Consider the following 54,608-nt stretch of genomic DNA (forward strand, 5'->3'; position numbering starts at 1 on the left):
CCTGGACCAAGACCGCCGACGAGATCCTCAAGTCCCTCGCCGACTACCTCGCCAAGATCAACCCAGTCGTCCAGGCATCACGGTAATTACTACCCCCATGATTTGTGGCGCATCACACTAGTGCTGCGACCGGGATGGTTCGCCGCGTTTGGGGCGTCCCTCCGTCTGCCCGCGGTAGGTCTGATCACTCGGCCACCGCCGCCTGCCATGTCCATGAGTTGCGGCGGGGATGGCCGTCCAGGTCGCCCCGGCCGGTGCACCAGAGGAGGACATGAGCCGGGTCACCGGGTGGGGCATCAGGGAAGAGCCGGTGGAGCACTGCCGCACAGAGCGGCGCCGGGGGCAGCCACGGCACGCCCAGCCCCTGCGTGATGTCGTGGGTGTGCAGGAGAACCTCGGCGACACCCATTGCCGCGAAACCTGACGGGTCGCAGGGACCCCAGTGCCAGGCCCGGACCTCCGGGCTGGCGGTGGCCAGTGCACTGCCGAGTAGCCCTGCGCAGGCGGTGACCACCTGGAGCACCTCGCGCGGGGAGCTGTCCGAGCGGACGGAGAGATCGAAGGGCAGGTAGGCGTCCGTAGGGCGTGCGGCGATCTGCCCGGCGTAGGCCAGCAGGTCATGGGCGATGTGGGCGGCCGTCGTCCAGCAGCTCCATTCCAGCGGACCTGCTGGTACCGACCAGTCCTCTGCGTCGTGCGGGCCGAGTACCCGCACCATCTCGGTCACGGCCTCGTTGACGTCTCGGTTGTCGATGTAGCGCATCAGGCGATGCTATGGCTGCGGTCAGGAGGGTTCATCCGTCCAGGGTCATGCTGCCGCGCTTGCGAGGGGGCGTCCGCCCCAGCGGAGTCCCTTCTCGCTGCGGATGCGGGCGCGTTCACGGCGTTGGGCGGCCAGGACGTCGGGGTGGCGGGCGTTGGCGTTGCGCCAACGGAGGTATCGGTGCAGTTCACGGGTCTGGGCGGTGTGGTTGGGGTGGTTGGAGTTGGCGAGGGTGAACTGCCCCAGCGGTCCGAAGTGCGCCTCGATGGGGTTGGCCCAGGAGGCGCTGGTCGGGGTGAAGTACAGCTCCACCTTGTTCTTCCGGGCCCATTGGCGGATCTTGGCGCCCTTGTGGGCGGAGAGGTTGTCCATGATCACGTAGATCGGGGCGCCGTCGGGGCGGGCGGCGCGGATCGACCTGAGCGCGGCCAGGCTGTTGGCGGTGCCCTTGCGGCGGCGGTTGACGCCTCAGAGGGTGTCGTCGCCGACGGAGTAGCAGCCGTGGAAGTAGGTCACGCCGTGGGTGCGGTGGTAGGTCGCCGGGACCCGGTCCGGTCGGCCCTGCTTGGCCCAGCAGGATCCGCCGGTGGGGCGGATGCCGAGCGGCCCGAACTCGTTGAACGCGAGAACGCGGTCGGGGAAGTGCTCCAGGACGTGCTCGATCCGATCGAGTTTGGCGTCGCGGTCGGGGTCGGTGGACTCCTTCCAGGTCTTGGTTCGTTGGAAGGTGACGCCGCGTCGGGCGAGCAGGCGGCGCAGGGCCTCGCGGCCGATGCGGATCACCCGGCCGTGAACCCTGCGGAGGTAGGCGGCGAGCTTGCGGATGGACCAGCGGGTGAAGGGCTGGGCGAGCTTGGTCGGGCGGGTGGTGGCCGTCTTGACGACGAAGTTCTCGTCGTCAAGACTGAGTTGGCGGGGACGGCCTCCCGCCCACTGAGGGTCCAGACAGGCCAAGCCGATCTCGTTGAAGCGGTGAACGACGTCACGCACCGTGTCCTCGTCAGCCGCCACGGCGAGGAGGCCGTGACCAACACTTCGCAGCAGACCCCGGCTCTCCCCCTCGTTCGCCGAACGCCGCGCACGACCTCCCCGGTCGGCGCGGCGTTCCGCTTCACGGATCCACTGTCGCAACAGGTCCCGACTCGGCGGGAGGTCGACCGTCGACCACGCGAGGTCTCCGGAGAGAGGCGGGGCCATTCCCGCTGCACGGGCTGCGCCAGGGCAACCATTCGGCCCCGGGGGCCGTCATTTCACGGATGTCGGGGTACGACCGCCTCGCCTCAAGGACACCGGGAGCTGGTCTCGTTGCAGCGGAAGAAGCCGTACTTGCAGCCGTACTGGTGGCGGCTGCTGTTCCGTGCGGACGGCACGGCGGCGTGGGAGGCGATGGGCCGGGGACCGCTCATCCCCGTCCCGAACGCCGCACTGACGAGGGCGCCCCTTGCGGTGTGGGCCGATGCCTTGCTGGAGGAGGCGCCGTACGAACTCGAAGACCTGCACGGCGATCTGCTCCTTGAGTGCTACGCGGAGCCCGCCGTCACGGACGGCACTCCGCCGGTGTACTCACGCCAGGTGCGGCTGCCCGGGAAGTGAGTCCGGGGTCGGTTCGGCGCGGGAAGTCGGTGGGGCCGACTTCCCATGCCGTATTCAGCGGACGGGGGCTGGGGTTGGGGTCGGAATCGGGTGGGGGTGGTGGACGGTCGGGTGACCGGCGGTGAGGGGGTAGATCCAGGCGAGGAGGGCGAGCAGGAGGGCGAACGGGAGGAGGGTGTAGGCGGTCGCGGCGCCCCAGGTCACGTCAGGACGCATCGAGGGCGACGGGGAGATCGAGTTCGGCCCAGACGGTCTTGGCGTTGGGGTGGCGGGGGATGGTGCCCCAGCGGTCGGCGAGGGCGTCGATGAGGGTGAGGCCGCGCCCTGACTGGGAGTTGGGGGCGAGGACGGCGGGCAGGGCGGGGAAACGGTCGCCCCGGCAGTCCGAGATCTCGATGCGCAGGGTGGTGCCCCGGCGCACGGTGGTGGTGAGGCAGAGGTGAAGCTCGAAGCCGCGCCCCGGAACGCGGCCATGGGTCGTCGCGTTGGCGGCGAGCTCCGCGACGATCAGGAGAGCCGAGTAGTACGGCTCTGTGTGGGACAAGTTCACCCCCCAGGTGGTCAGTTGACGCCTGGCGATGCGCCGGCAGATCGCGGCGCCCTTGGGGGTGGCGGCGAGGGTGATGGTGTGGCGGCGGGGACTGTCGAGGGGGATGTCGGTCGTCATGGAAAAAATCGTGACGGTGCGGACGTACGCTGACCATGCATCTGGGGGGTACGGAGAGTGCTTGTCCAGCTGCGGACAGCTTTTGTTCGTGTGACCGAATCACAAGCGGGGTGATCGCGGTGGGTGCAGCGCGGAACATCGAGTCAAGCGACGACGTTCGTACGGAACTGCCGGAGGACCTGGGAGAGGTGTCGGACTTCTTCCGCGCCATCGGGAAGCAGATCAAGCTGCTCCGGGAGCGGGCCGGGATGACGCAGAAGGAACTCGGCGAACGCGTCGGCTACGGGGAGCACCTGATCGGCGCGGTGGAGCGCGGAAAGCGCACCCCGCAGCCGGAGTTCCTGGTGGCGGCGGACAAAGTCCTCAACGCCGGCGGCCTGTTGGCCATCACGAAGGACGACGTGATGCGGGCGCGGGCCAAGGCGCGGCTGCGACACCCGGCCTGGTTCCGTGGGTACGCAACCCTGGAGGTCGACTCAATCGAGTCCCATGACTTCGCCACGCTCGACATCCCCGGGTTGCTCCAGACCGAGGAGCACGCCCGAGCTGTCTACGCAATGAGGCAGCCCCCCTTGTCAGAGGAGGTGATCGAGATGCGGGTCGCCGCGCGAATGGCGCGCCAGGAGGTACTGACCCGGTGGCCCCGGGGGATGTTCAGCTGGGTGATCGACGAGAGCGTACTACGCAGACCCCTGGGAGGGTGGGACGTGCATGCAGCCCAGCTCCGCCGGCTCCTGGAGGTCGGGCGGACCCGCGGCATGGTCATCCAGGTGCTGCCCCTGGACAGAGCTGAGCACGCCGGAATGGGCGGGCCGTTCATTCTGATCGCACCAAAGGGTCGGCCTCAGCACGCCTACATCGAGGTACAGACGAGCAGTAGGCTGATCGCCGACCCGGAGGAAGTCCGGATCATGAACGCGCGCTACAACATCCTCAGGGCGCAGGCCCTTGGTCCCGAGGAGTCCCTGGCCTTGATCGAGAAGATCCTGGGAGAACGATGAGCACCGAGCTGGCATGGTTCAAGAGCAGCTACAGCGGCAACGAGGGTGGCGCTTGCGTCGAGGTGGCAGAGACCCCCGGTGTCGTCCACGTGCGTGACTCGAAGGACAAGAGCGGCCCCCAGCTGGCGTTCGAGCCGGCTACGTGGCAGGCGTTCGTGGCGTTCGCCGCGACCGCCGAGGTCTGAGCACTGTCCCGACGGCCCACCGCTAGGCAGCGGTGGGCCGTCGGCGTACCGTCAGAAAGCATGGAACTCGCATGGTTCAAGAGCAGCCACAGCAGCAACGAAGACGCCGCCTGCGTCGAGATCGCCGAGACGACCGCCGCCGTCCACGTCCGTGACTCCAAGGACAAGGACGGCCCCCAGCTCACCTTCTCCCCCGCCGCCTGGCAAGCCTTCGTCGACTTCGCCCCGACCGCCGCCACCTGAAGGCCCGAGGCTGCCGTCTCCATCCGGGTCTGGAGGCCGAAGTCCTTCACGCAGCGGACGGTGACGAGCGGCGGGCATCCGGCATGACCGTCGCCTCGATGCGGGCGGGCCGCCTCCGTGGCGCCGGGGCCCTTTCTGCCGTCCGTGCCGGTCAGGGGCTGGTGAAGGTCACCTCGGGGAAATCCCGGCTGGGGCCGTTGAGCAACGGCTCGCAGGTTCCCCTGAGTTGGCGTTCGAAGAAGGCGCCGACATAGCTGGTGGTGATCGCGATCGACCGGGGGGCGTTCGGGATGGGCAGCACGCCGCTCTCGTTGACCAGGTAGTCCAGGTCGGTGAAGGTGTAGTGGTCGGCGCCGGCGACGGTGAGCCAGCGCTTCCATCCGTCCAGGTTCGGCCAACTGCTCTTCCAGGACGGCACGATGTCCGGGCCGCTCGGGTCCGCGGCCGCGATCAGCAGGACCGGGCGGCCGTCGATGCCGATCGCGGGAACCGGTGGGGTGATGGCGCCGTCGAGGTCGACACCGGCCAGCACGCGTCGGTCCGCGCCCATGGCGGCCAGGGTCGCATCGCCGCCGACGGAGTGTCCGGCCATGCCGATCCTCGCCGGATCGATGAGCGTGGAGTACCGCCACACCGGGCGCGGACCGGTGAGCTCGGTGAGCAGGAAGGACACGTCCCGGGCGCGGCCCGCGGCGATCTGTTCCTGGGTGGCGGCGCCGGAGTTGTACTCGTCGCACGCCGTACAGGGCAGGATGCCGTCCGGAAAGCGGGTGGCCGCCGATTCGTGGGCGTGGTCGACGGTCGCCACCACGAATCCCCGGCTGCTCAGTTCCTCGGCCAGCGCGGTGAGGGTGTAGCGGGGCACCGTGAAACCGGGGGACAGCACGACGAGCGGGTAGCGGCCCCGCGCCGGTGCCGCGTCGGCCCGGGCCCAGGTACGGGTGTCGGCGAGGCGAGCCGGTTCGAGGGCCCCCGACAGACCGGCATAGGTGATCAGCGCCGACGCTTCGGCGGTGCTCATGTACGCGGCAGGCGTGCCGCTGTTGGTGCGGGCAGGGTAGTAGAGGTCGACCATCAACTGTCGCGGTCCCGACTGCGGTGCCCACGGATCGGCGCGCCGATCGTCGACGAGGTGCAGGGTGTCACGACCGACCGCGTACGACCCGGTCGGCCTCGGCAACGACAACGCACTCGTCGTCCGGGCCGTCGGCGCACTGGACGCCGCCAGCGGTGTCGCGGCGGGTGCCGCGACAGCTGGGGCCGACACGCTCAGGGGGATGATCGCCATGGCGGTGGCACAGCTGACCGCGTATCTGGTTGCCCGCCGGATTGTCTTCATGGCGGCGATTCTTTCCACTGGCGCGGGGGTGCGGCATCCGGGTGGCCCCCCCGACAAGTCCCCGATTTCGGCGTCGACATTCCCTACGGGCCATCATGACGGCGTCGACGGGCTCGGATTGTCGACGTCGATCCGATCGCCGATGCGTGGGCGGTGGCAGCCCGGGGTGAAGGGGGTGGCCGGCCGGCAGCGGCGCGGCTAGCGTGACCGCATGGATCGAGATCAACGCTCACTCCACGCCTCGTCGTTCGGCGCGGCGGCGATCGCGTACGCCGAGCACCGCCCGGACTACGCGCAGGACGCGGCGCGTTGGGCGCTCGAACCCGCTCCCGGCCCGCGCGTGCTCGACCTCGGCGCCGGAACCGGCAAGCTGACCGGCGTGCTGGCCGCGCTGGGTGCCGAGGTCATCGCGGTCGAGCCCGACCCGGCGATGCTGGCCGAGTTGCGCCGTTCGCTGCCGGAGGTCCGTACCCTGTCGGGGAGCGCGGAGGCGATTCCGCTGCCGGACGCTTCCGTCGACGCCGTGGTCGCCGGCAACGCCATGCACTGGTTCGACATGGCCGCCGCAGGGCCCGAGATCGCCCGGGTCCTCGCCCCCGGTGGCGTCCTGGCCGGCCTGTGGAACGTGCTGGACGACCAGGTCGCCTGGGTCGACGGGCTCGCGCAGATCAGCGGGGGCGAGGCCATCGGCCCGCGTGACGCGCCCGCCGGCTGGCGCGCCGAGACGACCGGCATGCACCTTCCGAAGTCCGGCGCGGCCGCCCGGTTCGGCTCGCCGGAACAGGAGGAGTTCCCGCACGGGCAGCTCCGCACCGCCGACTCCCTCGTCGCGACCCTCGCGACCCGCGCGGGCATGCTCGTCATGCCCGAACAGGAGCGGGAGGCCAGGCTCGGCCGGATCCGCGCGTTCCTCGCGGACAGGCCGGAGACCGCCCACGGCGAGTTCGCCCTCCCGATGCTGACCGCCGTGCTGCGCGTCCGGCGGCTGACTCCCGCCCCGGATCCGCGAGCTTAGAGACCCGCCTCCCAGAGCGCGCGCCGCACCGTGTGCAGGGCGGTGGCGGACTGTTCCCAGCCGTGCCACCAGAACAGGCCGCCGCCGTGGCTCGCCTCGGCGGCCAGCGCCGTCAGGTGTGCCCACGGCCCGGCCGGGAGGCCGAACTGCGGTCGGGCGGCCAGGCGTTCGGCCTCCCCGGCGGCGACCGGCACCATGCCGACCACCGGCAGCGGCGGGCCGTCGAGCGCGCGGCCGGTGCCGGTGTCGGTGCCGGTGCCGGTGCCGGTGAGGATCGGGCCGCCAGGAGCGCGGCCGGTGCCGGTGAGCATCGGGTGCAGGGTGATCGGGTCGAGCAGCAGGGTCAGTTCGGCGGACGGCAGCGGTGCGGGGCCGTCGCGCCAGGTGAGGCGCTTGCCGGTGAACTCCGCGTGGCGGATCGGCTGTTCGTCGAGGGCGACGCCGTCCTCGGCCACCCGCAGCTGCGCGCCGCGGCCACCCGGCAGCCGCACCCGGTAGCAGCCGTACAGATACGGCGGCACGGCCGGTGCCGCCACGGCCCGGGCGTAGGGGACGGCGACGCCGTCCACCTCGAAGCCCGCCGGGCCGACCACGACGGCGACCGTCGTGGGCACGCCGTCGACCGTGACGCGGACCCGCAGCGCCGGGCCGTTCCCGCCCGGACCGACGGAGACGACCAGTTCGCGCCCGGCCTCGTCCGCCGCCCGATAGTCGCCGACCAGGTCGGCGAGCGGAGGCACGTCCGGCAGGACGTACTCGGCGAGCTGCACCGAGAACTCCGCCGACGCCACCCGCCCGGCGGGCCACACCGCGCCGACCAGCCGGCGCCGCCCGTCCCGGCCGACCTCGGTGCGCAGTTCGCCGCCGCAGTCGTTGCCGTCCTCGACCCGTCAGCGCAGCACGCCGTGGTCGTGACGCGGGGCGGTGATCCGCTGGCCGTTGACGTGGATCCGGTGGCGGGGCGGGTCGGTGGCGCGGCCCAGGACGTAGACGTCGAGGTCGCCGTCCGGCGTGCCGTAGAGGCCCGTCCACGGGTACAGGGCCTCGGCGAGGACGGTGTCCAGGTCCCGCCGAATGTTGCTCCCATCGCCTCCAAGACCACCCCCGGGCCCGCCGTCGCGCACCGACCGGAGCAGCGCGCGCGCCTCCGACTTGCGGGTGAGCAGGGCGCGCAGCCGCCGCGCCGCCTCCGGGGTCGGCCGCCGGTAGCGGCCCTTGGCGGCGGCCTGCATGGCCGCGTCCTCGCGGCGGGCCAGCAGGGCGCGTTCGGCGTCGGCGAGATCCGGCGGCGCCCAGGACGCCACCGCTGCCTCGGGCTCCCGGACGAAGCGTTCGCGCAGGGCGCCGTCCTCCCCCAGGGCGAGGACGAAGCGGGCGGCGGGCGTGTCCTCCTGCCAGTGGTAGCCGCCGGGGACGTGGAAGTCCGTGAAGCCGTCGAGGGCGGCGAGTTCGCGCGGCCCGTAGTCGTCGACCGTCCGGACCGGGCCGGTGGGCGGCCGCACGGTCTGGCCGGGCCGGATCAGGCCCAGCCGTTCGAGCATCCGCGGATCGGCCGGGGCGGCGACGGCCGGCGGGAGGTACCAGGTGGAGGCGCTGGTGACGGTCCGCTGCACGGCCCGGTCCCGGAGCCCGGCGACGGTGTGCCGGTCGGTGACGGGGGCGGTGCCCCGGTAGCGGGCGCCGATGTAGTTGACCACCGCGTGGTCCGGGCCGTAGACCTCCTCCAGCCGGTCGACCAGGACGGGCAGCCGGTGGTTGAAGAACCCGGTGCGCTGGTAGCCGAGTTCGCCGACCAGCCCGACCTGCCAGAGCACCAGGTGCAGGCCCGGGTCGATCCGCCGGCCGCGGATCAGCAGGTCCGAGGCCTCGAAGGTCTGCATGCCGGGGCTGCTCGGGTCCACGCCGAGGTCGGCGCACAGGACGTCCAGCGCGCTGATCCCCGGCCGCATCACGGCCGCGTGGCCCTCGCGGCGGGCGATCCGGACGGCGCGGTGGCTGGAGAGGACGAACACGCCCGGGTGGCCGTAGAAGACCGCCGCCACCCGCCGTCCGGCCCGGACGAAGTGCAGGATCGCCTCGGACATCTGCACGTACGTCAGATAGCGGTCCTTGGCGTCGTCGTAGAGGACGCCGAGGTCGTAGGAGTCGGGCCGCCAGGCCTTGATCCGCACCACCGTCACCGGGTCGGCGACGCAGTGGAAGACGTGGTCCGCCTCGCGCAGCAGCCGCTCGTCGGCGCGGGTGAACCCGGCCGCCTCGATGCCGGAGCCGAGGACGGTCAACTCGCCCTTGGGCGTGGCTGGTTCGGCGTGCCCACCGTCCAGCCCGGGGCGGTCCGGCCCGGGGGCGGCGGCGATGGCCCGGGCCAGCTCCGCCCAGCGGTCCTCGTGCTCGCGGCGGGTCGGGAAGCGGTCGAAGGGGCGGCCGTACGGGCGGTTCGGGTCCATCGGGCGGCGTCAGTCGGTGTCGGCGGCGTCAGGCGATATCGACGGCGAAGTCCATCTGGACGACCTGCGGCGGGGGATCCATCAGGCCCGGGGCGTCCACCTCGAAGTCCATCTGGGTGATCTGCGGCGCGGGCTCCGTCAGGATCGGGCTGTCCAGGTCGAAGTCCGTCCGGCCGACCTGGCGGAAGGGCCGGTCCTCGGCGGTGTCGGGGCCCAGCGTGAGATCGGCGTCCACGTCGATGTCGACGACGTCGAAGGCCAGGCTGCTTGCGGTCACGGTAGGCACTCGACAGTCACTCGTCCCCTCGGAGCCACGGGCGTTGGCGACTTCATGCTACTGAACACCAGTTCGCGCCGACAGCCCTCACGGGCGCCTCCGGTGCGCCAGCCGGCCGAGGCCCTGGTCGGGCGCGGTCAGCGGTCAGCGGGCCGACGACCGGGCCACCCGGGCCGCGCGCTGGGCCCGCTGAGCGAAGACGTCCTCCCGGCGGTCGGCGGTCTGGCGCAGGACGCGCTTACGGTCCCGGCCGGACAGCCGGTCGATGTACAGCTGCCCGTTCAGGTGGTCGGTCTCGTGCTGGAGGCAGCGGGCGAAGTAGCCGGTCCCCTCGATGGTGACGGCGGCGCCGTACTGGTCGAAGCCGTGCACCACCACCTCGGCCGGGCGGGCGAGTTCGGTGCCGGCGCCGGGGACGGAGAGGCAGCCTTCGGTGTCCTCGATCAGCCGGCGGCCGGGCTCGCGGGGCTCGACGACCGGGTTGAGCACGTGGCCGACGTGCCGGACGCCCTGGTCGTCGCGGCAGTCGTAGACGAAGAGGCTGAGGTCCACGTCCACCTGGTTGGCCGCGAGCCCGCAGCCGTCGGCGACCTCCATGGTGGCGAACATGTCCTCGATGAGGCGGGCCAGCCGCTCGCTGCCGTAGTCCTCCCCGGTCGCCGGGCGGCAGGTGCGGCGGAGGATGTCCTCCCCCACCTCGGTGATCCGCAGGACGGTCGGGCGTTCACGCGGTTCGGACATCGGCGCTCCCTCGTCGACACCGTCGACACGACGGCGAGGATGACGGCTTGTCATCGACTTTGCAAAGTAGCAGACTTTGCAAAGTGACCGAAGATGCCAGAGGCGCCGAAGACACCGAAGACCTCACCGCGCCCGCCACCGGCGCCCTCCCCCAGCACCCCGTACGCACCGCGCTCCTCGGCCTCCTCGCCGAGAAGGCCGCCCTCACCTCCACCGAGGCCGCCGCCGCCACCGGGTACAGCTCCGGCCTGTGCTCCTTCCACCTCCGGCAGCTGGCCCGCCACGGCCTCATCGAGGAGGCTCCCGCCACCGACGGCCGCGCCCGCCCCTGGCGGCTCCCGCAGCAGTCCCACCAGCCCCACCAGCCCGCCGCGGCCGACGAGTTCGGGGACCTCGCGCGCGGCCTGGAGGACGAGAGCTACCAGCGTTGGCTCGCCCGCCGCGACACGGCCCCGGCCGACTGGCGGCAGGACGAGGCGTTCAGCACCGTCCTCTACCTGACCCCCGCCGAACTGGCCGCCGTCGGCGAGGCCGTCCGCCAGGTGCTGGCCCGCTACCGCGACCGCGAGGCCGACCCGGCCGGCCGCCCTGACGGTGCCCGCCCGGTCGCCGCCGTGGCCCGCCTCTTCCCGCTCCTCCCGGACGAGCACTGACGAGCACTGACGAGCGCTCACAAGCGCTGACGAGCACCGACGAGCAGGGCCACCTACAGACGGAGCAGGAAGTCGGCCGGACCGACTTCCTGCTCCGCGACCGTCGACTATCACGGGGAGTTCAAGGCCAGGCCGCCCGGCCGGCGGCCTGCCGCTCCCGCGCGCCTACCCGGCTCAGGCCCAGATGGAGAGGCGGGCCGTGTTCGGGGCGACATCACAGAAGTAGCTGACCGCCTCGCCCCGGGCCACGTAGGCCCGGCCCGCGGCGTCGCACGCGGCGCCGCTCGGGTACATGCCGACATAGACGTATCCGGTCGTCACGCTCGTGGATGCCTGAGCAGCCGGGGCGGCCATCAGCCCGCCCGCAGCCAGCAGTCCAGCAAGGGCCATGGTGGAAACCGCTTTGCGCATTGCCATGCCGGTGCCTTCTTCCCTCCAAGAGGAGCGCCGGAGTCCGCCCCCCGGCGCTTCGCGGTGATCCTCCTCCACTCCCGAACCCAAAGCAATGGTCAAGACCAAATGGTCGAGACCAATTTGGCAGTGCGTCAGCGGCGGCGTCCGGGCGGCACCCGGGCGGCGTCCGGGCGAGGGAAAAACCCGCTGGCGCACCGGCCCCACCGGCCTGCAAGCTGGCCCGATGCGCGTCAACGGCCCCCTCTGCACCCGCCAGTCCCTCGCCGCCGAGCTGCGTGCCGCCGGGGTCGAACCCGGCGGCACGCTGCTCGTGCACTCCTCGCTGCGCTCCCTCGGCTGGGTCTCCGGCGGGCCGGTCACCGTCGTCCAGGCCCTGCTCGACGCCCTCGGACCGACCGGCACCCTCGTCGTCCCCACCCACACCGGGGACAACTCCGACCCCGCCGGCTGGTCCAACCCGCCGGTGCCGGAGGCCTGGTGGCCCGACATCCGGGCGTCCTGGCCCGCGTACGACCCGCAGGTGAGCCCCACCCTGGGAATGGGCGCCATCCCCGAGACCGTCCGGACCTGGCCCGGCGCCCGGCGCAGCGCCCACCCGCAGACCTCCTTCGCCGCCCTCGGCCCGGGCGCGGCCGAGACCACCGACGGACACGCCCTCGACTGCCTGCTCGGCGAGTCCAGCCCGCTCGCCCGGCTGGAGGACCGCGACGCCCAGGTCCTGCTGCTGGGCGTCGACTTCGGCTCCTGCACCTGCTTCCACCTCGCCGAATACCGCGTCCCGGGCCCGAGCGAGGACATCTCCTTCGCCGCCCTCACCCCCGAGGGCCGCCAACGGCTCACCGTCCGCGACCGGGCCATCTGCGCCGACGACTTCGCCGAACTCGGCACCGCCTTCGAGGCCGACCGCCCGAAGGCCGTCCGCCACGCCACGGTCGGCGCCGCCACCACCCGCCTCTTCCGCCTCCGCGACGCCGTCGCCTACGCGCAGCACTGGCTGCCCGAGCACCGGGCGTAGGACAGGACGTGTCCGATTTCAGGTCCGCGGCGTCTTCTCCCCGTGGACGGCGGTGTACTCGGCCGCCAGCCACGGCCCGAGGTCCTCGGTGAGCACCTTGAGGACGGTCGGGTCCGCCGTCGGCGTACGGGCCACGGTCGCCGCCAGACGCATCTGCTCGGCGCGCTCCGGGTAGTAACGGGCGAACGCCCCGGCGGACTCGGTGAGATCGCTGGTCCAACCACCCCACCGCGGCATCACCAGGGTGAAGCCCGTCCGCACGATCCGGCGGGCGACAGCGCGGCTGAGCGCCCGGCGCTCGGCGGGCGTACCGGCCGAGCCCGCCCGCTCGCGCCAGCGCGGGAGGGCAAGGGCGAGATCACCGTTGGTCTCGCGGGCGAGCGTGGAGGTGGGGCGGTAGCGGGGCAGTCCGGCGGCGAGGTCGTCACCGAGCAAAGGGGTGCACAGGCAGGCCACGAACCAGCCCAGATCGTGACGTTCGAGCTCGCTCAGCAGCGTGTCGGCGCTGAACAGGAGGATTCCGACACCTTTGACCTGCGGGAAGGAGGCATCGAGCCGGGCTTCGAGCGCACCGGCATCAGCCCGGTCGGCGGCGGAGGGCTCCTGCCTCAGCGCGAGCAGGAGATCGAGATCGGAGACCTCGGGGATCGCGGTGCCGCGCGGGATGCTGCCGTAGAGGTAGGCACTGTGCAGCCGGGGTCGGTCGAAGACCTCGGCGATCAGCGTGCGGGCGGCGACGACCACGGGTGCGAACGCCCGGGGCACCCGGCCCAACGAGCCCTCCCGTGCGATGAAGCCGTCGTCGTCCAGTCCCGCGCTCGTCATGGGGGTACTCTGCCGGTTCCCGCGCCCCCCGGGCGAGCCGATTTCGGACGCCGGGCATGGCCAATCGTCAACTCTCCGGCGATTACCGGGCATCATTCCAGGCACGGACGCGAGGGGAACGGCGTTGGACCCAGGGAACACCTCGCGCCACCGTCGCCGCACTCCGACGAGCACGCTCCCCGGAACGACGAGCCGCAGGACGGGGAGCAGGGCCGCGCACCGCGCGCGGGCCCGCGGAGGGGCGGCGCCCGTATGCGGCCTGCCCTCCGGAGGATGATCCCCATGCAGCCCGACCCTCAGACCACCTCGCAGCCCACCTCGCAGCCCGCCCCGCAAGCCGCCCCGCAGGCCGTCAAGATCGGCCTCGGTCTGCCCCTCCAGGACCCCGTCCTGCTGTTCGAGTGGGCCCGGCGGGCCGACGCCGGCCCGTTCAGCACGCTGGGCCTGGCGGACCGGGTGGTGTTCGACAACCCCGAGCCGCTGGTGACGCTGGCCGCCCTGGCCGGCGCCACGTCCCGCGTCCGCCTGCAGACCGAGGTGCTGCTCGCGCCGCACCACGTCCCCGCGCTGCTCGCCAAGCAGACCGCCACCCTGGACCTGCTCTCCGGCGGGCGGTTCACGCTCGGCCTCGGCGTCGGCGGCCGGGAGGACGACTTCCTGGCCGCCGGCATCGACCCGCGCCGCCGGGGCCGGCTCCTGGACGAGCGGATGGCGGTGCTGCGCCGCCTCTGGGCCGGTGAGTCGTTCGGCGACGGGGTCGGCCCGGTCGGGCCCGCGCCGGTGACGCCGGGCGGCCCCGAGGTGCTGTTCGGCGGCTTCGCCCCGGCCGCGCTGGACCGGGTCGGCCGGTTCGGGGACGGCTTCCTCGGCGCGGGGGTGCCGCCGGAGGCGATGGCCGGGCTGTTCCAGGACGTCGAGAAGTCCTGGCAGCGGCACGGCCGCGACGGCCGGCCCCGGCTGGTCGCCCAGGCGAACGCCGTCCTCGGCTCGGCGGAGACGGTCGAGCAGGCCCGGCGCAACATCCGTGCGTACTACGAGTCCAGCGGCCGTGCCGACCGGATGGAGGAGGGCCTGCTCACCACGCCGGAGGCGATCCGGACCGCCGTGGCCGGCTTCACGGCCATCGGCGCGGACGAGGTGATGCTGTACTGCTGGTCCCCCGAGGTGGACCAGGTGGACCGCTTCGCCGAACTGCTGTTCCGGTAGCGGTCGCAGAGCCGGAGATCAGTGCGAGATGCCGGAGATCAGTGCGGGATGCCCGCGATCAGCTCCTGTGCGCCCTGCCGCTTGAGTGCCAGCGCCGTGGAGGTGCCGAGGTCCTCGGGGCTGAGCGCGCCGGCCCACTCGTGGGCGTCCAGCACCTGCTTGCCGTCCGGGCTGAAGACCCGGCCGCGCATCGACAGCCGGCCGTCCGGTTCGGCCTTGGCGTAGCCGGCGATCGGGCTGTTGCAGTGGCCCTGGAGGACGTGCAGGAACATCCGCTCGGCCGCCGCCTCGCGCCAGGTGTCGCGGTGGCCGAGCGCGGCGACCGCGTCGACGGTGACGACGTCGTCCTCGCGGCACTGCAGGACGAGGATGCCGGCGCCGATCGGCGGGCACATCGCGTCGAGGTCCAGGATCTCGGTGATCCGCGCCTGCTCGCCGATCCGCTCCAGCCCGGAGACGGCGAGCAGCAGCGCGTCGGCCTCCCCGGCGGCCAGCTTGGCCAGCCGGCTGTTGGCGTTGCCGCGGATCGGCACGCACACCAGGTGCGGGTGGGAGGCGGCGAGTTGGGCGACCCGGCGAACGGAGGAGGTGCCGATCCGGGTGCCGGGCGGCAGTTCGGCGAGGGTCAGGCCGCCGGGGTGGACGAGGGCGTCGCGGATGTCGTCGCGGCGCAGGTAGGCGGCGAAGACGGTGCCGGCGGGCAGCGGGCGGTCGGCGGGCACGTCCTTGAGGCAGTGCACGGCGACGTCGGCCTCCCCGGCGAGCAGCGCGGCGTCGACCTCCTTGGTGAACGCGCCCTTGCCGCCGAGCCGGGCGAGGTCGCCCATCCAGCGGTCGCCGGAGGTGGTGACCGGCACCACCTCGGTGCGCAGGCCCGGGTACAGGGCGGCGAGTTCGGCGCGGACCCGCTCGACCTGGGCGAGCGCCATGGGCGAGGAGCGGGAGACGATGCGGATCAGCTCAGCGGTGGCCATGGCGCGATGATAGGCGCTCGACCGCCGGTCCTTGACCCGGCGTCAGCCATGCGGCCGAAGGCCCGCCGGACGGCACCCGGACGGCCGGGCGACGAACCGCCCGGCCGGCCGTGCGCTGCCCGCGGGCCGACCGCGCGCCGCCCCCGCTCACTCGTTGTGCAGCACCTCGGCGATCGGCAGCCGGGCCGCCGAGCGGGCCGGGACGAGGGCGCCGAGGACGGCGATCGCGACGCCCGCCAGTGCGAGCCCGGCGAGCAACGGGGCGCCCCAGACGTCGATCATGTGCTCCGGGAAGGCCAGGATCCGGACGTTCTCGGCGATCAGCCGGTGCACCACGATCCCGACCGGGATGCCGATGACGCCGCTGAGCGCGCCCTGCCAGGCCACCGAGGTGACCGTCATCGCGACGACCTGGCGGGGCGTCATGCCGATGGACTTCAGCATGCCGATGTCCCGGCGGCGCTCGCGGATGGTGAGCAGCAGGGTGTTGAAGACGCCGAGCGAGGCGACCACCGACAACAGGACGGTGAAGACCGTGCTGAAGGTCTGGATCGCGACGACGGGCCCCACCGAACTCGCGGTGACCACCGAGGGCGCCAGGCTCGGGTCGGCGTCCGTGACCGCCTTCCGGTAGGCCGCGGTGTCGGCGCCGTCGGCGAGCCGCACGTCGTACTCGACCGTGTGCGGGTCGGGGGTGAGCTCGGCCCGGGTGGCGTCGTTGGAGGTGATCGCGTTCGCGTTGCCCTGGATCTCCTCGCCGACGATGGTGACGGCCAGCTGTCGGCCCTCCAGGGTCAGGGTGATCCGGTCGCCGAGCTTGAGCCCGCGCTGGTCGAGGAAGGCCGGCCCGGCCTGGACCTCGTCCGGCCCGGTCGCCGGGCGGCCCTTGACCACCCGCAGCCACCTGGTGGCCGCGATGTCGTCGCCGCCGTAGAAGTCCATGAAGACGGGCTGGGTGTGGCCGACCACGCCCACCCGGACCAGCCCCCGGGTGACGACCTGCGCGGCTCCGGGGGTGGCGCGCAGCATCGCCTCGGTCTGGGCCGGGGTCAGCCGCGGCTCGGTCGGGTTGCTCTGGAAGTGGCCGGTCTGCACGTTGACGTGGGTCTTGTCGTCGGCCGGGGCCATGCTCCTGGCCAGGGTGCTGCTCAGGCCGGTGGTGACCGTCACGGTGACCACGCCGAGCACGATCGCCGCCATGGTCAGCGCCGTCCGGCCCGGGCGGGCGAAGGGCTGGCCGAGGCCGAGGCTGACGGCGCGCGGCAGCCGGGTGCCGCTCAGCCGGCGCTGGACCTTCAGCCCGCGCCCGGTGCGCGGCGCGCTGCCGGCCGAGATCGCCTGGGCGGCGGAGAGCCGGTGGGCGCGCGAGGCCGGGACGAACGCGGCGACGACGACCAGCAGCGGGACGCCGACCAGGGTGGCGGCGGGCAGCCAGCCGGCCGGCTCGATCACGGCGGTGCCGGTCGAGATGCCGCTGAAGGCGGTCTTGAGGATCGGGTACGCCCCCGCCCAGCCGGCCGCCGTCCCGAGGACCGTGCCGACGACCGCGGGCACCGAGACCATGGTCAGGTAGACCGTGACCACCTGGCGCGGGGTGAAGCCGATCGACTTCAGCACGCCGATGTGCCGGTAGCCGGAGACCACCGCGCCGCTCACCACGTTGCCGACGATCAGCGCGGCGACGACCAGGCCGAGCACGCCGAAGACCGTCATCAGCGGGAGGTAGGCGTCGGCGCCGGCGGAGAAGGCCTGCTTGAGCACCAGGTACGACTGCGCGCTGGCGAGCGCGTCCTCGGGCAGGCCCTCGGTGGCCGCGCCGAGGGAGGCGGTCAGCTGCTGCTCTGTGTCCGCGCCGGCGAAGCGGTAGAGCATCTGGCGGCCGGTGGGGTGCAGGGCGGCCGCCTGCTCGGGGACGACCCAGCCGCCGGCGGACTGGCTCATGCTGCCGGCGAAGCCGACGATGGTGAGCTTCAGCCCGGTGGCGGTGGTGAGCGAGGTGCCGAGGAACGTCGTCGCGGCGCCGCCGCCCGGTTGCTGGATGACCACCTCGCCGGGCGCCGTGGCCCAGCGGCCGCCGAGCAGCCGCACCCGGTCCACCGGCCCGGCCGGATCGGCCCGGCCGACCAGGGTCAGCGGGCCCGGCGGGCGACCGACCCAGTCGGTGGGGATCTCCACCACGGCCTGGTCGAACGGCCCGGCGGCGGCCTCCACGCCCGGCCGGTGGGCGGTGGCGGCCAGTTGCTCCGCCGAGGCCCTGGCCGGGTCGAAGGCCGCGACGACGTGGGCGCCGCGCTCGGCGGCGAAGGCGTCGTCGAAGGGCGCCCGGGCGGCGCTGATCACCGCGAGGGCGAGCAGCACGGTCGTGGTGGAGCAGAAGACGACCAGGCCGATCACGAAGGTCTGCACCCGGCGGCGCTTCACGGCCGCCCGGGACGCCCGCCACACGGCGCCGGTCATGCGGACGCCTCCAGGGCCCGCTCGCGCGCCACCTTGCCGTCCGCGACCTCGACCAGGCGGCTGGCGCAGCGGGTGGCCAGGTCGGGGTCGTGGGTGACGATCAGCAGGGTCTGGCCGATCTGGTTGAGGTCGATCAGCAGGTCCATCACCTGCTCGCCGGAGCGGCTGTCCAGTGCGCCGGTCGGCTCGTCCGCGAGCAGCAGCGCCGGGCGGTTCATCAGGGCCCGGGCCACCGCGACCCGCTGGCGCTCGCCGCCGCTGAGTGCGGCCGGGTAGGTGTCCTTGCGGTGCGCGACGCCGAGTTCGTCCAGCAGTTCCAGGGCGCGGCGGCGCGCCTGGCGGGCCGTGGTGCCGGTCAGCTGGGCGGCCAGGGCGACGTTGTCGAGGGCGGGCAGGTCGTCGATCAGGTTGAAGAACTGGAAGATCATGCCGATGTGGCGGCGGCGGAACAGGGCCAGGCCGGTCTCGTTCAGCCGCCCGAGGTCCTGGCCGTGCACCCGGACGGTGCCGGAGGTCGGCCGGTCCAGCCCGGCGACCATGTTCAGCAGGGTGGACTTGCCGCACCCGGAGGGGCCCATCACGGCGACCGCCTCGCCCGCCCGGATCCGCAGGTCGACGCCGTCGAGCGCCTTGGCGTCGCCGAACTCCTTGTGGACCCCGGACAGCTCGACGACGGCCTGCGCGTCGTCCGGCGGGGTGGACCCGTCGTGGTCGTTGCTCATGGTGGACGACGGTAGGCGCGGGCCCCCGGGCCCGGCGTCCCACCCGGGGTGTAGCCGGGGCGGCCGTAGTACCCGGGATGTACGCGGGCGGCACCCCCGGATGATGTCGATCATGGCCTGGACTGGGAAACTGGCGGCGTGTGGGGAACGGGGACGAACTGGGCCGCCGTAGCGGTGGCGAGTGCGGCGGTGGCGGGTACGGCGGTCGCGGCGGCCGGCTGGCTGGGCGTCGCGCTCGCCCGGGCGCGGCGGCTGCACCGGGCGGCCATCGGCGAGCGCGGCTGGCTGCTGGAACGGGAGCGGGAGAGCGCCGCCCGTACCGCCGTGGAAGCCGAACGGGCGCGCATCGCGGCCGAGTTGCACGACATCGTCAGCCACAACGTGAGTCTGATGGTGGTCCAGGCCGGGGCCGCGCGCGAGGTGATCGCCACCATGCCCGGGGAGGCGGCGGCGGCGATGGGAGCCGTCGAGGCCGCCGGGCGCGACGCGATGACCGAGCTGCGGCACCTGCTCGGACTGCTCGCCCCGGCCGCCGACGGCACCGGGGAGGAGGCGGACGGTTTCGCGCCGCAGCCCAGCCTGAGCCGCCTCGGGCCGCTGATCGACCGGTTCGCCTTCGCCGGGCTGCCGGTGGAGGTGCGGATCTCGGGCGAGCCGAGACCGCTGCCCGGCGGCGTCGACGTGACGGCGTACCGGATCATCCAGGAGGCGCTGACCAACGCGCTCAAACACGGGGACGGGGTGACGGCCGAGGTGACGGTGCGCTACGCGGACCACTACCTGCGGGTGGAAGTGCTCAACAGCGGGCCGAGCGTGCTGGTGGGCGCCCACGCCGCGCCCGCGCAGCCCGCCCGGCCGGCCGACGGCGCCGGGCGCGGGCTGCTCGGCCTGCGCGAGCGCGTCGCCGTGTACGGCGGCGACCTCGACGCCCGGCGCCGGCTCGGCGGCGGCTACCGGGTCCGCGCCCGCATCCCGCTGGACCGGCCGTGACCGGGGCCGAGGCGGAGCGGGGGCCGGAGCAGCAGCCGGAGCGGGAGCGCCGCCCCCGGGTGGTGATCGCCGACGACCAGGAGCTCGTCCGCACCGGCTTCCGGATGATCCTCACCGCGCGCGGCATCGACGTGGTCGCCGAGGCCGCCGACGGCGCCGAGGCGGTGGCAGCCGCCGTCGCGCACCGGCCGGACGTCGCGCTGCTGGACATCCGGATGCCCGGCATGGACGGCCTGGAGGCCGCCCGCCGGATCCTCGCCCGGGCGCCCGGCTGCCGGGTGATCATGCTGACCACCTTCGACCTCGACCACTACGTCTACGCCGCCCTCGCCGCCGGGGCCAGCGGCTTCCTGCTGAAGGACGTCACCTCCGCCCATCTCGCCGCCGCCGTGCGCCTGGTGGACACCGGGGACGCCCTGCTCGCCCCCTCGATCACCCGGCGGCTGGTCGAACGCTTCGCGGCCGGCGCCCCGCGTCCCGCCCCCGGCACCGACGGCCCGCCGCTGCACCGAAACCTCGCCCCGCTCACCCCGCGCGAGGCGGAGGTGCTGGCGCTGCTCGGACGCGGGCTGTCCAACACCGAGTTGGCGGCCGAACTGACGCTCAGCGAGTCGACGGTGAAGACGCACGTCGCCCGGATCTTCGCCAAGCTCGACCTGCGCGACCGGGCCCAGGCGGTCGTCCTCGCGTACGAGACCGGGTTGGTCTCGCCGGGGGGAGGTTCCAATTGATGCTCAGTCAACTCCTTTGATTCGCATGACAATCAGCTATCTAACTCGTTAGAGCTAACTCCCGGTCTGATTCACATTTTTGCCAGTTCATGGGGGAACATCTCTCTGTCCGCGCCCGAACGAGAAATGACCGTTCGGGCGGCATTTCCAAGACATTTGGACAGGCCCGTGACTACCTCCGCCCCCGTGTGGGACTGCCCCTTCAACCACACCGACGGCCTGGAGTTCGACCCGCTCCTCAAGCGGCTGCTCACCGAGGCCCCGATCGCCAGGATCCGACTGCCGCACGGCGAGGGCGAGGCCTGGCTGGCCACCCGCTACGAGGACGTCCGGATCGTCACCACCGACCGGCGGTTCAGCCGCGCCGCCGGCATCGGGCGCGACCTGCCCCGGATGACGCCCGCCCCGATCGCCCAGGCCGAGGCGATCAACCTGATGGACCCGCCGGCCCACAACCGGCTGCGCCGCCTCGTCGCCCAGGGCTTCACCAACCGCCAGGTCGAGCGGATGCGCCCGGCCACCCAGCGGATCGTCGACGGCTACCTCGACGAGATGGCCGAACACGGCTCCCCCGCCGACCTGGTGCACTTCCTCTCCAGCCGGCTCCCGCTCACCACCATCTGCGAGCTGCTGGACATCCCCGAGCAGGACCGCGCCGAACTGCGCGGCCACGCCGTCGCCATGATGACGATGGGCCCCGGCAGCCGGGCCGGCCAGGAAGCCGCCAAGGCCGCGCTGCGCGGCTACTTCACCGAGCTGACCGCCGCCCGCCGCGCCCACCCCGGCGAGGACCTGATCAGCTCCCTCGCCACCGCCCGCGACGGCGACGAACTGCTGGACGACCAGGAGCTGGCCGTCATGGCGATGGTCCTGCTGGTCACCGGCCACGACACCAGCACCTACCAGCTCAGCAACATCACCTACACCCTGCTCACCCACCCCGAACAGCTCGCCAAGCTGCGCGCCCAGCCCGAACTGCTGCCGCGCGGGCTGGAGGAGCTGCTGCGCTTCATCCCGTTCCGCCAGGGCGTCGGCATCGCCCGGGTCGCCACCGAGGACGTCGAGCTGGGCGGCGCGCTGATCCGGGCCGGCGAGGCCGTCCACGTCTCCTACCTCACCGCCAACCGCGACCCGGCGATGTACGAGCGCCCCGACGAACTCGACCTCGACCGCGGCGCCCCCACCCACATGGCCTTCGGCCACGGCCAGCACCACTGCCTCGGCGCGCACCTGGCCCGGATGGAGCTCCAGGTCGCCATCGGCACCCTGCTGCGGCGATTCCCCGGCCTGCGGCTCGCCGTCCCGCCGTCCGAACTCGACTGGCACACCGGGTCGATCTGGCGCTACCCCCGCACCCTGCCGCTCGCCTGGTGACCTCCTCCCCGCGCCGCCGCCTCCGCCACGGAGCACCGCACGGCGCCCGTCCGACGCATCCGTAGGCCGCCTGCCCGGGCCGCTCGCCAGCCCGCCCGGCCAGGCCACCCAGGGGAGACCCGCACCATGGCAACACTCTGCCGCCCTGCCGTCGCCGTACCCGAGAACGTCATCACCCTCGACCAGACCCTCGACCTGGCCCGCAGCCTGCACGCCGGCCACCCGCAACTCGGCCTCGCCCTGCGGCTGATCGAGAACACCGGGGTGCGGACCAGGCACCTGGTCCAGCCGATCGAGCAGACCCTCACCCACCCGGGCTTCACCGCCCGCAACGCGGTCTACGAGCGGGAGGCCAAGCTCCGCGTCCCCGAGGTGGTCGAACGGGCTTTGGGGCACGCCGAGTTGGGCGCCCGGGACATCGACCTGATCATCTACGTGTCCTGCACCGGCTTCATGATGCCGTCGCTGACCGCCTGGCTGATCAACGCCCTGGGCTTCCGCTCCGACACCCGCCAGATGCCGATCGCCCAGCTCGGCTGCGCGGCCGGCGGCGCCGCCGTCAACCGCGCGCACGACTTCTGCCGCGCCTACCCGGGCGCCAACGTGCTGATCGTCTCCTGCGAGTTCTGCTCGCTCTGCTACCAGCCGACCGACCTCGGCGTCGGCTCGCTGCTCTCCAACGGCCTGTTCGGGGACGCCGTCGCCGCCGTGGTGATGCGCGGACACGGCGGCACCGGCGTGCACGTCGAGCGCAACGGCTCGCACCTCGTCCCGGACACCGAGAACTGGATCTCCTACGGGGTCAAGGACACCGGGTTCCACTTCCAGCTGGACAAGCGGGTGCCCGGCACCATGGAGATGCTCGCCCCGGCGCTGCGCGGCCTGGCCGTCGAACACGGCTGGGACGTCTCCGGGTTGGGCTTCTACATCGTGCACGCCGGCGGCCCGCGCATCCTCGACGACCTCTGCCACTTCCTCAACCTGGAGCCGGCCACCTTCCGGTACAGCCGCGCGACGCTGACCGAGCGCGGCAACATCGCCAGCGCCGTCGTCTTCGACGCGCTCGCCCGGCTGTTCGCCGACGGCGGCGTGGCCGACGGCACCACCGGCCTGATCGCCGGTTTCGGGCCGGGCATCACCGCCGAGATCTCGCTGGGGAGTTGGGTCGGCGAGCCGGTCGAGGCCGCCCGCCGCCGGCCGCGGGCCATCTCCACCTCGGACATCACACTCGTCCATCCGAGCGCCCCCCGGCGTTTCCCGGCCGGCACTACGATCACCGAATGACTGACACCACGCACCAGGCGGACACCGACGACAGATCCGCCGAACTCGCCACCCTCTTCCCCGCGTTGCACGCCCCGCAGTACTGGACCTGGGGCCGGTACGACGCGCTGTTCTCCACCGTGCTGCCGCCGGACGAGCTGGTGACCAACATCCACCTGGTGGGCTTCGCGGACGACAAGGTGGTCCTCTGCCGGGACGACCGGGACCACTGGTTCCTGCCCGGCGGCACCCGGGAGCAGGACGAGAGCATCGCCACCTGCCTGGCGCGCGAGCTGCGCGAGGAGGCCGGCGCCCGGCTGCTCGGCGAGCCGGACTGGCTCGGCGCGCACCGCTGCCGCACCGAGGACCCGACGCCGTACCGGCCGTGGCAGCCGCACCCGGAGAAGGCGTGGCTGTGGGGCTGGGCGGAGGTCGCGGTGGACTCGACGCCGACCAACCCGGCGGACGGCGAGCAGGTGGTCGAGGTGCGGGCAGTGTCGGCGGACGAGGCGCAGCGGCTGCTGCTGGCCGGGCACGACGCCTGGTGGGGCGAGCTGATCGGGCTGGCCGTGGAGCTGCGGCGGCGGGCCGGGCGGGGCTGATCCCCCGCCCCTCCGAGCCCCCGCTCCGAGATATTCCCGCGGGGCCGGAAAGCCACTGGAACGGCCGAACAGCAGAGAGCATTGTCCGTTTTGCGATGATATGACTCGGCCATGGACACCAACATGCTGGCCGTGGACTACCCGGTGCTCAACATCTTCTGGACGATGCTGGAGCTGTTCCTCTGGATCCTCTGGTTCTTCCTGCTGTTCAAGATCATCACGGACATCTTCCGCAGCCACGACCTGGGCGGCTGGGCCAAGGCCGGCTGGCTGCTCCTGGTGATCGTGCTGCCGCTGATCGGTGTGCTGGCCTACGTGATCGCCCGCGGGAAGTCGATGAGCGAGCGGGACGCCGCCCAGGTCCGGCAGAGCGAGGCCGCCGTCAAGGCCTACATCCGGGAGGCGGCCGGAACCGGCACACCCGGGGGCGGCGGCAGCCACGTCGACGACCTGGCGAGACTGGCGGACCTGAAGGAGAAGGGCGCCATCTCCGAGGAGGAGTACCAGAAGGCCAAGGACAAGCTCCTGGCCTGACCCGGCCCAGCCCAGCCCGACCCGCACGGCGGCCGGGGCCGGCGGACGCGCAGACGTCCCCCGGCCCCGGCCGCGGCGATAAGCCGCTCAGCACCTCAGTACCTCAACCGCTCAGCCGCTCAGCCGCTCAGCCGCTCAGCGCCTCAACCGCTCAGCGCCGCCCGGAGCGGCGGTCACCCGAGGCGTCGCCGCCGGTCAGGCCCGCCCGGCGCAGCGCGTCCGCCATCGCGCTGTTCGCCAGCGGCGCGCCGCCGCCCGAACCGCCCGAACCGCCGGAGCCGCCGCCCTGGCCGCGCCGGTCCTGGCCGCCGCCCCGGCGCTCCTGGCGCGGCGGGCGGGCCTGCCGGTCGCCGCGCTCGCCGCCCCGGCCACGGTCGCCACCACGCTCGCCGCGCTCGCCCCGGTCACCGCGGTCGCCGCCCCGGTCGCGACCGACCTCGTCGTCCAGCCGCAGGGTCAGCCCGATGCGCTTGCGCGGCACGTCCACCGAGACGACCCGGACCTTCACGATGTCGCCCGGCTTGACCACCTCGCGCGGATCCTTGACGAAGGTCCTCGACAGCGCCGAGACGTGCACCAGCCCGTCCTGGTGGACGCCCACGTCGACGAAGGCGCCGAACGCGGCCACATTGGTGACCACGCCCTCCAGCACCATCCCGACCTCCAGGTCGCCGATCTTGTCGACGCCCTCCTTGAAGGTCGCGGTGCGGAACGCCGGGCGCGGGTCGCGGCCGGGCTTGTCCAGCTCGCCGAGGATGTCGGTGACGGTCGGGATGCCGAAGACCTCGTCGGCGAAGTCGCCCGGTCGCAGGGCCCGCAGCCGTTCGCCGTTGCCGATCAGCCCGCTCAGCTCCCCGCCGGTGGACGCCAGGATCCGGCGCACCACCGGGTACGCCTCGGGGTGCACGCTGGAGGCGTCCAGCGGGTCGTCGCCGTCGGGGATGCGCAGGAAGCCCGCGCACTGCTCGAAGGCCTTCGGGCCCAGCCGGGAGACGTCCTTGAGCTGCCGGCGGGTGCGGAACGGGCCGTTGGCGTCGCGGTGGGCCACGATGTTGTCGGCGAGCGTGCCGGTGATGCCGGAGACCCGGGTCAGCAGCGGCGCCGAGGCGGTGTTGACGTCCACGCCCACGGCGTTGACGCAGTCCTCGACCACCGCGTCCAGCGAGCGGGAGAGCTTCACCTCGCTCAGGTCGTGCTGGTACTGGCCGACCCCGATCGACTTCGGGTCGATCTTGACCAATTCGGCCAGCGGGTCCTGGAGGCGGCGGGCGATCGAGACCGCGCCGCGGATCGACACGTCCAGCTCCGGCAGCTCCTGCGAGGCGAAGGCGGAGGCCGAGTAGACCGAGGCGCCCGCCTCGCTGACCATCGCCTTGGTGAGCTTCAGCTCGGGGTGGCGCTTGAGCAGGTCCTCGGCGAGCTTGTCCGTCTCCCGGGAGGCGGTGCCGTTGCCGATCGCCACCAGGTCGACGTCGTGCTTCTTCGCCAGCGCGGCCAGGGTGGCGAGCGCGGCGTCCCACTTGTTGGCGGGCTGGTGCGGGTAGATCGTGTCGTACGCGAGGACCTTGCCGGTGGCGTCCACCACCGCGACCTTCACCCCCGTCCGGAAGCCCGGGTCCAGGCCCATGGTGGCGCGGGTGCCGGCCGGCGCGGCCAGCAGCAGATCGCGCAGGTTGGCGGCGAAGACGCGCACCGCCTCCTCCTCCGCCTCGGCCCGCAGCCGCGACCGCAGGTCGATGCCGAGCCGGACCAGGACGCGGGTGCGCCAGGCCCAACGGACGGTGTCGCCCAGCCACTTGTCGGCCGGGCGGCCGTGGTCGGCGATGCCGAAGCGGGCGGCGATCCGCCGCTCGTAGTCGTTCTCGCCGGGCAGATCGCCCTCCTCGCCGTCGTACGGCGAGAGGTCGAGGTCCAGCACCTCCTCCTTCTCGCCGCGCAGCATCGCCAGGATGCGGTGCGAGGGGAGCTTGGTGTACGGCTCGGCGAAGTCGAAGTAGTCGGCGAACTTGGCGCCGTCCTGCTCCTTGCCGCCACGCACGGTGGCCACCAGCCGGCCCCTGGTCCACATCCGCTCGCGCAGCGAACCGACCAGGTCGGCGTCCTCGCCGAAGCGCTCCACCAGGATCGCCCGGGCGCCCTCCAGCGCGGCGGCCGGCTCGGCGACGGACTCGTTCAGGAACCGGGCGGCCAACGCCGCCGGATCCTGCGAGGGATCGGCGAGCAGCGTCTCGGCGAGCGGCTCCAGGCCCGCCTCGCGGGCGATCTGCGCCTTGGTGCGCCGCTTCGGCTTGAACGGCAGGTAGATGTCCTCCAGCCGGGCCTTGGAATCGGCGGCCAGCACCTGCGCGCGCAGCGCGTCGTCCAGCTTGCCCTGGGCCTCGATCGACTCCAGGACGGCCGCCCGGCGCTCCTCCAGCTCCCGCAGGTAGCGCAGCCGCTCCTCCAGGGTGCGCAGCTGGGCGTCGTCCAGGGAGCCGGTGACCTCCTTGCGGTAGCGGGCCACGAAGGGCACGGTCGCGCCGCCGTCGAGCAGCTCGACGGCGGACTTCACCTGCCCGTCGCGAACGCCCAGTTCCTCGGCGATCTTGCGCTCGATCGCCTGCTGGGCCTGCCGGGCCACCTGTTCGACTGGCGTGGTCACGAAGCCGGTCACCTTCTCCTTCAGTGCTTTCGCCGTACGCCCTGCATTCTGGCAGGTACCGGGGACAGCTCCCGGCCGCGCCCGGGGCGCCCGGGCGTGGCGCCCTCCGCCCGCGGCCCCAACCAGACTCAAGCAGTGCCCCGTTGCGCCTTCCTACGCTGACGCGCATGGACACCTCCCCCGCACTGGACGCCTCCCGCGCGCCGGACGCCGCCGCCCGGCTGAGCGAACTCGCCGCCGCCAAGTACCTGCTGTTCACCACCCACCGCAAGAACGGCACCCCCGTACCCACCCCGGTCTGGGTGGCGCGCGACGGCGACGCGCTGGTCTTCACCACCGTCACCCGCACCGGCAAGGTCAAGCGGCTGCGCAACCGCTCCGACGTACTGGTCGGGCCGAGCGACATCCGCGGCACCCTGCTCGGCGAGCAGGTCCCGGCCACCGCCGTCCTCGACCCCGGCCGCGCGCCCGCCTACCGGAAGCTGCTGCGCCGCAAGTACGGGCTGCTGTGCGCGATCGCGCTGACCGCGAACGTGCTGCGCTTCGGCAGGGGCGGGACGATCGGCGTGCGGGTCACGCTGAGCTGAGGCCGGCCGTACGCATTCCGGGAATCCGCTGAAGGGCACCGATCCGCGCTGTACGCTGCCGGGCATGTGCGCTGCCACCCGGATGCACCCCGACGGACTGGTCATCGACGCGGCCCTGGTACGACGGTTGATCTCCGCCCAGTTCCCGGACTGGGTCGGGCTGCCGGTCACGCCGGTCCCCTCCACCGGGACGGACAACGCGATGTTCCGCCTCGGGCCCGAACTCGCCGTCCGGCTCCCCCGGGTGGAATGGGCGGCCGGGGACGTCCGCCGCGAGAAGCAGTGGCTGCCCGCGCTGGCCCCCCGACTGCCGCGGCCGATACCCGCCCCGGTCGCGGTCGGCCGGCCCGCCGCCGGCTACCCCTGGGAGTGGTCGGTGCTCCGCTGGTTCGAGGGCGCCAACCCGGTCGTCGGCGCCCTCGCCGCTCCCGGCGCGCTCGCCCGTGACCTCGCCGCCTTCGTCAACGCCCTGCGCGCCGTCAACCCGGCCGGCGGCCCGGCGGGCCACCGCAGCGTCCCGCTCGCCTCCCGCGACGGCGCCACCCGCGCGGCCATCGCCCAACTCGCCGGAGCGGTCGACACCCACGCCGCAACCGCCCTGTGGGACAAGGCGCTTCGCCTCTCCGAGTACGCCGGCCCGCCCTCCTGGATGCACGGCGACCTCACCCCCGGGAACCTCCTGCTCGACCGGTCCGGCCGGCTCGGCGCCGTCCTCGACTTCGGCCTGATGGGCGTCGGCGACCCCACCGCCGACCTGATCGTCGCCTGGAACCTGCTGCCCGCCTCGGCCCGCCCCGCCTTCCGCGCCGCACTCCACGCCGATGACGCCACGTGGGCCCGCGGCCGTGCCTGGGCCTTCTCCATCGCGCTGGTGACGATCCCCTACTACCGTCACACCAATCCGGGCCTCACCGCCAACGCCCGTCACGTCGTCCGCGAGGTGCTCGCCGACCGCAGCACCTGACCGGCCCCGCTGCCGACCGGGCCCTGATGCTGACCGCGCACCGCCGCCTGACCAGCGGGGCGGCACTCCCGTCGGCACCGTCGGCGGCCGTTGCTATGGTTCTCCCCGCCACTACGGGTAGGGGGACGACTTGGCACGCAGAAGCAGTGTGATCGACGTCAGAGTCAGCCGGCGGGTGCTGTGGGTGGGCGGCGACGCCTATCCGCTCCACAACATCGCCCGGGCCCGGCGGTTCCAGCTGCTGCCGCCCAAGCGCACGCGGGTGATCATCCGGTTCGCCCGGCAGGTGATCGGCCTGCTGGTGGCCACCGCCCTCCTCGGTTCGCTGCTCGGGCGCGGCGCGAACCAGGAGACGACCAAGAACGTGATCGGCCTGGTGGCGCTCGCGCTCTTCGCGGCCAGCCTCTACCGGCTGGTCAAGCGGCTGCAGATGCGCACGGTCTACCAGCTGATCATCGAGACCTCCAGCTCCTCGAACACGGCGGTGGTCAGCCACGACGCCCAGCAGGTCGGCAACCTGATCCAGCTGATCATGGAAGCGATCGACAACCCGCTGGCCGAGTTCGCGCTCCAGGTGGAGAACGTCCACATCGGCGACCAGATCAACCAGTACGGCGACCACAACACCGGAAAGAAGGTCAGTCTGTGAGCGGCGGCATCCACTTCGGGGACTCGGTCACCCAGCACGGCGACCACAACATCGGCATCATCAAGCACCAGGGCCCGGCCGACCCGCAGGCCGCGATGCGCGAACTCATCGCCGCCATACGCCAGTTGCGCGAGCAGGTGCCGGCCGAGGACCGCGAGGTGCTGGACGAGTCGCTGGCGGACCTGGGCGGCGGGCAGGCCACCCCGCCCGCCACCCTGCGCCGCGCCCTGCGCAACATCTCCGGCGTCGCCGCCCTCGCCGCCGCCGGCGCCCCGGTGGTGGAGTCGATCCGCCGCATCCTGGACTCGCTGAGCTCCTGAGCTCCCGAGCTCCCGAGCTCCCGAGCAGCAGATGGCGGGCAGCAGGCGGCACCCCAGCCGGGGTAAATATCATACCGGGTCAGAAATCTGCCCAGGTCAAGACCTGCTGCTAGCCTGACGCCATGAGCGGACTGCGGGAACGGAAGAAGGAACGGACGCGACGGTCGATCTCCGAGGCCGCGATCGCGCTCTTCCTGGAGCACGGCTTCGACCCGGTCTCGGTGGCGGACGTCGCGGCCGCCGCCGAGGTGTCGAAGCCGACGCTGTTCAGCTACTTCTCCACCAAGGAGGACCTGGTCGTCCACCGCTTCGCCGACCACCAGGACCAGGCCGCCGGCGTGGTCCGCGGCCGGGCGGCCGGCGAAACGGTGCTGGCCGCCCTGCACCGGGACTTCCTGGACGGGCTCGCCCGGCGCGACCCCATCACCGGGCTCAACGACGACCCCCGGGTCCTGGCGTTCAGCGATCTGGTGTACTCCACGCCGAGCCTGAAGGCCCGGGGCGCCGAATACCTCGCCCGCGCCGAACAGTCCCTCGCCCGGGCGTTGCACGAGGCCCCCGACCTGGCCCCGCCCCGGCGCCTCACCGCCCCCCTCCTCGCCGCCCAGGTCACCGCCACCCAGCGGGTCCTCGCCGAACACAACTGGCACCGGATCCGGGACGACGGCCGGACCGCCGACGAACTCCACTTCGAGGCCACCACCAACGCCGACCGCGCCTTCGAACTCCTCACCGCCGGCTACGAAGGCGCCGGGCACCCGGGCCCCACCGGGCGCTGAGGCCCCACCCGGCGTGGAGGCCCCACCGGGCACCGGGGCCCCACTGGTTAGAGTGCCGCGCATGACAACGCGTCAGCTAACCTTCGAACGGCTGCACAACTTCCGCGACCTGGGCGGCCACCCCGCCGCCGACGGCCGGTCCGTCCGCCGGGGCCTGCTCTACCGCTCCGACTCGCTCGGCAAGCTCACCTCGCCCGCCGACCTCGACCGGCTCCAGGCCCTCGGCGTGCGCACCGTGATCGACCTCCGCTACCCCTGGGAGATCGCCGCCAAGGGCCGGGTGCCCGACTACGAAGGGCTCGTCTACCACAACCTCTCGATCGAGCACCGCACCTACGACCAGGCCGAGATCGACCCGGACGTCGACCCCTGGCGCTACCTCGCCGACCGCTTCGCCGAGGTCACCGAGGACGGGGTGGAGGAGATCCGCGAGACCCTGGAGGTGATCGCCGCCGCCGAGAAGCCCGTGGTCTTCCACTGCGCCTCCGGCAAGGACCGCACCGGGCTCATCGCCGCCCTGGTCCTCACCCTGCTCGGCGTCTCCGAGGACGACGTCGCCGCCGACTTCGCCCTCACCGAGCTGGCCACTCCGCACCTCGTCGCCGAATGGCACGCCGCCCATCCCGGCCGCACCCTCCGCTGGCCCGGCTACGGACGCGCCCCCGAGACGGTCATCCGCCTCGCCCTCGCCGACCTGACCGCCCGCCACGGCTCGGTCGAGGGCTACGCCACCGGCACCCTCGGCTTCTCCCCCGCCCGGACAGCCGCCCTCCGCTCCCGCCTGCTCACCGCCTGACATCACCCGACGGACCGTCAACGGCCAGGAAGATAAAGGGAGTTCACTCGAACAAAGGTTGACCTAAACATGTCATGCCGCGTTGCCCCCGCCTCCGCCGCGCTGCCAGGATCGGGCCACTGCCCAGACGAACCAACGGGAGAAAACCATGAGGATGCGTTCCGTTCTGCCCGTCGCCCTGCTGGCCGCGGCCGGCCTGTTCGCCGGCGTCAACACCGCCTCGGCGGCGGGGTACCCCGGCTACCAGTGCTTCAAGACCGCAGACCGCGTCGAGTACTGCAGCGACGCCAAGGTCAAGAACCACGCCGCGGGCACCAACTGGATCAAGACCTGCCCGGCCGACGTCGTGGCGCACATGGGCAAGCCGTACATCGCGGCGAAGCGCCCCGACGCCGCGCACAGCTGTTAGCACCAGGCACCGAGCCGTCCGCGGACGGCACCGGGCCCGTCCGGCAGACACCTGCCGGGCGGGCCCGGTCGTCGCGGCGGGCGGCCGCTAGCGGCGGCGCGGGCCGCCCGGACGGCCGCCGCTGCGCGGCTTGCGGGGGCCGCGCGCGCCGGTGGCGGCGGCCACCGGGGCGGAGGCCACCGGGGCGGAGGCCGTGGCGGGCCAGTGGGTGGGCCGGGTGAGGATACCCGGCAGGCGGGTGGTGGCGTCGCCGCGGGCCGCGTTCAGCTGGGCCTGGGTGAGGAAGAGGGCCTCGGTGAGGTCGGCGCCGGAGAGGTCGGCGTCGCGCAGGTCGGCGCCGACGAGGTCGGCGAGGCGCAGATCGGCGCCGCTGAGGTCGGCGGCGACGAGCAGGGCGCCGCGCAGGTTGGCCCCGCGCAGGTCGGCGCCGCGCAGACGGGCGCCGAAGAGGTCGGCGCCGCGGTGTTCACGGCGGCGGGGGACGGCGGCGCGGACGAGTTCGCTGGCGCGCAGCAGCAGGTCGCTGACCCGCTGCCGGTGGGCGGGGACGTCGACGGCGAGGATCTCCTCGGGGGTGCCGCCGGCGAGCCGGTCGGTCTCCTCCAGGGCCTGCCGCAGGTCGGCGTGGACCGGGCGGGCGGGGGCGTAGCCGAGCGCCTCGGTGAGGTACCAGAGCAGTTCGTGGAGCTGGCGCACCACCGGGAAGACGTCGTACATGGGCTTGGCGTCGGCCGGTGCCTCGCGCCAGCTGCGGCCGCCGAAGGTGACCTGGGAGACGCGCTGCCCGGCGCCGAAGCAGTCGTAGACGGTGCAGCCCTGGAAGCCCCGGTCGCGGAGGCGTTCGTGGATGCCGCAGGTGAAGTCGGTCTGCAGGTTGCGGCACGCGCTGCCGGCGGCCTTGTCGACGGCGAAGTCCGTGCCGGCGCCGAAGGGCAGGGCGACGCAGCAGAGGCCGAAGCAGCTGGTGCAGTCGGAGCGCAGCTCGGTCGGCTGAGCCGCCGTGGGGTGCTGCGGCGGCTCGGTCTCGCGCACGTCGCGTGGTCCTTCCAGCGTGGGCACCGGCCGTCCGGTGCGTCGAACTGCCAAGCCTACTGGGCACTGGCCACACCCGCCCCACCATCGGTAAGGTGTCAACTGGCAGTGCACCTATTACGAGGTGCGCGCCCATCGCATATGGCATACGGGGGTAGGAGTGCAGGACCCGAGCATCAACGAACTCGTCCGGATGTGGATCGCCGGCTGGAGCGTCTCGCGCGGCGCGGCCGAAGCGGTGGACGAGCCGTGGGGCTGGACGATCGACGTCGGCGTGGTCGGCCACGTCGCCCGGCACGTGCTGCCCGAGCCGGCCGAGCCCGACGTCCGCAAGATCGCCGAGGCCACCACCGCACCGGGCACCTGGCTGAAGCTGTTCATCGAGGACGCCGTCGCCCGGCCCTGGCTGGGCCCGCAGTGGCGGCTCGACCAGCCGGGGTACCTGATGACCCTCCCGCTGAGCGCCGAGCGGCCCGAGGTGCCGGCCGGCTACACGGTGACCACCTGGACCCGGGGCGGGACCGTCCGGACCCTGGTCCGCACCGAGGCCGGACACCTCGCCGCGCGCGGCCAGGCGGGCCTGGCCGGCCCCGTGGCCGTCCCGGACCAGATCCTGACCGCGCCCGAGCACCGGCGCCGGGGCCTGGGCGCCCTGGTGATGCGGACCCTCCAGAGCGCCGGGCACGAGGCGGGCGCCGACACCGCCGTCCTGGTCGGCACCCCGGACGGCCGGGCGCTCTACACCTCGCTCGGCTGGACCACCCGCTCCTCGATGGCGAGCCTGGTCTACGAGCCCGCGGCCGTGCCCGCCGCCGCGCCCGCAGCCGGAGCCGGGTCCGGAGCCGAGTAGGGCAGCAGCTCGGCCCGCTTCGGCGGCCGGCCGTCGCCGGAGGAGCGCCCGGTGAGCCGGCGGCCGATCCACGGCCCCAGGTGACCGCCCAGCCAACGGGCGTCGGCGCGCAGCCGCTCGGCCCGGCCGGGCGGGGCGGCGGGCGGCAGCGGGGCACGCCAGTCGAAGGCGGCGGGGCGGCCGAGCGCCTCCAACACCCCTTCGGCGACCCGGCGGTGGCCCTCGGGCGACAGGTGCAGGCGGTCCTCGCCCCAGAGCCGGCGGTCGTCGAAGCAGGGAGCGGCGAACAGGTCGACGACGGCGACGCCCTCGTCCTGGCCGAGCTCGTGCACGAAGGCCTTCATCCGCAGGATGGCCGGGAGCAGCCGGGCGCTGCCCGCCATCCTGCGGGTCGGGTCGGTGCTGGTGAACAGCACCACGGTGGCGCCGGTGGCGCGCAGTTCCTCGGCGCAGCGGCCGAGCAGCCGCTCGACCCGGGCGATGTCGCAGCCGGGGCGCAGCGCGTCGTTGAGGCCGCCGACGAGGGTCACCAGGTCGGCGCCCATCGCGGTGGCGGCGGGGAGCTGCTCGTCGTGGATCTGGCCGATGAGCTTGCCGCGGACGGCGAGGTTCGCGTAGCGGAACCCGCCGTCGCCGCCGTCAGCGCCGGCCTCAGCGGCGAGCGCGTCGGCGACCCGGTCGGCCCAGCCCCGGTAGTGGCCGTCGGGCAGCAGGTCGTCGCACATGCCCTCGGTGAAGGAGTCCCCGACGGCGACGTAACTGCGGTAGGTGGTGGGCACGGGCGGTCTCCGCTCTCCTCCGATGGCTCCGTGGCCCGACGATGCTACGCGCGGCCGGTCCGGGCACCGGCATCGGACCCCGGCACCGACACCGGCATCTGCGCCTAACCCGCGACGGGCGCCCCGTCGTCCGCCGTGCGGGGGGTGAACCAGTGCTCGCGGACGGCGTCGGTGGGCCGCTGCTCGCCGAGGGCGGGCAGGCCCCACTCCCCCAGCGCCTCGATCACCGGGCGCAGTTCGCGGCCGCGTTCGGTGAGCTCGTAGACCGTGGCGTTGGCGGGCCGTTCGAGCCGGCGGCGCAGGGCCAGGCCGTCGCCCTCCAGCTGCTTGAGCCGGGCGGCGAGGATGTCGGTGGAGACGCCGGGCAGGTCGGCGTGCAGATCGGTGTAGCGGCGCGGGCCGCCGAGGAGTTCACGGACGATCAGGAGGCTCCAGCGCTCCCCCACCGCGTCCAGGGCGCGGGCGACGGCGCAGTACTGGTCGTAGCTTCGGCGTGACATGCGGATCAGCATAGCCAAAAGGTTGGACTTTCCAAGTGCCAACTTGGTAGAACAAAGCATCAGCAACGATGCGGTGGTGACGGTCGGGAGGCCGCAAGTGGAGTTTCGGCAGTCCAGCAAGCTGAACAACGTGTGCTACGAGATCCGCGGCCCGGTGGTCGACCAGGCCAACGCCCTGGAGGAGGCCGGGCACAGCGTGCTGCGGCTGAACACCGGCAACCCGGCCCCGTTCGGCTTCGAGGCGCCCGAGGAGATCATCCAGGACATCATCCGCAACCTGCCCAAGGCGCACGGCTACAGCGACTCGCGCGGCATCCTGCCCGCCCGCCGCGCGGTGGTGCAGTACTACCAGCAGCGCGGCGTGACCGGAGTCGGCGTCAACGACGTCTACCTCGGCAACGGCGCCTCCGAGCTGATCCAGATGGCCGTCACCGCGCTCGTCGACGACGGCGACGAGGTGCTCGTCCCGATGCCGGACTACCCGCTGTGGACGGCCGTGGTCCGGCTGGCTGGCGGCAAGGCCGTGCACTACCTGTGCGACGAGCAGGCCGACTGGTACCCGGACCTCGACGACATCGCCGCCAAGATCACCGCCCGCACCAAGGCCATCGTCGTCATCAACCCCAACAACCCCACAGGCGCGGTCTACCCGAAGGAACTGCTGGAGGGCATCCTCGACCTGGCCCGCCGCCACCAGCTGATGGTCCTGGCCGACGAGATCTACGACAAGATCCTCTACGACGACACCGAGCACCACTGCCTCGCCGCCCTCGCCGACGACGTCCTCACCCTCACCTTCAACGGCCTCTCCAAGGCCTACCGGGTGGCCGGCTTCCGCAGCGGCTGGCTGGTCGTCTCCGGGCCCAAGCAGCACGCCGCCGACTACCTGGAGGGCCTGACCATGCTCTCCGGCATGCGGCTGTGCCCCAACGTGCCCGCCCAGTTCGCCGTCCAGGCCGCGCTCGGCGGCCACCAGTCCATCAACGACCTGGTGCTGCCCGGCGGCCGGCTCACCGAACAGCGCGACGTCGCCTTCAGGGCCCTCAACGAGATCCCCGGCGTCAGCTGCGTCAAGCCCAAGGGCGCCCTGTACGCCTTCGCCCGGCTCGACCCGGCGGTGCACCGGATCGTCGACGACGAGCAGTTCGTGCTGGACCTGCTGCTCCGCGAGAAGATCCACGTCGTCCAGGGCACCGGCTTCAACTGGCCCCGCCCGGACCACTTCCGCTTCGTCACCCTGCCCCGCGCCGACGACCTGGAGACGGCCATCAACCGCATCGGGCGCTTCCTCGCGACGTACCGCCAGTCCTGACGCCTAGGCTTGCCGGTCATGACCGTCCTGCGTTCCGTCGCCCTGTTCGTCGTCGCCGCCCTCGCCGAGATCGGCGGCTGCTGGCTGATCTGGCAGAGCGTGCGCGAGCAGCGGCCGTGGTGGCTGGCCGGGCTGGGGGTGGTGGTGCTCGGCGGGTACGGCTTCGTCGCGGCGCTCCAGCCGGACAGCCACTTCGGCCGGGTGCTGGCCGCGTACGGCGGGGTGTTCGTCGCCGGGTCGCTGCTCTGGGGCGTGGTCGTGGACGGCTTCCGGCCGACCCGCTACGACGTGGTGGGCGCGCTGGTCTGCCTGGCCGGGGTCGCGGTGATCATGTACGGGCCCCGGCGCTGAGCGCACTGGGCCCTCCACGCACGGGGTTCTCCACGCACGGGGCCCCGGCGTCGAGGTGCGGACTCCTCGACGCCGGGGCCCGGCAAGCCGGTTCGGGGACTACCAGCCCCAGCCGCCGCCCTGACCGTCGTCGTCGTGGTCCGAGTCCCAGCCCTCGCCGACCTTGCGCAGGATCGTGTAGTTGTCGATCTGCGTGCCGTCCTCGGCCAGCGCGGTCACCTTCATGGACGACTTCTGGCCCAGGTGGGCCGGGGTGACGTCGACCTTGATGAAGGAGTAGCCGGTGTAGCGCACCCGCGACCACTGGATGGTCTCGGGGACCTTCACCTTGCCCTTCCCCCAGTAGTAGGTCTTCACCTCGTCCTGGTGGTTCTCGTGCCCCTCGTAGGTGTCCGGCACGTCGAACTTGTACAGGCTGCGGCCGGCCGCGCCCGCGGTCACGTAGACGACGCCGTCCTTCGCCGGCTCGATGGTGGCGCCGCTCGGCACCTGCTTCGAGACCTTGTTGCCGAGGATCGCGTCGGTGCGCTCGTAGATGTGGTTGTGGCCGTTGATGACCAGGTCCACCCGGAACTTCTCGAACAGCGGCACCCAGGCCTCGCGGACGCCGCCCTCGGAGGCGTGCGCGACGGTGGTGGAGAAGGCGCAGTGGTGGAAGAAGACCACGACGAAGTCGATCGTCTCGTCGTTGCGCAGGTCCTTGAGGGTGCGCTCCAGCCACTTGGTCTGCTTGTTCGCCGAGATCCCCAGGTTGGCCGGGATCTCGTAGGAGACGTCGTTGGCGTCGAGCGAGATGACGCCGACGTTCTTGTAACGGAAGGTGTAGACGCCGGGGACCTTGCGCGGGTCCGGGCCGTTGTCCGGGAGGAAGAAGCGGGTGTTCTCGCCGCCGTACCCGTTGGGCGAGTACCAGGCCTCGATGTCGTGGTTGCCGTAGGCGACCATCCACGGCACGGTCGCCGCGACCGTCTCGGTCTGGACCAGGAAGTCGTCCCAGGTCCTGGCGTTGTACACGGACTTGTCGGGGTCCGTGCCGGAGCCCGCCGGGTCGGCGTAGCAGATGTCGCCGGCGTGCAGGTGGAAGGACGGCTTCTGGGCCAGGATGACGTGGTCGTTGCCGGCCGCGTGCGAGCTGACGCCCTGGTCGCCGAAGGCGGTGAAGGTGAACGGCTCGTAGACCTTGCCCCAGCGGTGGTCGCGGGAGGGCGCGGTGCGGAAGGTGTGCAGGGTGGAGATCTGCTGCTGCGAGGCCGGGTCGAAGCCCTCGTGGCCGACACCGTAGTAGTAGGTGGTGTCGGGGTGCAGGTCCTCCAGCGCCACGTGCAGGTAGTACTGGTCCACCGGCTGGCTGTTCGGGCTCAGCGCCGGGGTGTGCAGGGTGCGGACCTCGGCCTGGAGCTTGTGGCTGAGCTCCCACGGGGTCTTGCCGAAGCGCAGGAACGGCTTCTTGACCGGCGCCGGGACCTGCCAGGAGATGCGGAACTGGGTGTCGGGCTCGGGGCCGAACTGGAGGTGGCGCCCGATCGGCGCGACCAGCGAACCGTCGACGCCGGCCGTCGTGGCACCGGTCAGCAGCTGCGGGCTCGCCGGCGCGGCGAAGGCCGTTCCGCTGCCCAGCGCGCCGCCGACGGCGACGGCGCCGACGGTCACGGCGCCGGCGCGCAGCATCCGGCGGCGGGAGAAGCGGGCCCGCAGGTACTCGTGCTGCTCGGCCGTGCTCATGCGGTCGGCGAGCTTGGCCGGTACGCCCATGTGAGGGATATCCATGCGCGGGACTCTTCCAGCGGCGCGTTGACCGCACACGGACGCGGGGTGAACGGGCCGCAGCGCGCCGCCCATTCGAACACCAATGTTCGACCATGATCAGGTAAAGAAACGCGCCCGCACCGGGCCGACCCCGGATCATGGCCCCCGCCGGCGGCACGGCCTGAGCCACCGTCGGCGCCGCCGCGGACGGGGCGCTCAGCCGGAGGGCTCGTCCCAGGTGGAGGGGGACCGGTTGCCGGTGCCGTCGCAGGTGCGGCAGATCTCGTCCCGGTAGGCGTGCTTGGCGCCGGTCGCGTCCACCCGGTAGCGGACGTACACCCCGGTGCCGTCGCAGAGGAAGCAGTTTCCGCCCCCACCGCCCACCTCGGTGGTCCCGGTGCCCTGACAGGTCCGGCAACTGAGACCGGCGGTCCGGCCGGTGCCCGCGCAGATGCGGCAGACCGTCGTCATCGTCGTCCTCCCTGGGCGGAACCGCTGGCAGCCACCGGTCATGCTAGTGGGACCGCCGAGGGCGGCGTCCAGCGGATCCTGCTCGGCCGCCGGATCGGCCAACCCCGCTGCGTCCCAACCGTGATGAGGACGGATCGGCTCCACCGTCCGCTACTCCGCCAGGCCCTCGCGGACCCGGCGGGACACCGAGATCAGCTGGAGGTCGAGCAGTCCGGGCGGGTCGGCCAGCCCGGGGCCGCCCGCGTGCACCCAGGCGGCTATCTCGTCGATCATGTCGTCCGCCAGCACGAAGCCCAGCCAGACCGGACGCCCACCCGCCGCCCGCCCCTCCCCGGAGGGGCCGACCACCACCACGTTGGACTGGGTGCACACGTCCAGGCACTTGACCGCGCGGACCCGGCCCGCCGCACCCACCGCGGCCCGCAGCCGCTCGTACTGCCCGGCGTGGTCCACCCCCGGGTGCTTGGCCTCGGTGCCGCAGCAGCAGCCCCGGCAGACGGTGACGGTCACCGGGGAGGCGACCGCCTGCTTGCGGTCCCGGTCTCGGCGGCTCATCGGCTCTGGAACTCCTCCTGGTCACGGGGCACGCTGCACGCGCAGCCTACCTGGCATGCCAAGAACCACTGCCGGGTGCCGGGGTTCGACGGCGGTCCGTAGGATGCCCCCATGGGACACGCGACCACCGAGAAAGCCGTACCGCGGATGCGTCTGGACGCCTCCAACGCGGCCAAGGTCGCGACCACCCTCCAGGCGCTGGCCACCCCGTCCCGGCTGCTGATCCTCGCCGAACTGCGCGAGGGCCCGCGCGCGGCGACCGAACTCGCCGACGCCGTGGGCATGGAGCAGTCCGCCTGCTCCCACCAGCTGCGGCTGCTGCGCAACCTCGGCCTGGTCGTCGGCGAGCGCCGGGGCCGCTCGGTGGTCTACTCCCTGCACGACGACCACGTCGCCGCCCTCCTCGACCAGGCCGTGTACCACGTCGAGCACCTGCGGCTGGGCCTCACCGACGAGCGCTGAGGCCGAACGCACCGACCTCCACCACCGCCCCCTACGCCGCCGCCTCCACCACCGTCCCCTACGCCGTCGCCTCCGCCGCCGCGCGGCCGGCGGTGCGGCCGGAGAAGAGGCAGCCGCCGAGGAAGGTGCCCTCCAGGGAGCGGTAGCCGTGGACGCCGCCGCCGCCGAAGCCGGCGGCCTCGCCGGCGGCGTAGACGCCCGGGAGGGGTTCGCCGTCGGGGCGCAGGACGCGCGCGGAGAGGTCGGTCTCCAGCCCGCCGAGGGACTTGCGGGTGAGGATGTTGAGCCGGACGGCGATCAGCGGGGCGGCGCCGGGGTCGAGGATGCGGTGCGGCGGGGCCACCCGGATCAGCTTGTCGCCGAGGTAGCGGCGGGCGCCGTGGACGGCGGTGACCTGGAGGTCCTTGGCGAAGGGGTTGGCGAACTGCCGGTCGCGGGCCTCGACGGTGCGGCGCAGTTCGGCGGGGTCGATCAGCGCCTCGCGGGTCCTGGCGTTCATGCCGCGGGCGAGGTCGGCGAGGTTGCTCGCGACGACGAAGTCGGGCCCGTGCCGCAGGTGGCTCCGGACCGGACCGGGGGCGCCGGGCAGGGCGCGGCCGAGGACGCCGCGCACGGACTTCCCGGTCAGGTCCGGGTTCTGCTCGGAGCCGGAGAGGGTGAACTCCTTCTCGATGATGCGCTGGTTGAGCACGAACCAGGTGTGCCCGTAGCCGGTGGACATGATGTGGTCGAGCGTGCCGAGGGTGTCGAAGCCGGGGAAGAGCGGGACGGGCAGCCGGTTGCCGCGCGCGTCCAGCCAGAGCGAGGACGGGCCGGGCAGGATGCGGATGCCGTGCCGGGCCCAGATCGGGTCCCAGTTCTCGATGCCCTCGGTGTAGTGCCACATCCGGTCGCCGTTGATGAGGCTGGCGCCGGCGTCGCCGGCGATGCCGAGCATCAGCCCGTCGACGTGGGCGGGGACGCCGGAGAGCAGCTTGGCGGGCGGGGTGCCGAGCCGGGCGGGCCAGGCCTTGCGGACGAGGTCGTGGTTGCCGCCGATGCCGCCGGAGGTCACGATCACGGCCTGGGCGCGCAGTTCGAACCGTCCGGCGGCCTCGCGCGAGCTGGCCTCGCCGCGGGCCGCCGGACTGGGCACCAGCACCTCGCCGGTGACGGTGTCGGTGACGCCCGCGGTGGCGGCCAGGCCGGTGACCCGGTGCCGGAAGCGCAGGTCGACCAGCCCGCGGGCGGCGGCGGCGCGGACCCGGCGGACGAAGGGCTCCAGCAGTCCGGGCCCGGTGCCCCAGGTGATGTGGAAGCGGGGCACCGAGTTGCCCGGGCCGTCGGCGAGGAGGCCGCCGCGCTCGGCCCAGCCGACGACGGGGAAGAACCGGACGCCCAGGCCGTGCAGCCAGGAGCGCTTCTCGCCGGCCGCGAAGTCGACGTAGGCCTCGGCCCAGCGGCGCGGCCAGGCGTCCTCGGGCCGGTCGAAGCCGGCGGTGCCGAACCAGTCCTGACGGGCCAGGGCGTGCGAGTCGCGGATCCGCATCCGGCGCTGCTCGGGCGAGTCGACCAGGAAGAGGCCGCCGAAGGACCAGTGCGCCTGGCCGCCGAGCGAGGCCGCGGGCTCCTGGTCGAGCAGGATCACCTTCCGTCCGGCGTCGGCGAGTTCGGCGGTGGCGGCGAGTCCGGCGAGTCCTGCTCCGATGACGATGACGTCGGCGTCTAGGGCCATGCGCAGTCCTCCGTCGCGGCGAGCGGGACGGCGCGCGCGGGGTGGGCGCCGTCGCTGTGCGCCCGATACTGCGGCCTGCGGTGACGTCCGGTCAACCGGCCGGTAACAACCGACTGCGGCAATTCCGCTCCACACCGTTTCGGAAATGTCCTCGATACACGGCGGAGCGAAATGCGAAATGCGATCTGACGGAATTTCGGAAATTTCCGCGCACGGCATGGACGTCCACGAAACCAACAAGTAACTTACCTGCGAGTAGCCGCGGCCCGGCACGACCCCCACCCGTCGTTTCTCTCCCCCCAGGAGGAACCGTGCTCCCCCCTGCCCGGAAACCCCGACGCCTGCGCAGCTCCACCGCACTCGCCACCGTCGCACTGGGCGCCGCCCTCGCGCTCACCTCCACCAGCGCCCAGGCCGCCACCCCGGCGCCCAAGCACCTCGTGGCGCTCGGCGACTCCTACGCCGCCGGCGCGGGCGTGCCCGGCCAGTCGGCCGGCCTGTGTCTGCGCTCCGACCGCAACTACGGCCACCTGGTCGCCGCCGCCCTCAAGGCCGGCGCGTACACCGACGTCACCTGCGCCGCCGCCAAGGTCAAGGCCATGACGCAGCCGCAGTACGACGCCTTCATCCGGGTCAACGACCCGCAGCTGGACGCGGTGACCCCCGACACCGACCTGGTCACCCTCGGCATCGGCGGCAACGACCTCGCGGCCAGCGACCTCGGCCTCGGCGAACTCGTCGCCACCTGCATCGCCGGCGCGGTCGTCAACCCGCTCGGCACGCCCTGCAAGGACGTCTACCACCACGGCTACTGGGACTGGCGCAGCTGGTCCTGGCAGTACGGCGACGACGACCTGGCCGAGCGGATCACCGGCAGCATCGCGCCGCAGGTCGCCGACACGCTGCGGCGCATCCACGCCAAGGCGCCGCGGGCCCGGGTGCTGCTGGTCGGCTACCCGTCCGTGCTGCCCGCCGACGGCCGCTCGTGCATCCTGCGCCAGCCCGTGACCCCGGGCGACGTCGAGTACATGCACGGCGTGCTCGACAAGCTGAACGCCGCGCTCAGGAGCACCGCGGCGGCCGGCGGCGCGACGTACGTCGACACCGCCACGCCCACCGCCGGGCACGACGTGTGCTCGGACGACCGCTGGATCGAGGGCGCGCTGCCCGGCTCGCCCGCCGTGCCGTTCCACCCGAACGCCACCGGCGAGAAGGTGATGGCGGACGCGGTGCTCGCCGCGCTGCGGTAGGCCCCGGAACGCCGAGGGGGCGGCGACCGGACTCCGGTCACCGCCCCCTCCGCCCCATCGCTACTCCGACTTGGCGGCCGCGGCGGCCAGGCCGGCCGACCACTTCTCCTCGACCTTGCCGAACTTCCAGTAGGCGATCGCCCCGACCCAGGTCAGCACGAACAGGCCGACGATCGCGTAGCCGACGAAGTTGAGGTCCAGCCCGCCGATCCAGGCGATCGGGCCACTGGTGATGTCCAGCTTCTCGCCGAGCAGGCCGATCAGCTCGACCAGGCCGATCACCAGCGCGACCAGCACCGACAGGCCGGTGACGGTCAGGTTGTAGTAGATCTTGCGGACCGGCTTGGAGAAGGCCCACTCGTAGGCGAAGTTCATGAACGAGCCGTCGATGGTGTCCAGCAGGCTCATCCCGGCCGCGAACAGGATCGGCAGCGTGAGCAGCGCGTACCAGGGCAGCGAGAACGCGGCCGCGCCGCCGGCCAGCACCAGCAGCGACACCTCGGTCGCGGTGTCGAAGCCGAGGCCGAACAGCAGGCCGACCGGGTACATGTGCCAGGGCTTGGTGACGGCCCTGGTCACCCGGCCGAGGATGCGGTTCATCAGCCCGCGCCGCTCCAACTGGCGCTCCAGCTCGGCCTCGTCGTACTCGCCCACGCGCATCCGGCGGAACACCTTGAGGATGCCGTTGAAGGCGCCCAGGTTGATCAGGCCGAGGAGCAGCAGGAACGTCCCGGAGACGGTGGTGCCGATCAGGCCGGTCATCGTGTGCAGGGTCGAGTCGTCCGCCTCCACCTGGTCGGCGAGCGAGCGGATGCCGAAGGCGAGCAGCGCGCAGAGGCCGAAGACGATCGAGGAGTGCCCGAGCGAGAACCAGAAGCCGACCGACAGGGGCCGCTTGCCCTGGCCCATCAGCTTGCGGGTGGTGTTGTCGATCGCCGCGATGTGGTCGGCGTCGAAGGCGTGCCGCATCCCGAGGGTGTAGGCGGTCAGGCCCATGCCCGCGCCGAACACCTGGCCGCCGACGTCGTAGTGCTCGGGCGCGACCAGCGCGAGCAGGGTGAACCAGCCGACGACGTGCAGCACGAGGATGAAACCGCCCATCCCGGCCAGGCGCATCCACTCCTCCCGGGTGAGCCGGTCACGCCATCTGACGGGCGAGGCACCTGCGGCGGGGCTGGACATCCTGTGGTCCTTTCGGGTGGTCCGGGCGAAGCTGGGCCATCTTTCCCCCCTCGGGGAAGCAGTTGCAAGTCATGTGCAAATGCCGGACCGCGGCGAACAGGGGCACGCGGGCGCGGACGGGGGGCGTACGGCGGCGGGCACACGCCCGCTCGCGCCGGGCTCCACCCGGCCGCGCCGACCGGCGGACCGCGACCGCCGCGCAGCCTTCGTCAGGAAATCGGACGATTCCTCCCCTAGGGTCGAGATGCCGACACCCGCGGCGCGCTCCCCGTACGCGCCGCGGGCCCTCCGGCGCTCACCGGCCCGGGATCCGATGGGAGCGGCCATGCCGTCCTACCCCTTCCGCACCACCCGCGAGGACGTCCGCATCCCGCTGCCCGACGGCACCCGGCTGGCCGCCCGGCTGTGGCGCCCGGTCAGCGACGAACCCGTCCCCGCCGTGCTGGAGTACTCCGCCGGCCGGCTCACCGACCGCACCGCCGCCGAGGACGCCCGCCGCCACCCCTGGTACGCCGGCCACGGCTACGGCGCCGTCCGCGTCGACACCCGCGGCCACGGCAACTCCGACGGCCTGCCCGGCGAACCCGGCGGCGGCCAGGAGCTCGACGACGGCGCCGCCGTCCTCGACTGGCTCGCCCGCCGCCCCTGGTGCAGCGGCCGGGTCGGCCTGCTCGGCGTCGGCGCCGCCGGCACCACCGCCCTGCTGCTCGCGGCCCGTGCCCCCGACACCGTCGGCGCCGTGGTCACCGTCTGCCCCGAAGGCGGCCACCGCCTCGGCGGCGCCCTGCTCGCCGCCGACCTGCACACCCGGCTCACCGCCCTGGTCGCCGACGCCGCCCTCCCGCCCGACCCCCGGCACGTCGGCGACGCCTGGCGCACCGACTGGCTGGCCCGCCTCGAATCCCTGGACCCGCCCGTCGACGCCTGGCTCGCCGCCGGCGAGACCACCGTCCCCGTCCCCGCCCCCACCTTCGCCGTCGCCGGCTGGGGCGACCCGTCCTGCTCCTTCGTGCTGCGCCTGCTCGCCACCTCCCCCACCGCCCGCGCCCTGCTCGGCCCCTGGCCGCACGGCCTGCCCGAGGACACCCTCCCCGAGACCCTGCGCTGGTGGGACCACTGGCTGCGCGACCTCGACACCGGCGCCCTGGCGGAGCCCGCCCTGCGCAGCTGGATCGGCACCCGCTGGACCGGCGAGGAGACCTGGCCCTCCCCCAACGTCCGGGAGATCCACTACGGCCTCGACGGCCCGCTGCGCACCGCCGGCACCGCCTCCGACGACCGCCACGTCCGCGTCCGCTCCCCGCAGCACACCGGCCTCAACGCCGGCGCCTACGTCCCGCTCGGCCGCCCCGCCGACCAGCCGCCCGACCAGCGCGAGGAGGACGGCCGCTCGGTCTGCTTCGACTCCCACCCGCTGCCCGAACCGGTCGAAGTGCTCGGCACCCCGACCGTACGGCTGCGCCTGCGCGAGGGCGGCCCGCCCGCCCAGATCACCGCCCGGCTCTGCGCCGTCGGCCCGGACGGCACCTCCACGCTGCTCACCCGGGGCGTCCTGGTCGCCACCGGCCCCGACGCGGACGTCGAGCTCGCCGCCTGCGCCGGCACCCTCCCGGCCGGGCATCGGCTGCGGCTCGCCCTCTCCTCGGTCTACTGGCCGTGGGTGTGGCCCACCCCGGACGACGCCGGCTACGCGCTCGACCCGTCCCGCTCCGCCCTCACCCTGCCCACCCGGCACCTCGCCGCCGACGTCGGCGCCGCCCCCGTCGCCTTCGAGGCCCCCGCCCTGCCCGAGCCGCTCGACATCCACCGCACCGAGCCGCTGACCGCCCGGCCCGAGCACGTCACCGTGCACGACATCGGCCGCCGGGAATGGCGCGCCGAACTCTCCCCCGCCACCGACGGCAGCCGCACCCACCCCGACGGCCTGGTCCGCGACGAGCACACCGTCACCGCCTACCGGGTGCTCACCGACGCCCCGCTCAGCGCGCAGGCCCGCACCGACCACACCGTGCGCCTCGAACGCCCCGACATCGGCTGGGACGTCACCGTCCAGACCCGCACCCAACTGCGCTGCGACGCCGGGCACTTCCTCAGCATCGTGCAGCTGCGCGCGCTGGAGGCCGGTTCGGTGGTGTTCGCCCGGGAATGGCAGCACCGCGTGCCGCGCTGGATTCCGCAGGGCGATTCCAAGTAATCCTTATACCTTTGCTTTCAATTCCCTTATTGCTTTATAAATGGCGGCATGAAGACCCTCGGCCTGATCGGCGGCATGAGCTGGGAATCCACCGCCGAGTACTACCGCCTCCTCAACGAACTCACCCGCGACCGCCTCGGCGGCCTGCACTCCGCGCCGCTCGTGCTGTACTCGGTCGACTTCGCCGCCATCGAACGGCTCCAGGCCGACGGACGCTGGACCGAGGCCGGCGAGATCCTGGCCGGCGCGGCGCGGTCCCTGGAGGCGGCCGGCGCCGAACTGCTGCTGATCTGCACCAACACCATGCACAAGGTCGCCGACCAGGTCGCGGCCGCGACCCCCGTCCCGCTGCTGCACCTCGCCGACGCCACCGCGGACGCCGTCCGGGCCGCCGGACTGCACCGGATCGGGCTGCTCGGCACGGCCTTCACCATGGAACAGGACTTCTACCGCGGCCGGCTGGCCGCCCACGGCCTCGACGTCCTCGTCCCCGGCCCCGACAGCCGCGCCCTGGTCCACCGGGTGATCTACCAGGAGCTGTGCCTCGGCCTGGTCCGCGAGGAGTCCCGCGCGGCGTACCGCCGGGTGATCGACGAACTGGTGGCCGCCGGCGCCCAGGGGGTCATCCTCGGCTGCACCGAGATCGAACTGCTCGTCCGCCCCGAGGACAGTCCCGTCCCCACCTTCCCCACCACCCGCCTGCACGCCGAAGCCGCCGTCACCGCCGCCCTGGCCCCGTGACGGCCCGGCGGGTCGGGGGCCCTCGCGCCGGGTCGGCGGAGGCCGCGCCCTAGGCGGTCAGGGCCTCGACGGGGGCGACGGCCACCAGCTCCTCGGCGGCGCGGGCGACCTCCAGGTCGAGCGTGATGAACGCGTCGGCCTGAAGCCGGGTCAGCGCGATGTACTCGGCGTCGAGGGTGTCGGGCCAGCCGAGGCGCTCGGCGATCCCCCAGGCGGTGGACTGCAGGACGCGGTCCCCGAGGAGCCGGATCCTCAACGCGCACAGGTAGTCCAGCCGGCGGTCGGCCTCCGCCCTGGTCAGCCCGCCCTGGCGGACGGCCTGGTAGAGGAGCGACAGCACCTGCGAGCGGAGCAGCGTCGGGGCCAGCAGCCGGTGCTCCTGCGGGATGACGGCCCGCTCGCCGGCCAGGCGCAGCGCCACGGCCGGCGCGATCACGTACTTGGTCACGGGCGCTCGCCTCCAGGAAGGGCCTCGCGCGACCTTGCCGCGCCTTCCGCAGGGTAGGCCCTCCCGGTCAGAGCCGGTCGTAGATGGCGACCAACTGCCGGAGCACGTCGGTCGCGGCGTCCAGGGCGGGGGCGTCGTGGTGCGCCAGTGCGGTGTCGAGCGCCTGCGCCAGGGTGGTCTGGCGTTCGTCGTGGCGGCGCCGGCCCGCGTCGGTGAGGGCGACCAGGACGGACCGCTTGTCGCCCGGGGGGCGTTCCCGGGTGACGTAGCCGGCGGTGGCGAGGCTGTTGACCAGCTGGGTGGTGGCGGCGCTGGTGGTCTCGGTGGCGGCGGCGAGCTGGCCGATCGACAGCGGGCCCGTCTCGGCCAGGACGCGCAGGGCCCGGGCGTGGGTGAGGGAGAGCGCGCCGGGGGTGCGGGTGGCGCGTCCGCGCAGTCGGGAGTCGGCGGCGCTGAGGCTGTAGGCGGCGCGGGCGAGCTGGTCGAGGGCCTGCTCGCGGGCGGGGGTGGGTTGGGGCTGCGACATGGGGGCGGCCTCCGCGGCTCGTATCGACGGTCGGGTTGACAACAGAATATCCTAAGTACTTAATAGATAAGTACTTAGCGACTCGGCGGCACAGCCACCGAGCCCCCTATCGACACGGAGGACACCCGTCATGACCGTTCGTTCGACCGGACAGAACTGGGCCCTGGACATCGCCCTCGCCCAGGGCGGCTTCGACGCCCTGCACCCCCAGGCCAAGGGCACCCTGGAGCAGCTCGGCCACGACCACACCGACTTCGACAAGGTCTTCGCGCTGGTGCAGAGCGGCGTGATGCTGCCCAAGGCCTGGGCCACCATCGCCGGGCAGGCCGAGGAGCGCGCCGCCCACCACGAGCGCGGCGGCTTCGCCCAGACCGCCGCCGACCTCTACGTGCGCGCCTCGGTGATGTGGGGCCGCGCGCAGTACTCGATCTTCGACGCCGCCGACCCGCGCAAGCTCGCCTTCCGCGAGCACGCCAACCACTGCGTGGAGCGCCTGGGCGCGCTGCGTGGCAACCGGGTGCGCCGCGTCGTCCTCGACTTCGAGGGCAAGCAGATCTTCGCCCTGCTGCACCTGCCGGCCGGTGAGGTCCGCAATGCGCCCGCGGTGATCCTCGGCCCGGGGATGGACATGATCAAGGAGGACTACATCCACGCGGCGGAGCGGTACTACACCTCGCGCGGCATCGTGGCCCTGTCCATCGAGGGTCCGGGCCAGGGCGAGAGCCGGGCCAACGGGCTGACCGTCGACCTCACCAACTACGAGCGCGCGATCAGCCGCTACATCGACCACCTGGCCTCGCTGCCCGAGGTCGACGCGGCCCGCATCGGCATGTTCGGCATCTCGATGAGCGGCTACTGGGGCTCGCGCGCCGCCGCCACCGACCGCCGCCTCGCCGCGCTGGCCGCCTTCGAGGCCGTCACCGGCGACTTCACCACCATCTTCGAGCGCGCCCAGCCGACCTTCAAGAACAACTACATGTACATGGCCGGCTACACCGACGAGGACGCCTTCGACACCGAGTTGGTCGCCCGGATGCCGCTGGGCGACCTGGTCCGGGAGATCGCCTGCCCGGTCGTCTACGGCATCGGCGAGTTCGACGAACTCACCGTGCTGGAGCAGGCCCTGGCCAACTACGAGCGCATCCGCGCGCCCAAGGAGATGCGCGTCTACGAGAACGAGTTCCACCCGCTGGGCGGCACCGCCGCCGAGGTCTTCCGCTTCGGCGCCGAATGGGTCGAACGCGCCCTGAACGGCGAGCTCGCCGAGCCCGGCCGCGACGTCCGGCACTACGTCCACAGCGACGGCCGCACCACCGACGGCACCGCCAACCCCACCTGGTGGCTCGGCACCACCCCGGCCGTGATCGCCGACGCCCGCCGGGCGTGACACCGGGCGGCCTCCGGCGCGCACGGTCCGGCCCCGGGGTGTGGGATCCCCGGGGCCGGACGGTGTGCTGGTGGTGCGTCAGCCGGTCTGGATGGAGGTGTCGTCGATCACGAAGCTCGTCTGCAGCGAGGCGTCCTCGGTGCCGGTGAACTTCAGGGTGACGCTCTGGCCCGCGTAGGACGAGAGGTCGAAGGTCCGCTGCTGGTAACCCGCCGCGGCGTCCGCGTTGGAGTACGTCTTCAGCGTGGTCCCGTTCACCGACACGGCCAGCTTGTCGTACGCGGTGCTGCCCGACTCAGCGGTGTCGATGTGCAGCCAGAAGCTCAGCGTCGCCTTGCAGCCCGCCGGGATCGTCACCGTCTGCGCCAGCGTGTCCGTGTGCGAGGAACCGTAGCCGTTCAGCCACGACTTCCACGAACCACCGTGCGCCGCCTGCGAGGAGCTGTTGTCCACCACGCCGGAGCTGGTCGTCCACGGCGCCGCCGAGCCCGTCTCGAAGCCCGCGTTGCCCAGCAGCTGCGCCGGCGTGCAGGTGCCGCCACCGCCACCGGTCACCGTCCACGTGAAGCTCGCCGTACCCGACTTGCCCGCCGAGTCCTTCACCGTCACCGTCACGTTCGACGAACCCGCCGTGGTGGCCGTACCGGTGATCGCACCCGTCGACGCGTTGATCGCCAGCCCGGCCGGCAGACCCGTCGCGCTGTACGACAGCGGCGCGGTACCACCGGAAGCGTTGATCTGGAGGTTCACCGCACCGCCGACCGCGGTCGACTGGTCACCGGGGCTGCTGACGGAGACGGCGCCGCTGCCGGCCGGCTTGGTGAGCAGGCAGCCGGCCACGTTGAGGTCGATGACCCGGCCGTTGCCGAGGCAGGTGGTGAACCAGTAGGTCTCCTCACCGTAGCTCTGGCCCTTGGTGGCCGTGGTGGTGCCGTCCGCGGCGACCTCGCACGGGTTGTCCAGGGTGCACATCTCACCGTTGTCGTTGCCGGTGTTGTTGATGCCGATGATCCGCCCGCTGGCGGAGTCGATGATCGGCGAACCGGAGGTGCCGTGCGTGGTGTTGCAGCCGGAGCTGTAGCGCAGCGAGTCGTGCCAGGTCCACTGGTCCTCGCGCAGGGTGGGCACGAACCCGTTGACGGAGCAGTTCCACACCTGCTTCCAGTACGAGGAGGGTATGTACATCGCGGCGCCGTCGGTCGGGTGCGTGTCGTTGACGGTCAGCGCGGTGGCGCCGTACTTGGAGCTGATCGAGCCGTAGGTGTCGGTGAGTTGGTAGAGCGCGACATCGGTGCCGGTCATGGTCGCGTAGACGACCTTGTCGGCCTGGACGGTGCCGAGGCTGTTGCCGGCGCCGTCCAGCAGGGTGCCGCTGCGGCTCGCGCTCGCGTTCTGGATGACCTGGCCGGCCGTGGGCATGGTCGGCAGGCAGTGGCCGTTGGTGAGCATCAGGGCCCGGTCGCCGGCCACCGATGTGGGGTAACGCACCAGCGAGGCCGAGCAGTTGCTCAGCGCGATGGTGGAGGTCAGGTCGCTGGCCTGGACGGCGTGCGCGGGGACGGCGGCGAGGGTCAGCCCGCCCGCGACGACGGCGCCGACGCCGGCCATCGCGGCAAGTCTCTTGAACATGGCTCTCCTTGTGGGGGATCGCGGGGTGTACGACTGGTCGCCGAGGCCCGCGCCGCACGAAAGTGCCATGGTCACTTCAAGTGGTCAACCGTATTGGCCGAACTCGCCGACGGCAATCGGCCGTTGCGGCCCGGGGCGGCAACCATCCGCCCCGGTATGCCCGTTAAGGGCGGGCGCGATGGCACCCCACGGCACCGGCCGTGCCCGCCCGCCGGAGCGTCATGTCCACCCGTCGGCCCGCCCGCTCCGGCTGCGGCTACGGCTGCGGCTACGGCTACGGCTGCGGGAAGGAGTCCGCTCCCACCTCGTCGGTCTTGGCGTTGCCGCCGACCGTCGGCTGGAGGGTGATCGACCAGGACGTCGCGGTGCGCCCGGTCTCGAACGCCAGCGTGTCCTGGAACTTGGTGAACCGGCAGCTCTGCGTGAACGCCTTCGCGTCGGAGTCCCAGTCCACCCCGCCCGCGAAGTACACCTCGTACGTGCCGTCCTCGACGCCCTCGATACTGGCCTTCTGCCCCTTGGTCACGTACACCGAGTGCACCGACTTGCCGTTCAGCGCGAGCGAGACGACCGCGTCCCCCCTGCCGCCGTTGTCGACCTTGAACACGCCCTGGCCGCGCAGCCGCCCCTCGCGCACCAGGGTGCCGTTGTCCAGCGAACGGGACTGCTGCTTCGGGGTCTGCGGGACGGCGAAGGTCGTCGGGTAGCCGGCCGCCGCCATCTTGGCCAGGGCCGCCGACACCGCCGCCAGGCCCTCCGAGGCGCCCAGCTCGGCCTGCGCGGAACCCACCGCGCAGACGCCCCTGCTCTTGATGTCGCCGCGGACCTTCGTCGCGTCGGCGGCCAGCGAGGTCAGCGCCGCCACCAGCTCGGTCCGCGCCGTGGTGACCGCGGCCGGCTCGTCCGCCAGGCCCAGGCTCCGCCCGGCCGTCCGCGCGCTGGTGGCGATGCCGCCGAGCACGCCGTCGAGGTCGCCCAGGGTCTTGGCCCCGGCCACCTGGCCGAGCGCGGTGTTCACCGGGTCGATGTTCGTGCCGAGCACCGGGCCGTACGGCGGCGGCGTCGGGGTGGGGGTCGGCGTCCGCGTCGGCGCGGGCGGGGCCGGGGCCGCGCCGGTGGACGGCCCGCCCGCGGCACTCCCCCCGCCGCCCCCGGTGCCGCTGGAGCAGGCCGCGAGCAGCAGTACCGTGCCGACGGCCAGACCGGCCTTGGTGATGGACTTCATGAATCCCGCCCCCGTGACGCCCCGCGCACACAGCGTGCACGTGTCCGCCGCCATGCTGGCGGGCCCGCCCTGCGCGGTCAACCGGATTCCGAGGGCGCGCGGAGGGCGCGCAGGGGGCGCCCGGGGGCGCTGATCGAGGTCAACTACGATCGGGGCGTGCTCAGCCTCACCGGACTCCCCCTCCAGATCGTCGCCTCGCTCGTCGCGATCCTCGTCTTCGGCGCCACCATGTGGCTCTGGCCGCGCTTCGGCGGGAAGGGCTGGAAGTCCTGGACGGGCCGGCTCGGCGCCTTCCTCGCCACCCAGATCGCCGTGCTGGTCGCCATGGGCCTGATCGCCAACGGCTACTTCGGCTTCTACAGCTCCTGGAGCGACCTGCTCGGCACCGACGGCAAGCCGGGCACGGTCGTCGACCACACGCCGAACGCCTCCGTGGCCGTCACCGGCGAGCAGAAGTTCTACTCGGCCCAGGGGTCCGACCGGGAGCGCTCCGGGCTGATCCAGCAGGTCGCCGTCAAAGGAGCCTCGACCGGCCTGAGCACCGAGGCGTTCGTCTACCTGCCCCCGCAGTACTTCCAGCCGGACTACGCGCAGCAGCGGTTCCCGATGGCCCTGGTGCTCACCGGCTACCCGGGCACCCCGGAGAAGCTGATCTCGCTGATGCAGTACCCGGCCTCCACCCTCACTGCGATCGAGCAGAAGAAGCTGCCGCCGACCGTCCTGGTGATGATGCGCCCCACGGTCGTCGGAAACCGGGACACCGAGTGCGTCGACGTGCCGGGCGGCCCCCAGGCGGAGACCTTCTTCACCACCGACCTGCCCAAGGCGCTCGCCACCACCTACCGGCTCGGCACCGACCCGGCGAGCCGCGCCGTGATCGGCAACTCGACCGGCGGCTACTGCGCGCTCAAGTTCGCGATGCGCAAGCCCGACTCCTACCGCGCGGCGGTCGCGCTCTCCGGCTACTACAGCGCGGCGCACGACGAGACCACCGGCGACCTCTTCGGCGGCAACGACCAGCTGAAGCAGCAGAACGACCTGCTGTGGCGGCTGAAGAACCAGCCGGCCGCCCCCGTCTCCCTGCTGCTCACCACCAGCTACGACGAGAACAACTACGCCGACACCCAGGCCATGGTCGGCGCCTTCAAGGCCCCCACCAAGCTGTCCACCATCACCCTGGACACCGGCGGCCACAACTTCCACACCTGGACCCGGGAGATCCCCCCGGCCCTGGAGTGGCTCGGCCAGCACCTCACCATGCCGAAGGCCGCCTGACCACGCCGAAGGCCGCCTGACCGATCCCCCGGCGGCCCGCCCGATCACCCGATCACCCGAACGCCCCGCAGATCACACCCGTCTCACAGCCTCGTCTCACGCTCCTCTCAGCCACACCACGCACGGTATGGCGCATGACCACGACCAGCTACTCCACTCCGGCCGGCGAACCGTGGCCCGAGGCCGCGGACTTCCCGCCGCCGGAGGTGCCGCAGCCGGACCCCGCCCGGCCGGACCCGGCGCCGCTCTTCCCCGAGCAGCCCCTGCCGCCCACCGGCCCCAAGGGCCCCGCCTCCTGGTCCGGCCGGCTGCGCACCCTCCCCGCCCGCGCCTGGCGCGGCCGCGCGGACGACCCGCGCTGGGTGCGCCCGGCCCTGCTGGCACTGCTGGCCGCGACCGTCGTCCTCTACCTCTGGGGCCTGAGCGCCTCCGGCTGGGCCAACGCCTTCTACTCGGCCGCCGTCCAGGCCGGCAGCCAGAGCTGGAAGGCCTTCTTCTTCGGCTCCTCCGACGCCGGGAACTTCATCACCGTCGACAAGCCCCCGATGTCGCTGTGGCCGATGGCCCTCTCGGTGCGGGTCTTCGGCCTGTCCTCCTGGTCCGTGCTCGCCCCGCAGGCCCTGATGGGCGCCGCCACCGTCGGCGTCGTGTACGCGACGGTGCGCCGGCGCTTCTCCCCGCTCGGCGGCCTGCTCGCCGGGGCCGCCCTGGCGCTCACCCCGGTCGCGGCGCTGATGTTCCGCTTCAACAACCCCGACGCGCTGCTGGCCCTGCTGCTCACCCTGGCCGCGTACGGGCTGGTACGGGCCATCGAGGCGGCGGGCACCCGGTGGCTGGTGTTCACCGGGGCGATGTTCGGCCTGGCCTTCCTCACCAAGACCCTGCAAGCCTTCCTCGTGCTGCCCGCCTTCGCGCTGGTCTACCTGGTCGTCGCGCCCACCGGCCTCTGGCGGCGGGTGCGGCAGCTGCTGCTCGCGGGCGCGGCCATGGTGGTCGCGGGCGGCTGGTGGGTCGCGGTGGTCGAGCTGCTGCCGGCCTCAGCCCGCCCGTACGTCGGCGGCTCGCAGGACGACAGCTTCCTCTCCCTCACCTTCGGCTACAACGGCCTCGGCCGGATCAACGGCGACGAGACCGGCAGCGTCGGCGGCGGCGGGCGGCTCCCGGCCGGGCTCGACCTGCCGGCCGGGGCGATGCGCGGCGGCCGCGGCTGGGGCCAGAGCGGCCTCACCCGGCTGTTCGGGAGCGACATCGGCGGACAGATCGCCTGGCTGCTGCCGGCCGCGCTGATCCTGCTGGTCGCCGCCCTGTGGGCGACCCGCCGCTACGCCCGCACCGACACCGCCCGCGCGGCGTTCCTGGTCTGGGGCGGCGCGATGCTGTCCACCGCGCTGGTGTTCAGCTTCATGTCCGGGATCTTCCACCAGTACTACACGGTGGCGCTCGCCCCGGCCGTCGCGGCGCTGGTCGGCATGGGCGTGGACGGCCTGTGGCGGGCCCGGCACCGGCTTCCGTGGGCGCTGGTGCTGGCCGGCACCCTCGCGGTGACGGCGGTGTGGGCGTTCGTCCTGCTCGGGCGGAGCGCGGAGTTCCTGCCCTGGCTGCGCTGGGCGGTGCTGGTCGGCGGGCTGGTGGCGGCGGCCACGCTGGTCGCCGGACAGCTGGCCGGGCGGGCCGACGGGCGGCTCGGGGCCCGGATCGCCTCGGTCGCCGGCCTGCTCGGCCTGGCGGCGGCGCTCGGCGGGCCGGCCGCGTACGCGGTGGACACCGTCGGCACGGCGCACAGCGGCTCCATCGTGACGGCCG

56 protein-coding genes and 2 pseudogenes (1 of these 58 running past the window's edge) are annotated in these 54,608 nt (G+C 73.0%); 31 read left to right on the forward strand and 27 right to left on the reverse strand.

Features of this window, described 5'->3' with window-relative positions; translation table 11 throughout:
* Positions 1-184: 184 nt before the first annotated feature.
* Positions 185-763 carry a maleylpyruvate isomerase N-terminal domain-containing protein gene (locus AB0O82_RS15875; RefSeq protein ID WP_363583974.1) on the reverse strand — a complete coding sequence of 193 codons (579 nt, stop codon included), beginning with the start codon at positions 761-763 and terminating at the stop codon, positions 185-187.
* Positions 764-808: 45 nt separating this feature from the next.
* Positions 809-1,807: pseudogene (locus tag AB0O82_RS15880) on the reverse strand (IS630 family transposase).
* Between the two features lie 261 nt (positions 1,808-2,068).
* Between AB0O82_RS15880 and AB0O82_RS15885 the strand changes: the two are divergent.
* Positions 2,069-2,356 (forward strand): hypothetical protein, encoded by a 288-nt coding sequence (locus AB0O82_RS15885; protein ID WP_363583976.1) that lies wholly within the window; start codon positions 2,069-2,071, stop codon positions 2,354-2,356.
* 54 nt (positions 2,357-2,410) lie between these two features.
* Here the strand turns inward: AB0O82_RS15885 and AB0O82_RS15890 are convergent, their stop codons facing one another.
* Entirely contained in the window at positions 2,411-2,572 is a 162-nt protein-coding gene (locus AB0O82_RS15890) for a hypothetical protein (protein ID WP_363583978.1), read from the reverse strand.
* Positions 2,562-3,023 carry an ATP-binding protein gene (locus tag AB0O82_RS15895; RefSeq protein WP_363583979.1) on the reverse strand — a complete coding sequence of 154 codons (462 nt, stop codon included), beginning with the start codon at positions 3,021-3,023 and terminating at the stop codon, positions 2,562-2,564. Before AB0O82_RS15895 ends, AB0O82_RS15890 begins: the two co-directional genes overlap by 11 nt.
* A 110-nt stretch (positions 3,024-3,133) precedes the next feature.
* Here AB0O82_RS15895 and AB0O82_RS15900 point away from each other — a divergent pair, with 110 nt between their 5' ends.
* Genes AB0O82_RS15900 through AB0O82_RS15910 form a run of 3 tightly spaced genes read left to right on the forward strand, consistent with a single transcriptional unit; the run spans position 3,134 to position 4,452 of the window.
* Entirely contained in the window at positions 3,134-4,024 is an 891-nt protein-coding gene (locus AB0O82_RS15900) for a helix-turn-helix transcriptional regulator (protein ID WP_363583981.1), read from the forward strand.
* Positions 4,021-4,209 (forward strand): DUF397 domain-containing protein, encoded by a 189-nt coding sequence (locus AB0O82_RS15905; protein ID WP_363583983.1) that lies wholly within the window; start codon positions 4,021-4,023, stop codon positions 4,207-4,209. The genes AB0O82_RS15900 and AB0O82_RS15905 overlap by 4 nt, the downstream gene beginning before the upstream one ends.
* A 60-nt stretch (positions 4,210-4,269) precedes the next feature.
* Positions 4,270-4,452, forward strand: a complete 183-nt coding sequence (locus tag AB0O82_RS15910; RefSeq protein WP_363583985.1) for a DUF397 domain-containing protein — start codon at positions 4,270-4,272, stop codon at positions 4,450-4,452.
* Between the two features lie 151 nt (positions 4,453-4,603).
* Here the strand turns inward: AB0O82_RS15910 and AB0O82_RS15915 are convergent, their stop codons facing one another.
* Positions 4,604-5,791: an alpha/beta hydrolase gene (locus AB0O82_RS15915; RefSeq protein WP_363583986.1), complete on the reverse strand. Its 1,188-nt coding sequence runs from the start codon at positions 5,789-5,791 to the stop codon at positions 4,604-4,606.
* A 211-nt stretch (positions 5,792-6,002) separates the two neighbouring features.
* Between AB0O82_RS15915 and AB0O82_RS15920 the strand changes: the two genes are divergently transcribed.
* Positions 6,003-6,806, forward strand: a complete 804-nt coding sequence (locus AB0O82_RS15920) for a methyltransferase domain-containing protein (RefSeq protein WP_363583988.1) — start codon at positions 6,003-6,005, stop codon at positions 6,804-6,806.
* On the opposite strand, the gene AB0O82_RS15925 is transcribed toward AB0O82_RS15920, so the two are convergent.
* From AB0O82_RS15925 to def, 4 genes are all read right to left on the reverse strand, one after another.
* Positions 6,803-7,576: a hypothetical protein gene (locus AB0O82_RS15925; RefSeq protein ID WP_363583990.1), complete on the reverse strand. Its 774-nt coding sequence runs from the start codon at positions 7,574-7,576 to the stop codon at positions 6,803-6,805. The genes AB0O82_RS15920 and AB0O82_RS15925 overlap by 4 nt on opposite strands.
* 120 nt (positions 7,577-7,696) lie before the next feature.
* The gene (locus AB0O82_RS15930) at positions 7,697-9,253 is read right to left on the reverse strand and encodes an SAM-dependent methyltransferase (RefSeq protein WP_363583992.1); all 1,557 of its coding nucleotides are present in this window, start codon (positions 9,251-9,253) and stop codon (positions 7,697-7,699) included.
* A 28-nt stretch (positions 9,254-9,281) separates the two neighbouring features.
* Positions 9,282-9,530 (reverse strand): hypothetical protein, encoded by a 249-nt coding sequence (locus AB0O82_RS15935; RefSeq protein ID WP_363583994.1) that lies wholly within the window; start codon positions 9,528-9,530, stop codon positions 9,282-9,284.
* A gap of 144 nt (positions 9,531-9,674) precedes the next feature.
* On the reverse strand, positions 9,675-10,271 hold the full coding sequence (gene def / locus AB0O82_RS15940; RefSeq protein ID WP_363583996.1) for a peptide deformylase: 597 nt from the start codon (positions 10,269-10,271) through the stop codon (positions 9,675-9,677).
* Positions 10,272-10,354: 83 nt separating this feature from the next.
* Here def and AB0O82_RS15945 point away from each other — a divergent pair, with 83 nt between their 5' ends.
* Positions 10,355-10,924 (forward strand): helix-turn-helix domain-containing protein, encoded by a 570-nt coding sequence (locus tag AB0O82_RS15945; RefSeq protein WP_363583998.1) that lies wholly within the window; start codon positions 10,355-10,357, stop codon positions 10,922-10,924.
* A 174-nt stretch (positions 10,925-11,098) separates the two neighbouring features.
* Here the strand turns inward: AB0O82_RS15945 and AB0O82_RS15950 are convergent, their stop codons facing one another.
* Positions 11,099-11,341, reverse strand: coding sequence for a hypothetical protein (locus AB0O82_RS15950; RefSeq protein ID WP_363584000.1), 243 nt, complete (start codon positions 11,339-11,341; stop codon positions 11,099-11,101).
* Positions 11,342-11,561: 220 nt separating this feature from the next.
* On the opposite strand from AB0O82_RS15950, the gene AB0O82_RS15955 reads away from it, so the two are divergent.
* Positions 11,562-12,353 carry an AAC(3) family N-acetyltransferase gene (locus AB0O82_RS15955; protein ID WP_363584002.1) on the forward strand — a complete coding sequence of 264 codons (792 nt, stop codon included), beginning with the start codon at positions 11,562-11,564 and terminating at the stop codon, positions 12,351-12,353.
* A gap of 18 nt (positions 12,354-12,371) precedes the next feature.
* Here AB0O82_RS15955 and AB0O82_RS15960 read toward each other — a convergent pair whose 3' ends face one another.
* Positions 12,372-13,178: a nucleotidyltransferase domain-containing protein gene (locus AB0O82_RS15960; RefSeq protein WP_363584004.1), complete on the reverse strand. Its 807-nt coding sequence runs from the start codon at positions 13,176-13,178 to the stop codon at positions 12,372-12,374.
* A gap of 282 nt (positions 13,179-13,460) precedes the next feature.
* Here AB0O82_RS15960 and AB0O82_RS15965 point away from each other — a divergent pair, with 282 nt between their 5' ends.
* Positions 13,461-14,384, forward strand: a complete 924-nt coding sequence (locus AB0O82_RS15965; protein WP_363584006.1) for an LLM class flavin-dependent oxidoreductase — start codon at positions 13,461-13,463, stop codon at positions 14,382-14,384.
* A 38-nt stretch (positions 14,385-14,422) separates the two neighbouring features.
* Here AB0O82_RS15965 and hemC read toward each other — a convergent pair whose 3' ends face one another.
* The 3 genes from hemC to AB0O82_RS15980 form a co-directional block, all read right to left on the reverse strand.
* On the reverse strand, positions 14,423-15,358 hold the full coding sequence (gene hemC, locus AB0O82_RS15970; protein WP_363584007.1) for a hydroxymethylbilane synthase: 936 nt from the start codon (positions 15,356-15,358) through the stop codon (positions 14,423-14,425).
* A 147-nt stretch (positions 15,359-15,505) separates the two neighbouring features.
* Positions 15,506-17,815 (reverse strand): FtsX-like permease family protein, encoded by a 2,310-nt coding sequence (locus tag AB0O82_RS15975; protein ID WP_363584009.1) that lies wholly within the window; start codon positions 17,813-17,815, stop codon positions 15,506-15,508.
* On the reverse strand, positions 17,812-18,537 hold the full coding sequence (locus tag AB0O82_RS15980; protein ID WP_363584011.1) for an ABC transporter ATP-binding protein: 726 nt from the start codon (positions 18,535-18,537) through the stop codon (positions 17,812-17,814). The genes AB0O82_RS15975 and AB0O82_RS15980 overlap by 4 nt, the downstream gene beginning before the upstream one ends.
* Positions 18,538-18,675: 138 nt before the next feature.
* Between AB0O82_RS15980 and AB0O82_RS15985 the strand changes: the two genes are divergently transcribed.
* The 6 genes from AB0O82_RS15985 to AB0O82_RS16010 all read left to right on the forward strand — a co-directional run bounded on the left by AB0O82_RS15985 (position 18,676) and on the right by AB0O82_RS16010 (position 24,031).
* Positions 18,676-19,527 carry a histidine kinase gene (locus tag AB0O82_RS15985; RefSeq protein WP_363584013.1) on the forward strand — a complete coding sequence of 284 codons (852 nt, stop codon included), beginning with the start codon at positions 18,676-18,678 and terminating at the stop codon, positions 19,525-19,527.
* Entirely contained in the window at positions 19,524-20,258 is a 735-nt protein-coding gene (locus AB0O82_RS15990; RefSeq protein WP_363584015.1) for a response regulator transcription factor, read from the forward strand. Before AB0O82_RS15985 ends, AB0O82_RS15990 begins: the two co-directional genes overlap by 4 nt.
* A gap of 126 nt (positions 20,259-20,384) precedes the next feature.
* A complete protein-coding gene (locus AB0O82_RS15995) occupies positions 20,385-21,632 on the forward strand; it encodes a cytochrome P450 (protein ID WP_363584017.1) in 1,248 nt (415 codons plus the stop codon).
* A gap of 126 nt (positions 21,633-21,758) precedes the next feature.
* Complete coding sequence (locus AB0O82_RS16000; RefSeq protein ID WP_363584019.1) at positions 21,759-22,916, forward strand: type III polyketide synthase; 1,158 nt, start codon at positions 21,759-21,761, stop codon at positions 22,914-22,916.
* Entirely contained in the window at positions 22,913-23,497 is a 585-nt protein-coding gene (locus tag AB0O82_RS16005; protein ID WP_363584021.1) for an NUDIX hydrolase, read from the forward strand. The genes AB0O82_RS16000 and AB0O82_RS16005 overlap by 4 nt, the downstream gene beginning before the upstream one ends.
* Before the next feature lie 111 nt (positions 23,498-23,608).
* A complete protein-coding gene (locus tag AB0O82_RS16010; RefSeq protein ID WP_079135502.1) occupies positions 23,609-24,031 on the forward strand; it encodes an SHOCT domain-containing protein in 423 nt (140 codons plus the stop codon).
* Between the two features lie 151 nt (positions 24,032-24,182).
* Here AB0O82_RS16010 and AB0O82_RS16015 read toward each other — a convergent pair whose 3' ends face one another.
* Positions 24,183-26,672, reverse strand: coding sequence for a Tex family protein (locus AB0O82_RS16015; RefSeq protein ID WP_363584023.1), 2,490 nt, complete (start codon positions 26,670-26,672; stop codon positions 24,183-24,185).
* A 167-nt stretch (positions 26,673-26,839) separates the two neighbouring features.
* On the opposite strand from AB0O82_RS16015, the gene AB0O82_RS16020 reads away from it, so the two are divergent.
* The 7 genes from AB0O82_RS16020 to AB0O82_RS16050 all read left to right on the forward strand — a co-directional run bounded on the left by AB0O82_RS16020 (position 26,840) and on the right by AB0O82_RS16050 (position 31,176).
* Complete coding sequence (locus tag AB0O82_RS16020; RefSeq protein ID WP_363584025.1) at positions 26,840-27,259, forward strand: PPOX class F420-dependent oxidoreductase; 420 nt, start codon at positions 26,840-26,842, stop codon at positions 27,257-27,259.
* Positions 27,260-27,323: 64 nt separating this feature from the next.
* Positions 27,324-28,223 (forward strand): aminoglycoside phosphotransferase family protein, encoded by a 900-nt coding sequence (locus AB0O82_RS16025; RefSeq protein ID WP_363584027.1) that lies wholly within the window; start codon positions 27,324-27,326, stop codon positions 28,221-28,223.
* A 148-nt stretch (positions 28,224-28,371) separates the two neighbouring features.
* Positions 28,372-28,872: a DUF6232 family protein gene (locus AB0O82_RS16030; protein WP_363584029.1), complete on the forward strand. Its 501-nt coding sequence runs from the start codon at positions 28,372-28,374 to the stop codon at positions 28,870-28,872.
* Positions 28,869-29,192 (forward strand): hypothetical protein, encoded by a 324-nt coding sequence (locus tag AB0O82_RS16035; protein ID WP_363584031.1) that lies wholly within the window; start codon positions 28,869-28,871, stop codon positions 29,190-29,192. The genes AB0O82_RS16030 and AB0O82_RS16035 overlap by 4 nt, the downstream gene beginning before the upstream one ends.
* Before the next feature lie 122 nt (positions 29,193-29,314).
* Positions 29,315-29,971 (forward strand): TetR family transcriptional regulator, encoded by a 657-nt coding sequence (locus AB0O82_RS16040; RefSeq protein WP_363584033.1) that lies wholly within the window; start codon positions 29,315-29,317, stop codon positions 29,969-29,971.
* A 61-nt stretch (positions 29,972-30,032) separates the two neighbouring features.
* A complete protein-coding gene (locus AB0O82_RS16045; RefSeq protein WP_363584035.1) occupies positions 30,033-30,767 on the forward strand; it encodes a tyrosine-protein phosphatase in 735 nt (244 codons plus the stop codon).
* Positions 30,768-30,915: 148 nt separating this feature from the next.
* Positions 30,916-31,176, forward strand: coding sequence for a hypothetical protein (locus AB0O82_RS16050; RefSeq protein WP_363584037.1), 261 nt, complete (start codon positions 30,916-30,918; stop codon positions 31,174-31,176).
* Positions 31,177-31,263: 87 nt separating this feature from the next.
* Here AB0O82_RS16050 and AB0O82_RS16055 read toward each other — a convergent pair whose 3' ends face one another.
* On the reverse strand, positions 31,264-32,208 hold the full coding sequence (locus AB0O82_RS16055; RefSeq protein ID WP_363584038.1) for a pentapeptide repeat-containing protein: 945 nt from the start codon (positions 32,206-32,208) through the stop codon (positions 31,264-31,266).
* Positions 32,209-32,368: 160 nt separating this feature from the next.
* Between AB0O82_RS16055 and AB0O82_RS16060 the strand changes: the two genes are divergently transcribed.
* Positions 32,369-33,058, forward strand: a complete 690-nt coding sequence (locus AB0O82_RS16060; RefSeq protein WP_363584040.1) for a GNAT family N-acetyltransferase — start codon at positions 32,369-32,371, stop codon at positions 33,056-33,058.
* Here the strand turns inward: AB0O82_RS16060 and AB0O82_RS16065 are convergent.
* Both AB0O82_RS16065 and AB0O82_RS16070 read right to left on the reverse strand, forming a co-directional pair.
* Positions 32,995-33,837: an SGNH/GDSL hydrolase family protein gene (locus tag AB0O82_RS16065; protein ID WP_363584042.1), complete on the reverse strand. Its 843-nt coding sequence runs from the start codon at positions 33,835-33,837 to the stop codon at positions 32,995-32,997. The genes AB0O82_RS16060 and AB0O82_RS16065 overlap by 64 nt on opposite strands.
* Before the next feature lie 146 nt (positions 33,838-33,983).
* Positions 33,984-34,337, reverse strand: a pseudogene (locus AB0O82_RS16070) (helix-turn-helix domain-containing protein); the annotation flags it as partial.
* Positions 34,338-34,434: 97 nt separating this feature from the next.
* Between AB0O82_RS16070 and AB0O82_RS16075 the strand changes: the two are divergent.
* Together AB0O82_RS16075 and AB0O82_RS16080 are read left to right on the forward strand one after the other, a co-directional pair.
* Positions 34,435-35,649, forward strand: coding sequence for a pyridoxal phosphate-dependent aminotransferase (locus tag AB0O82_RS16075; RefSeq protein WP_350886403.1), 1,215 nt, complete (start codon positions 34,435-34,437; stop codon positions 35,647-35,649).
* 18 nt (positions 35,650-35,667) lie between these two features.
* Positions 35,668-36,000, forward strand: a complete 333-nt coding sequence (locus AB0O82_RS16080; RefSeq protein WP_063347058.1) for a YnfA family protein — start codon at positions 35,668-35,670, stop codon at positions 35,998-36,000.
* A 99-nt stretch (positions 36,001-36,099) separates the two neighbouring features.
* Here AB0O82_RS16080 and AB0O82_RS16085 read toward each other — a convergent pair whose 3' ends face one another.
* The 3 genes from AB0O82_RS16085 to AB0O82_RS16095 all read right to left on the reverse strand — a co-directional run bounded on the left by AB0O82_RS16085 (position 36,100) and on the right by AB0O82_RS16095 (position 38,772).
* Positions 36,100-37,767, reverse strand: a complete 1,668-nt coding sequence (locus AB0O82_RS16085; RefSeq protein WP_363371094.1) for a metallophosphoesterase family protein — start codon at positions 37,765-37,767, stop codon at positions 36,100-36,102.
* A 195-nt stretch (positions 37,768-37,962) separates the two neighbouring features.
* Positions 37,963-38,217, reverse strand: a complete 255-nt coding sequence (locus tag AB0O82_RS16090) for a hypothetical protein (RefSeq protein ID WP_063347060.1) — start codon at positions 38,215-38,217, stop codon at positions 37,963-37,965.
* Between the two features lie 150 nt (positions 38,218-38,367).
* Positions 38,368-38,772: a (2Fe-2S) ferredoxin domain-containing protein gene (locus tag AB0O82_RS16095; RefSeq protein ID WP_363584044.1), complete on the reverse strand. Its 405-nt coding sequence runs from the start codon at positions 38,770-38,772 to the stop codon at positions 38,368-38,370.
* Between the two features lie 111 nt (positions 38,773-38,883).
* Between AB0O82_RS16095 and AB0O82_RS16100 the strand changes: the two genes are divergently transcribed.
* Positions 38,884-39,234, forward strand: a complete 351-nt coding sequence (locus tag AB0O82_RS16100; protein ID WP_063347062.1) for a metalloregulator ArsR/SmtB family transcription factor — start codon at positions 38,884-38,886, stop codon at positions 39,232-39,234.
* A 58-nt stretch (positions 39,235-39,292) separates the two neighbouring features.
* Here AB0O82_RS16100 and AB0O82_RS16105 read toward each other — a convergent pair whose 3' ends face one another.
* A complete protein-coding gene (locus tag AB0O82_RS16105; RefSeq protein ID WP_363584046.1) occupies positions 39,293-40,948 on the reverse strand; it encodes an FAD-binding dehydrogenase in 1,656 nt (551 codons plus the stop codon).
* Between the two features lie 311 nt (positions 40,949-41,259).
* Here AB0O82_RS16105 and AB0O82_RS16110 point away from each other — a divergent pair, with 311 nt between their 5' ends.
* On the forward strand, positions 41,260-42,198 hold the full coding sequence (locus AB0O82_RS16110; RefSeq protein WP_363584048.1) for an SGNH/GDSL hydrolase family protein: 939 nt from the start codon (positions 41,260-41,262) through the stop codon (positions 42,196-42,198).
* 60 nt (positions 42,199-42,258) lie between these two features.
* Here the strand turns inward: AB0O82_RS16110 and AB0O82_RS16115 are convergent, their stop codons facing one another.
* Positions 42,259-43,380 (reverse strand): HoxN/HupN/NixA family nickel/cobalt transporter, encoded by a 1,122-nt coding sequence (locus AB0O82_RS16115; protein WP_363584050.1) that lies wholly within the window; start codon positions 43,378-43,380, stop codon positions 42,259-42,261.
* Between the two features lie 325 nt (positions 43,381-43,705).
* On the opposite strand from AB0O82_RS16115, the gene AB0O82_RS16120 reads away from it, so the two are divergent.
* Both AB0O82_RS16120 and AB0O82_RS16125 read left to right on the forward strand, forming a co-directional pair.
* Entirely contained in the window at positions 43,706-45,574 is a 1,869-nt protein-coding gene (locus AB0O82_RS16120; protein WP_363584052.1) for a CocE/NonD family hydrolase, read from the forward strand.
* Between the two features lie 48 nt (positions 45,575-45,622).
* Positions 45,623-46,315 carry an aspartate/glutamate racemase family protein gene (locus AB0O82_RS16125; RefSeq protein WP_363584054.1) on the forward strand — a complete coding sequence of 231 codons (693 nt, stop codon included), beginning with the start codon at positions 45,623-45,625 and terminating at the stop codon, positions 46,313-46,315.
* Between the two features lie 49 nt (positions 46,316-46,364).
* Here the strand turns inward: AB0O82_RS16125 and AB0O82_RS16130 are convergent, their stop codons facing one another.
* Together AB0O82_RS16130 and AB0O82_RS16135 are read right to left on the reverse strand one after the other, a co-directional pair.
* Entirely contained in the window at positions 46,365-46,763 is a 399-nt protein-coding gene (locus AB0O82_RS16130; RefSeq protein ID WP_363584056.1) for a type II toxin-antitoxin system VapC family toxin, read from the reverse strand.
* A 67-nt stretch (positions 46,764-46,830) separates the two neighbouring features.
* Positions 46,831-47,289 (reverse strand): MarR family transcriptional regulator, encoded by a 459-nt coding sequence (locus AB0O82_RS16135; protein WP_363584058.1) that lies wholly within the window; start codon positions 47,287-47,289, stop codon positions 46,831-46,833.
* Between the two features lie 130 nt (positions 47,290-47,419).
* On the opposite strand from AB0O82_RS16135, the gene AB0O82_RS16140 reads away from it, so the two are divergent.
* Positions 47,420-48,676 (forward strand): alpha/beta hydrolase, encoded by a 1,257-nt coding sequence (locus AB0O82_RS16140; RefSeq protein ID WP_363584060.1) that lies wholly within the window; start codon positions 47,420-47,422, stop codon positions 48,674-48,676.
* A gap of 78 nt (positions 48,677-48,754) precedes the next feature.
* Here AB0O82_RS16140 and AB0O82_RS16145 read toward each other — a convergent pair whose 3' ends face one another.
* Positions 48,755-50,305, reverse strand: coding sequence for a putative Ig domain-containing protein (locus AB0O82_RS16145; RefSeq protein ID WP_363584062.1), 1,551 nt, complete (start codon positions 50,303-50,305; stop codon positions 48,755-48,757).
* 274 nt (positions 50,306-50,579) lie between these two features.
* Positions 50,580-51,530, reverse strand: coding sequence for a hypothetical protein (locus tag AB0O82_RS16150; protein WP_363584064.1), 951 nt, complete (start codon positions 51,528-51,530; stop codon positions 50,580-50,582).
* A 156-nt stretch (positions 51,531-51,686) separates the two neighbouring features.
* On the opposite strand from AB0O82_RS16150, the gene AB0O82_RS16155 reads away from it, so the two are divergent.
* Together AB0O82_RS16155 and AB0O82_RS16160 are read left to right on the forward strand one after the other, a co-directional pair.
* Positions 51,687-52,805, forward strand: coding sequence for an alpha/beta hydrolase-fold protein (locus AB0O82_RS16155; RefSeq protein ID WP_363584066.1), 1,119 nt, complete (start codon positions 51,687-51,689; stop codon positions 52,803-52,805).
* A gap of 134 nt (positions 52,806-52,939) precedes the next feature.
* A protein-coding gene (locus AB0O82_RS16160) for a glycosyltransferase family 39 protein (RefSeq protein ID WP_363584068.1) crosses the window boundary here: on the forward strand, positions 52,940-54,608 show its 5' portion. It continues 857 nt past the right edge of the window; the window shows 1,669 of its 2,526 coding nt (coding positions 1-1,669); its start codon is at positions 52,940-52,942; its stop codon lies beyond the right edge, outside the window.

Source organism: Kitasatospora sp. NPDC088264 (assembly GCF_040685715.1).
Lineage (GTDB): Bacteria > Actinomycetota > Actinomycetes > Streptomycetales > Streptomycetaceae > Kitasatospora.

What these genes read in the sequence shown, in the direction of transcription:
- AB0O82_RS15995 (WP_363584017.1), top strand. Translation starts at nt 20,385, where the DNA reads ATGACCGTTCGGGCGGCATTTCCAAGACATTTGGACAGGCCCGTGACT.
- def (WP_363583996.1), bottom strand. Translation starts at nt 10,271, where the DNA reads ATGTCCGAACCGCGTGAACGCCCGACCGTCCTGCGGATCACCGAGGTG.
- AB0O82_RS16045 (WP_363584035.1), top strand. Translation starts at nt 30,033, where the DNA reads ATGACAACGCGTCAGCTAACCTTCGAACGGCTGCACAACTTCCGCGAC.
- AB0O82_RS16095 (WP_363584044.1), bottom strand. Translation starts at nt 38,772, where the DNA reads ATGAGCCGCCGAGACCGGGACCGCAAGCAGGCGGTCGCCTCCCCGGTG.
- AB0O82_RS16010 (WP_079135502.1), top strand. Translation starts at nt 23,609, where the DNA reads ATGGACACCAACATGCTGGCCGTGGACTACCCGGTGCTCAACATCTTC.
- AB0O82_RS16100 (WP_063347062.1), top strand. Translation starts at nt 38,884, where the DNA reads ATGGGACACGCGACCACCGAGAAAGCCGTACCGCGGATGCGTCTGGAC.
- AB0O82_RS15920 (WP_363583988.1), top strand. Translation starts at nt 6,003, where the DNA reads ATGGATCGAGATCAACGCTCACTCCACGCCTCGTCGTTCGGCGCGGCG.
- AB0O82_RS16050 (WP_363584037.1), top strand. Translation starts at nt 30,916, where the DNA reads ATGAGGATGCGTTCCGTTCTGCCCGTCGCCCTGCTGGCCGCGGCCGGC.
- AB0O82_RS15965 (WP_363584006.1), top strand. Translation starts at nt 13,461, where the DNA reads ATGCAGCCCGACCCTCAGACCACCTCGCAGCCCACCTCGCAGCCCGCC.
- AB0O82_RS16090 (WP_063347060.1), bottom strand. Translation starts at nt 38,217, where the DNA reads ATGACGACGGTCTGCCGCATCTGCGCGGGCACCGGCCGGACCGCCGGT.
- AB0O82_RS16000 (WP_363584019.1), top strand. Translation starts at nt 21,759, where the DNA reads ATGGCAACACTCTGCCGCCCTGCCGTCGCCGTACCCGAGAACGTCATC.
- AB0O82_RS16125 (WP_363584054.1), top strand. Translation starts at nt 45,623, where the DNA reads ATGAAGACCCTCGGCCTGATCGGCGGCATGAGCTGGGAATCCACCGCC.
- AB0O82_RS15910 (WP_363583985.1), top strand. Translation starts at nt 4,270, where the DNA reads ATGGAACTCGCATGGTTCAAGAGCAGCCACAGCAGCAACGAAGACGCC.
- AB0O82_RS15960 (WP_363584004.1), bottom strand. Translation starts at nt 13,178, where the DNA reads ATGACGAGCGCGGGACTGGACGACGACGGCTTCATCGCACGGGAGGGC.
- AB0O82_RS15895 (WP_363583979.1), bottom strand. Translation starts at nt 3,023, where the DNA reads ATGACGACCGACATCCCCCTCGACAGTCCCCGCCGCCACACCATCACC.
- AB0O82_RS16150 (WP_363584064.1), bottom strand. Translation starts at nt 51,530, where the DNA reads ATGAAGTCCATCACCAAGGCCGGTCTGGCCGTCGGCACGGTACTGCTG.
- AB0O82_RS16120 (WP_363584052.1), top strand. Translation starts at nt 43,706, where the DNA reads ATGCCGTCCTACCCCTTCCGCACCACCCGCGAGGACGTCCGCATCCCG.
- AB0O82_RS15955 (WP_363584002.1), top strand. Translation starts at nt 11,562, where the DNA reads ATGCGCGTCAACGGCCCCCTCTGCACCCGCCAGTCCCTCGCCGCCGAG.
- AB0O82_RS16080 (WP_063347058.1), top strand. Translation starts at nt 35,668, where the DNA reads ATGACCGTCCTGCGTTCCGTCGCCCTGTTCGTCGTCGCCGCCCTCGCC.
- AB0O82_RS15915 (WP_363583986.1), bottom strand. Translation starts at nt 5,791, where the DNA reads ATGAAGACAATCCGGCGGGCAACCAGATACGCGGTCAGCTGTGCCACC.
- AB0O82_RS16040 (WP_363584033.1), top strand. Translation starts at nt 29,315, where the DNA reads ATGAGCGGACTGCGGGAACGGAAGAAGGAACGGACGCGACGGTCGATC.
- AB0O82_RS15980 (WP_363584011.1), bottom strand. Translation starts at nt 18,537, where the DNA reads ATGAGCAACGACCACGACGGGTCCACCCCGCCGGACGACGCGCAGGCC.
- AB0O82_RS16025 (WP_363584027.1), top strand. Translation starts at nt 27,324, where the DNA reads ATGTGCGCTGCCACCCGGATGCACCCCGACGGACTGGTCATCGACGCG.
- AB0O82_RS16005 (WP_363584021.1), top strand. Translation starts at nt 22,913, where the DNA reads ATGACTGACACCACGCACCAGGCGGACACCGACGACAGATCCGCCGAA.
- hemC (WP_363584007.1), bottom strand. Translation starts at nt 15,358, where the DNA reads ATGGCCACCGCTGAGCTGATCCGCATCGTCTCCCGCTCCTCGCCCATG.
- AB0O82_RS16020 (WP_363584025.1), top strand. Translation starts at nt 26,840, where the DNA reads ATGGACACCTCCCCCGCACTGGACGCCTCCCGCGCGCCGGACGCCGCC.
- AB0O82_RS16145 (WP_363584062.1), bottom strand. Translation starts at nt 50,305, where the DNA reads ATGTTCAAGAGACTTGCCGCGATGGCCGGCGTCGGCGCCGTCGTCGCG.
- AB0O82_RS15950 (WP_363584000.1), bottom strand. Translation starts at nt 11,341, where the DNA reads ATGGCAATGCGCAAAGCGGTTTCCACCATGGCCCTTGCTGGACTGCTG.
- AB0O82_RS15975 (WP_363584009.1), bottom strand. Translation starts at nt 17,815, where the DNA reads ATGACCGGCGCCGTGTGGCGGGCGTCCCGGGCGGCCGTGAAGCGCCGC.
- AB0O82_RS16140 (WP_363584060.1), top strand. Translation starts at nt 47,420, where the DNA reads ATGACCGTTCGTTCGACCGGACAGAACTGGGCCCTGGACATCGCCCTC.
- AB0O82_RS15905 (WP_363583983.1), top strand. Translation starts at nt 4,021, where the DNA reads ATGAGCACCGAGCTGGCATGGTTCAAGAGCAGCTACAGCGGCAACGAG.
- AB0O82_RS15930 (WP_363583992.1), bottom strand. Translation starts at nt 9,253, where the DNA reads ATGGACCCGAACCGCCCGTACGGCCGCCCCTTCGACCGCTTCCCGACC.
- AB0O82_RS16105 (WP_363584046.1), bottom strand. Translation starts at nt 40,948, where the DNA reads ATGGCCCTAGACGCCGACGTCATCGTCATCGGAGCAGGACTCGCCGGA.
- AB0O82_RS16085 (WP_363371094.1), bottom strand. Translation starts at nt 37,767, where the DNA reads ATGGATATCCCTCACATGGGCGTACCGGCCAAGCTCGCCGACCGCATG.
- AB0O82_RS16115 (WP_363584050.1), bottom strand. Translation starts at nt 43,380, where the DNA reads ATGTCCAGCCCCGCCGCAGGTGCCTCGCCCGTCAGATGGCGTGACCGG.
- AB0O82_RS15890 (WP_363583978.1), bottom strand. Translation starts at nt 2,572, where the DNA reads ATGCGTCCTGACGTGACCTGGGGCGCCGCGACCGCCTACACCCTCCTC.
- AB0O82_RS16135 (WP_363584058.1), bottom strand. Translation starts at nt 47,289, where the DNA reads ATGTCGCAGCCCCAACCCACCCCCGCCCGCGAGCAGGCCCTCGACCAG.
- AB0O82_RS15875 (WP_363583974.1), bottom strand. Translation starts at nt 763, where the DNA reads ATGCGCTACATCGACAACCGAGACGTCAACGAGGCCGTGACCGAGATG.